The 57671-nt window shown below is 45.7% G+C and carries 47 protein-coding genes and 1 tRNA gene (1 of these 48 cut by a window edge); 23 read left to right on the top strand and 25 right to left on the bottom strand.

Annotation, left to right across the window (positions count from 1 at the left end; translation table 11 throughout):
* Positions 1-1184, top strand: the 3' portion of a protein-coding gene (gene dnaG / locus F7D47_RS00680; RefSeq protein ID WP_153086450.1) for a DNA primase. Its footprint begins 778 nt before the window's first position; only the last 1184 of its 1962 coding nucleotides appear in the window; its start codon lies off the left edge, out of view; its stop codon occupies positions 1182-1184.
* Positions 1185-1253: 69 nt separating this feature from the next.
* Positions 1254-2678 carry a cardiolipin synthase gene (gene cls, locus F7D47_RS00675; protein WP_153086449.1) on the top strand — a complete coding sequence of 475 codons (1425 nt, stop codon included), beginning with the start codon at positions 1254-1256 and terminating at the stop codon, positions 2676-2678.
* Positions 2679-2726: 48 nt separating this feature from the next.
* Here cls and F7D47_RS00670 read toward each other — a convergent pair whose 3' ends face one another.
* The 3 genes from F7D47_RS00670 to F7D47_RS00660 form a co-directional block, all read right to left on the bottom strand.
* On the bottom strand, positions 2727-3257 hold the full coding sequence (locus F7D47_RS00670) for an RsmD family RNA methyltransferase (protein WP_006847080.1): 531 nt from the start codon (positions 3255-3257) through the stop codon (positions 2727-2729).
* Between the two features lie 80 nt (positions 3258-3337).
* Entirely contained in the window at positions 3338-4147 is an 810-nt protein-coding gene (locus tag F7D47_RS00665; protein WP_006847081.1) for a DUF3822 family protein, read from the bottom strand.
* 5 nt (positions 4148-4152) lie between these two features.
* Positions 4153-4632, bottom strand: a complete 480-nt coding sequence (locus F7D47_RS00660; protein ID WP_153086448.1) for a hypothetical protein — start codon at positions 4630-4632, stop codon at positions 4153-4155.
* 77 nt (positions 4633-4709) lie between these two features.
* On the opposite strand from F7D47_RS00660, the gene F7D47_RS00655 reads away from it, so the two are divergent.
* Positions 4710-6179 carry an ATP-dependent DNA helicase gene (locus F7D47_RS00655; protein ID WP_153086447.1) on the top strand — a complete coding sequence of 490 codons (1470 nt, stop codon included), beginning with the start codon at positions 4710-4712 and terminating at the stop codon, positions 6177-6179.
* A gap of 102 nt (positions 6180-6281) precedes the next feature.
* Here the strand turns inward: F7D47_RS00655 and F7D47_RS00650 are convergent.
* The 5 genes from F7D47_RS00650 to potA form a co-directional block, all read right to left on the bottom strand.
* Positions 6282-6363: transfer RNA gene (locus tag F7D47_RS00650), tRNA-Tyr, on the bottom strand.
* A gap of 149 nt (positions 6364-6512) precedes the next feature.
* Positions 6513-7820, bottom strand: a complete 1308-nt coding sequence (locus tag F7D47_RS00645; protein WP_153086488.1) for an ABC transporter substrate-binding protein — start codon at positions 7818-7820, stop codon at positions 6513-6515.
* Between the two features lie 80 nt (positions 7821-7900).
* On the bottom strand, positions 7901-8695 hold the full coding sequence (locus tag F7D47_RS00640; RefSeq protein WP_153086446.1) for an ABC transporter permease: 795 nt from the start codon (positions 8693-8695) through the stop codon (positions 7901-7903).
* 23 nt (positions 8696-8718) lie between these two features.
* Entirely contained in the window at positions 8719-9504 is a 786-nt protein-coding gene (locus F7D47_RS00635; protein WP_153086445.1) for an ABC transporter permease, read from the bottom strand.
* A 31-nt stretch (positions 9505-9535) separates the two neighbouring features.
* Entirely contained in the window at positions 9536-10939 is a 1404-nt protein-coding gene (gene potA / locus F7D47_RS00630) for a polyamine ABC transporter ATP-binding protein (protein ID WP_153086444.1), read from the bottom strand.
* A gap of 137 nt (positions 10940-11076) precedes the next feature.
* On the opposite strand from potA, the gene F7D47_RS00625 reads away from it, so the two are divergent.
* The 4 genes from F7D47_RS00625 to F7D47_RS00610 are packed head-to-tail and all read left to right on the top strand — an operon-like array spanning position 11077 to position 15325.
* Positions 11077-11742, top strand: a complete 666-nt coding sequence (locus F7D47_RS00625) for a SprT-like domain-containing protein (protein ID WP_153086443.1) — start codon at positions 11077-11079, stop codon at positions 11740-11742.
* Between the two features lie 53 nt (positions 11743-11795).
* Positions 11796-12737 carry a hypothetical protein gene (locus F7D47_RS00620; RefSeq protein ID WP_153086442.1) on the top strand — a complete coding sequence of 314 codons (942 nt, stop codon included), beginning with the start codon at positions 11796-11798 and terminating at the stop codon, positions 12735-12737.
* Positions 12738-12774: 37 nt separating this feature from the next.
* Positions 12775-14268 carry an MBOAT family O-acyltransferase gene (locus F7D47_RS00615; RefSeq protein WP_153086441.1) on the top strand — a complete coding sequence of 498 codons (1494 nt, stop codon included), beginning with the start codon at positions 12775-12777 and terminating at the stop codon, positions 14266-14268.
* Positions 14269-14326: 58 nt separating this feature from the next.
* Positions 14327-15325, top strand: coding sequence for a thioredoxin-like domain-containing protein (locus F7D47_RS00610; protein WP_153086440.1), 999 nt, complete (start codon positions 14327-14329; stop codon positions 15323-15325).
* Positions 15326-15382: 57 nt separating this feature from the next.
* Here the strand turns inward: F7D47_RS00610 and F7D47_RS00605 are convergent, their stop codons facing one another.
* From F7D47_RS00605 to F7D47_RS00590, 4 genes are all read right to left on the bottom strand, one after another.
* Positions 15383-16270: an Rpn family recombination-promoting nuclease/putative transposase gene (locus F7D47_RS00605; RefSeq protein WP_153086439.1), complete on the bottom strand. Its 888-nt coding sequence runs from the start codon at positions 16268-16270 to the stop codon at positions 15383-15385.
* 118 nt (positions 16271-16388) lie between these two features.
* Positions 16389-18575 (bottom strand): C10 family peptidase, encoded by a 2187-nt coding sequence (locus F7D47_RS00600; protein ID WP_153086438.1) that lies wholly within the window; start codon positions 18573-18575, stop codon positions 16389-16391.
* 16 nt (positions 18576-18591) lie between these two features.
* On the bottom strand, positions 18592-20733 hold the full coding sequence (locus tag F7D47_RS00595; protein ID WP_437181634.1) for a M3 family metallopeptidase: 2142 nt from the start codon (positions 20731-20733) through the stop codon (positions 18592-18594).
* 63 nt (positions 20734-20796) lie between these two features.
* The gene (locus F7D47_RS00590) at positions 20797-21936 is read right to left on the bottom strand and encodes an MFS transporter (RefSeq protein WP_153086437.1); all 1140 of its coding nucleotides are present in this window, start codon (positions 21934-21936) and stop codon (positions 20797-20799) included.
* Positions 21937-22217: 281 nt separating this feature from the next.
* Between F7D47_RS00590 and F7D47_RS00585 the strand changes: the two genes are divergently transcribed.
* The 15 genes from F7D47_RS00585 (at position 22218) to F7D47_RS00515 (ending at position 38244) form a co-directional block, all read left to right on the top strand.
* A complete protein-coding gene (locus F7D47_RS00585; RefSeq protein WP_153086436.1) occupies positions 22218-22631 on the top strand; it encodes a hypothetical protein in 414 nt (137 codons plus the stop codon).
* Between the two features lie 165 nt (positions 22632-22796).
* Complete coding sequence (locus F7D47_RS00580; protein WP_194252639.1) at positions 22797-24920, top strand: TonB-dependent receptor plug domain-containing protein; 2124 nt, start codon at positions 22797-22799, stop codon at positions 24918-24920.
* Positions 24921-24964: 44 nt separating this feature from the next.
* Positions 24965-25294: a heavy-metal-associated domain-containing protein gene (locus F7D47_RS00575; RefSeq protein WP_153086435.1), complete on the top strand. Its 330-nt coding sequence runs from the start codon at positions 24965-24967 to the stop codon at positions 25292-25294.
* A gap of 1485 nt (positions 25295-26779) precedes the next feature.
* Positions 26780-27001 carry a DUF6140 family protein gene (locus F7D47_RS00570; RefSeq protein WP_094446865.1) on the top strand — a complete coding sequence of 74 codons (222 nt, stop codon included), beginning with the start codon at positions 26780-26782 and terminating at the stop codon, positions 26999-27001.
* Between the two features lie 11 nt (positions 27002-27012).
* Positions 27013-29247, top strand: coding sequence for a hypothetical protein (locus F7D47_RS00565; RefSeq protein ID WP_153086434.1), 2235 nt, complete (start codon positions 27013-27015; stop codon positions 29245-29247).
* Positions 29248-29315: 68 nt separating this feature from the next.
* Positions 29316-29537, top strand: a complete 222-nt coding sequence (locus F7D47_RS00560) for a DUF6140 family protein (protein ID WP_153086433.1) — start codon at positions 29316-29318, stop codon at positions 29535-29537.
* Positions 29538-30166: 629 nt separating this feature from the next.
* Entirely contained in the window at positions 30167-30496 is a 330-nt protein-coding gene (locus F7D47_RS00555) for a hypothetical protein (RefSeq protein ID WP_153086432.1), read from the top strand.
* Between the two features lie 30 nt (positions 30497-30526).
* Positions 30527-32701 carry a hypothetical protein gene (locus F7D47_RS00550; protein WP_153086431.1) on the top strand — a complete coding sequence of 725 codons (2175 nt, stop codon included), beginning with the start codon at positions 30527-30529 and terminating at the stop codon, positions 32699-32701.
* A gap of 5 nt (positions 32702-32706) precedes the next feature.
* On the top strand, positions 32707-33297 hold the full coding sequence (locus F7D47_RS00545) for a DUF4112 domain-containing protein (protein ID WP_153086430.1): 591 nt from the start codon (positions 32707-32709) through the stop codon (positions 33295-33297).
* 3 nt (positions 33298-33300) lie between these two features.
* On the top strand, positions 33301-33927 hold the full coding sequence (locus F7D47_RS00540) for a hypothetical protein (protein WP_153086429.1): 627 nt from the start codon (positions 33301-33303) through the stop codon (positions 33925-33927).
* Between the two features lie 72 nt (positions 33928-33999).
* Positions 34000-34767: a hypothetical protein gene (locus tag F7D47_RS00535; protein ID WP_022120466.1), complete on the top strand. Its 768-nt coding sequence runs from the start codon at positions 34000-34002 to the stop codon at positions 34765-34767.
* 33 nt (positions 34768-34800) lie between these two features.
* Positions 34801-35544: a hypothetical protein gene (locus F7D47_RS00530; protein ID WP_153086428.1), complete on the top strand. Its 744-nt coding sequence runs from the start codon at positions 34801-34803 to the stop codon at positions 35542-35544.
* Positions 35513-36406, top strand: coding sequence for a hypothetical protein (locus F7D47_RS00525; RefSeq protein ID WP_153086427.1), 894 nt, complete (start codon positions 35513-35515; stop codon positions 36404-36406). The genes F7D47_RS00530 and F7D47_RS00525 overlap by 32 nt, the downstream gene beginning before the upstream one ends.
* Positions 36407-36467: 61 nt before the next feature.
* Positions 36468-36941, top strand: a complete 474-nt coding sequence (locus tag F7D47_RS00520) for a DIP1984 family protein (RefSeq protein WP_153086426.1) — start codon at positions 36468-36470, stop codon at positions 36939-36941.
* 298 nt (positions 36942-37239) lie between these two features.
* Complete coding sequence (locus tag F7D47_RS00515; protein WP_153086425.1) at positions 37240-38244, top strand: helix-turn-helix transcriptional regulator; 1005 nt, start codon at positions 37240-37242, stop codon at positions 38242-38244.
* A 129-nt stretch (positions 38245-38373) separates the two neighbouring features.
* Here the strand turns inward: F7D47_RS00515 and F7D47_RS00510 are convergent, their stop codons facing one another.
* The 10 genes from F7D47_RS00510 to alaS form a co-directional block, all read right to left on the bottom strand.
* A complete protein-coding gene (locus F7D47_RS00510) occupies positions 38374-38784 on the bottom strand; it encodes an FMN-binding protein (protein WP_153086424.1) in 411 nt (136 codons plus the stop codon).
* 99 nt (positions 38785-38883) lie between these two features.
* On the bottom strand, positions 38884-39510 hold the full coding sequence (locus F7D47_RS00505) for a nitroreductase family protein (protein WP_153081347.1): 627 nt from the start codon (positions 39508-39510) through the stop codon (positions 38884-38886).
* A gap of 45 nt (positions 39511-39555) precedes the next feature.
* Positions 39556-40869 carry a DUF4374 domain-containing protein gene (locus tag F7D47_RS00500; protein ID WP_153084650.1) on the bottom strand — a complete coding sequence of 438 codons (1314 nt, stop codon included), beginning with the start codon at positions 40867-40869 and terminating at the stop codon, positions 39556-39558.
* Positions 40870-40908: 39 nt separating this feature from the next.
* Entirely contained in the window at positions 40909-42264 is a 1356-nt protein-coding gene (locus F7D47_RS00495; protein WP_153081343.1) for a DUF4374 domain-containing protein, read from the bottom strand.
* Positions 42265-42335: 71 nt separating this feature from the next.
* A complete protein-coding gene (locus F7D47_RS00490) occupies positions 42336-44558 on the bottom strand; it encodes a TonB-dependent receptor (protein WP_228113603.1) in 2223 nt (740 codons plus the stop codon).
* A 370-nt stretch (positions 44559-44928) separates the two neighbouring features.
* A complete protein-coding gene (locus tag F7D47_RS00485) occupies positions 44929-46023 on the bottom strand; it encodes an FMN-binding protein (RefSeq protein WP_153084651.1) in 1095 nt (364 codons plus the stop codon).
* Between the two features lie 188 nt (positions 46024-46211).
* Complete coding sequence (locus F7D47_RS00480) at positions 46212-47417, bottom strand: ATP-binding protein (RefSeq protein WP_153086423.1); 1206 nt, start codon at positions 47415-47417, stop codon at positions 46212-46214.
* A gap of 137 nt (positions 47418-47554) precedes the next feature.
* Positions 47555-48064 (bottom strand): gamma carbonic anhydrase family protein, encoded by a 510-nt coding sequence (locus F7D47_RS00475; protein WP_153086422.1) that lies wholly within the window; start codon positions 48062-48064, stop codon positions 47555-47557.
* Between the two features lie 59 nt (positions 48065-48123).
* On the bottom strand, positions 48124-49248 hold the full coding sequence (locus F7D47_RS00470) for an AAA family ATPase (protein ID WP_153086421.1): 1125 nt from the start codon (positions 49246-49248) through the stop codon (positions 48124-48126).
* A 335-nt stretch (positions 49249-49583) separates the two neighbouring features.
* Complete coding sequence (gene alaS, locus F7D47_RS00465; RefSeq protein ID WP_153083488.1) at positions 49584-52247, bottom strand: alanine--tRNA ligase; 2664 nt, start codon at positions 52245-52247, stop codon at positions 49584-49586.
* Between the two features lie 177 nt (positions 52248-52424).
* Between alaS and F7D47_RS00460 the strand changes: the two genes are divergently transcribed.
* Entirely contained in the window at positions 52425-52772 is a 348-nt protein-coding gene (locus F7D47_RS00460; protein WP_022121419.1) for a MerR family transcriptional regulator, read from the top strand.
* A gap of 28 nt (positions 52773-52800) precedes the next feature.
* On the opposite strand, the gene F7D47_RS00455 is transcribed toward F7D47_RS00460, so the two are convergent.
* The 3 genes from F7D47_RS00455 to F7D47_RS00445 form a co-directional block, all read right to left on the bottom strand.
* Complete coding sequence (locus F7D47_RS00455; protein WP_153086420.1) at positions 52801-53790, bottom strand: pectinesterase family protein; 990 nt, start codon at positions 53788-53790, stop codon at positions 52801-52803.
* A gap of 137 nt (positions 53791-53927) precedes the next feature.
* Positions 53928-56213, bottom strand: coding sequence for a RelA/SpoT family protein (locus F7D47_RS00450; protein ID WP_022121421.1), 2286 nt, complete (start codon positions 56211-56213; stop codon positions 53928-53930).
* A gap of 65 nt (positions 56214-56278) precedes the next feature.
* Positions 56279-57649: a lytic transglycosylase domain-containing protein gene (locus F7D47_RS00445; protein WP_153086419.1), complete on the bottom strand. Its 1371-nt coding sequence runs from the start codon at positions 57647-57649 to the stop codon at positions 56279-56281.
* Positions 57650-57671 lie beyond the last annotated feature (22 nt).

Raw genomic sequence — 57671 nt, 5'->3', positions numbered from 1 at the left:
TCTATCAGGCCAAGAAGGCGATAGCCAAGGAGGATTGTGTCTTTATGGTGGAAGGATATACCGATGTTATCTCGATGCATCAGTGTGGCATCGAAAATGTAGTGGCCAACTCGGGTACAGCGCTGAGCGTGCATCAGATCAGATTGCTGCACCGCTTTACCAGTAACATCGTTCTTCTCTATGACGGCGATAATGCGGGTATTCATGCTGCGCTGAGAGGTACCGATATGCTGCTTGAAGAAGAGATGAACGTAAAGGTACTCTTCCTCCCTGACGGCAATGACCCAGATAGTTTCGCCCGCAGTCATTCGGCAGAGGAATTCAGAAGATATATTCAGGAGAATCAGACCGACTTCATACAGTTTAAGACCGATATTCTGCTACGCGGTGTGACAGACCCTGTAAAGAGAAGCCAGGCTATCAATTCGATTGTAGAGAGTATCTCGAAAATCAAGAATCAGATAACGCGCGCTTCTTATATCACCGACTGTTCTCACCGTTTGGGCGTGAACGAGGCAATTATCGTGAATGCCTTGAATAATTTTGTGCGCAACGGTATGAGTGAGCAGGTAAAGGCAGAACGACGTGCAGCGGGATTGAAAGATTCGCCTGTAGCGGCAGCGCAGCAGGCGCAATCGGTGATGAGAGCGGTTACCCCACTGGATAAACTTCTGGAAGTAGAAGGCCTTCTGGTACAGTTGATTATTCATCATGGCGACCAGCTCATCACGGTACAGGATGTAGACGGAAATGATGTGGAGGTAGCTGTGGCCCAGTATATCAGTCTTGATTTGGGTGGAGATGGCTTTAAGTTTCATAATGATTTATATAATCAGATTATGCAGGAGGCTGTGGAGCATCTCGAAAAAGAAGATGATTTTGTCGCCGAAACTTATTTTGCCAATCATCCGAATCCGGAAATCAGCAGGTTGGCAGGTTTGCCTACAGGTGACCAGGAGGTATCTACGGCTAGTCTGCAGATGAAGATGAGCGCCGACAAACTCCGTCAGTTTGTCTTTAAAGACATCTTGAGTTTCCGCACTCATTATATTGCTCAGCGTATTATTGAGGTACAGCAGGAGTTTGCCAGGAATCCGACCAATCGTGAACTGCTGCAGGAGTTTATGAAACTCAAGCAGATGAACACGCTTCTGGCGAGTCAGGCAAACAATATCTTCAATTAACCGGAACTCCTGTCCTGTGGGGAGGAACTCTGTAAAGAAGTATTAGAGATTTAAAAGGAGAAATGCTATATGATTTATTTTCACTGGATATATCTGTTGCTTTATGTCGTGATAACCGTTCCGGCTATCATCACCGTCTTGATGGACAATCGTCAGCCCGCCAAGACGATGGCATGGATATTGGTCTTCTTCTTCATCCCCTTTGTGGGTATCATCTTCTATTTCTTCTTCGGACAGAATACCCGCAAGGAACGGCTTATCAGCGACCGCAGCATGGACCAGCTCACCAAGCGCTCCATGCTCGAGTTCGTAGAGCAGGAGAATCTTCACCTGCCAGACAGCAATAAACCGCTGATGAATCTCTTTGCCAACCAGAGTTGGGCGCTGCCTTTTAAAGATAATCAGATGGATATTTATACCGATGGCTACGATTTCTTCCTTACCTTATTATATAATATAGGACAGGCAAAGCATCATATTCATCTCGATACCTATATCTTCGAAGCCGATGCCTTGGGATATCTGATAGCTGATGCCTTGATTGATAAGGCGGAGCAGGGAGTAGAGGTGCGACTGATTTATGATGATGTAGGCTGCTGGAAGGTGAAGGATGAATTCTTTGAACGTATGCGTGATGCAGGCATTGATGTACATTCGTTCATGCCAGTCCGCTTTCCGGCTTTTACGAGTAAGGTAAACTATCGTAACCACCGCAAACTCTGTGTCATAGATGGTAAGGTGGGCTTTATCGGCGGCATGAATATAGCTCTGCGCTATGTGAAGGGTGATAAGAAACAGGCCTGGCGCGATACGCATCTCCGTATTGAGGGCGGTGGCGTTTACGCCATTCAGAGAGCCTTTCTGGTAGACTGGTATTTCGTAGACCGTACGTTGGTTACCAATCGCCAGTATTATCCGCCGGTCAGTGCGCATATCCACAACAATTGTCTCGTACAGATAGTTACGGGCAGTCCTATCAGTCCTTGGCCTGACATTATGCAGGGCTATGTCCGCATCCTGCTTCAGGCCCGGAAGTATGTGTATATGGAAACGCCTTATTTCCTGCCAACTGAACCCGTATTGTTTGCCATGCGAACAGCAGCTCTGGCGGGTGTGGATATCCGTCTGATGTTGCCCCGTCATGCTGATGCCAAACTGGTAGAGTGGGCATCACGTTCGTATGTGATGGAGGCGATAGAGGCTGGCGTAAAGGTTTATCTCTATACGGCAGGCTTTAATCATAGTAAATTGCTGGTGAGTGATGATAATCTCTGTACGATAGGCAGTACGAATATTGATTTCCGAAGTTTTGAGAATAATTTCGAAGCGAATGCATTCTTCTTTGATGAGGGGATGGCACAGCGCGTGAAGGCTATCTATCTGCGGGATGAGGCGAAGAGCATCCTGGTAGATGATGTATCTTATTTCGTAAAACGTCCGTTTCTGCAGCGTCTTTTCGAGAGTACGGTAAGATTACTCTCGCCGCTGTTATAACGAATAAATCCCCGTTTGCATCTTGTCTGGTGCAAACGGGGATTTTTTCTATCTGAATATTGAGAAGTTTACGCTTCCGTAACTTCTGTGCTCCAGGAATCGTGGATGCTCGGAGAAATCATAGTCTTTGCCATGCTCAAAGACGAAGATGCCTCCTTCGTTGAGATAGTCGCCATTCAGAACGAGGTCTGGAATCTGCGGCAACTCCTTCAGGGCGTATGGAGGATCGGCAAAGATAAAGTCAAACTTCTGCTTGCAGGTCTTCAGAAAACGGAATACATCACCACGAATCAGAATATCCTTGTCTTCGCCCAACTTCTGAAAACATTGGCGTATGAAGTTGGCATGATCGCGGTCTGCCTCTACGCTGATTACCCGGCTGCAGCCTCGTGATACCAGTTCGAGCGAAATGCTGCCCGTACCGGCAAAAAGGTCGAGGGCAGAGGTATCTTCGAAATCAATATATCCCTGCAGCACATTAAAGATGTTCTCCTTTGCAAAATCTGTTGTCGGACGCGCCTTAAACGAACGTGGAATGTCGAAATGGCGTCCCTTATATTGTCCTGTTATGATTCTCATTTGTTTTAATGTTGAATATTAAATGTTGAATGTTAAATGTTGAATGTTGAGTGGGGCTAGCGCCTTTTTGTCAACGCACTTTACTTACTTAAGTACAGTGCCATCAAATCGAATGGCAGACCTTTAATCTCTGTGATGGGCGCACGGTTGAATTCGGCGGCAGGATTCAGAATGAAGGTCTTCTTGATGTAGAGTTTCGTGTTGTAGAGGAACCAGTCCTTATCCGGAACATTGCCTGATACATGCAACTCATCCTGCATCTGGTTGAATCCTAACTGCTTCCATACATAGAGAATGAAATAGAGGGCATCCTTGGCATGCTCGGCATTGAACGAGTTGAAAAATTTGAAACGGTTCTTCTCGAAACCGAAAACGTCCAGTTTCTTGTCGTGGAAATAAACATAGAGCTTGCGGTGAATGCCGGTGAAACTGCGATGATGCAGATAGTGCCACATCGGTTGCATGATAGGTGTGAAGCGGACATCCTTGAAGTTGTCTTCTACCACCATCTTCAAATCCTTGTTGATAGGGAATACCGCTACCGCATTCAGTTCCGGTTGCACTCTGTAGAGAATGGCATCGCTGTTATGACTGTTGAAGGCATGCTGATAGAGCACATCGATATCCTCTTCATGAAATTCTTCGATAGGAACCAGCAGGATAGGCGAATCGAGATATACGCGTACCTTCTGGTATCCCCGCTGCAGGAGAGTACTCTCCTTGAAAGCCTGACGCAAGTTGGCTGCCATCGAAACACCACTCTTTACAGTATAAGGTTCATAGATGAGCTGATGCTCAGCTTCACGGTCAACTACCGAAAAACTGAGGGTGTTTCTGCTCACGCGGATGGTGAGTCGTGCTTGCTGAATGTTGTTACCTTTTATTTGCATATCTGTTACCAATTACCTGCGTTGTTATTATCTGTCGTTAAATCGCCTATCTTGAGTCCGGGATAGTTGCCGGCATAGTTGGCCTCCTCTATCTTCTGCTGGATGGAACCTTCATCGAGTCCGTCGAGGAAGGTTTCATAACCGGCCCCACATTCCATCACCGGAATCTGCTTACCGCTTTTTCCTACGATAACCGTGGCAGCAAGTGTAAACTTCTTACCATCGGAATAGGGAATGTATTGGGCATCTTCCTGTAAGAACTTGCCTTTTACCAGTGTCGGAAAATCGCCTGTATATACGCCGTGTTTCGCCTTGTATTTCTCTTCAGCCTGACGTATCTGCATCAGTTTCTCCTTCACCTCTGCTTCTCTGCTAGCCATGGCTTTCTGGAAGCGGATGGGCTGGCTTACACTCAGAATACAGAGTAGCATCATGATGATGACGCATGCTCCCAAAATATAATTATTCTTTATTCTTTTTCTCATTTCAAAAAGTATTATTACTTTTGCACAGCAAATAGGTGCAGTAAATTTTCTGCAAAGATACTAAAAGTTTTCGAAATATGAACATTGAAGAGTTAAAATATCAGATATTACAGCAATTTGGCTTTCCGCCAACCCCAGAACAGGCTCAGGCGCTCGATGTTTTCGTGCAGTTTATGACGGATAGTAATCCTCATGCTGTGATGATTCTCCGGGGTAGTGCGGGTACCGGTAAGACATCGCTTTCGGGTGCTATCGTCCGTACGCTCCGTGCTGTTCGCCAGAAGGTGATGCTCCTTGCTCCTACGGGTAGGGCGGCTAAGGTCTTCTCTCTGAACAGCGGGATGCCTGCCTATACCATTCATCGCCGCATCTATCGCGAAAAGGCGTTTGCCGGAGTGGATGGACAGTTCAACCTCAATGAGAATCTCTATACTGATACGCTTTTCATGGTAGATGAGGCTTCGATGATTGCCAATCTGGGATTGGGCGGAACCACCTTTGGCAGCGGCTGTCTGCTAGATGATCTGATTCATTTTGTGTATCAGGGACGTAACGACCGCCTCTTGCTGATAGGCGATAAGGCACAGTTGCCTCCTGTTGGTGAGGAAGAATCACCAGCCCTTTCTGCTGCGATGCTCCAGGGATATGGACTGTCGGTTTATGAGTGCGATTTGAACGAAGTAGTCCGTCAGAGTCAGCAGTCGGGTATTCTCTTTAATGCTACCCGTATCCGCCAGATGATTACCCACGATGACATTACCCAACTGCCTAAAATCTGTTTCTCCGGTTTCTCGGATATCAGGGAGATGCCGGGTGCAGAACTCATCGAGGCTCTTGGCGACAGCTATCATCATGTAGGATTGGACGATACCATTGTGGTGACTCGTAGCAACAAGCGCGCCAACATCTTCAACCAGGGCATTCGCAACATGGTACTTGATAGGGAAGAGGAACTGGAGAGTGGCGACATGCTGATGATTGTGAAGAACAATTATTATTGGATGGAGGAAGAAAGAAAGAAGATAAAGGAAAGTGAAGAACGAAAAGTTCAAAGTAACGAACTTCCTGCTTTCCTGGCTAATGGAGATAGGGCGAAGGTGATGAAGGTGAGCCGTCGCATCGACCTCTACGGCTTTCATTTTGCCACCCTTCTGTTGAAATTTCCCGATTATGATAATTATGAACTGGAGGCTACGGTATTGCTGGACACTTTGACGAGTGAGGCTCCTGCTTTGACCCATGATCAGCAAGAGCAGCTTTTCCATAAGATAGAGGAGGATTATCAGGACATACCACTGAAGGCAGACCGTATGAAGGCAATCCGGCAAGACCCATATTTCAATGCTCTGCAAGTGAAGTTTGCCTATGCCGTTACCTGTCATAAAGCGCAGGGCGGACAGTGGTCGCATGTCTATGTAGACCAGGGCTATATGACGGATGATATGCTTACTCCCGATTATATCCATTGGCTCTATACTGCTTTCACCCGTGCCACCGAAATGCTATATCTGGTGAATTGGCCAAATACGCAGATAGAAGGAGAGTAATTTACTCTTCTTCTTTTGTTCAGGATTTATATGAAAAGAAAAAAGTCCGGCTCTCTCTCGAAAGTCGGACTCTTAAATTTTTGAGTTATTTTTTGGGAAAAGTGGGTAGTGATGGATTCGAACCACCGAAGGCATAGCCAGCAGATTTACAGTCTGCCCCATTTGGCCACTCTGGTAACTACCCAAAAGCTTTATGTCTCAAAAGCGATTGCAAAGGTAATGCTTTTATTTGATATTACCAAATTTTTTCGGCACTTTTTTCTCTTTTCCTTCAAAAAATGTTCATTTTCCCCTATAAAATAGGTTTTTCCCTCTCTTTTACCTTTTACTTTTTTACCCTTTTACCTTTACCACATGTCTTCTGCGGTGTTTCCTCGACAGCCTTCTGTGCTTGTAATGCTCATATTTCTTGATGGCAACGAATACCGTGAGGGCAAGGACTACGGCTAGCAGGAAGATAACGATGCCGCCGCCCAGATTGTCTCCCTTCACCTTTGACCACATATCCAATACCTCGGGAGTATGATCGCCGGCATCATGAATCATGGCGCATCGGGCTACTATGCTGCTGTCTGGATACATGATAGGGTTGAGATGGGCACTCCTGCCTTCCTCGCCAAAGAAGTAGGCCAGATTTACAGGTTTGGGATAAGCCTCAGTATCGCTCATAGCTTCTAATACTTTCTTGCCTGCCACGCTGCTCACATATCCTGTAGTCTCCATATTAGCGAGTGCCACGTCTTCCTGACAGAGATAGTTGATGAAATAGGCGGCAGCCTTCGGATTGCGGGAATATTTAGGGATTACCCAACCGTCGAACCATACATTGCTTCCTTCTTTCGGTACTTCATATCCCAGTTCTACACCCACTTTTCCGGCTTCTTCAATAGCCCAGACGGCATCACCGCTCCAGGTCATATTGAGATAGGCTTTGCCTTTGGTCATGGTCTCCTTGCCGAAGTCGGCTTCCCATCCTTCTATGTTTGGTTTCAGAGCTTTCAACTCTTTCTCTACTGCGGCTATGGCAGCGGGTGAATAGTCGTTCATCAACTGTGGTACGGTCACCTTGCCTGCTTCCAGGTCTTTACGATGTGCCCAGATGAGTGCGGTGCCATAGGAGTCGCGGTAGGAATCCTTCATCAGGAGTTTGCCCTGATATTTTCTGTTCCATAAAGTTCCCCAGGTCTGTGCATCATTTATAGGTACGTGCACCTTATTATATAGAATGCCACAGGTTCCCCACATGTAAGGCACGGCATAATGGTGGGCGATGCGGCCATTGTTGGAGGTGGCATCTATCTGCTCAACAATGTATGGTGATACGTTGCTGATATAGTTGGGCGTTTTGCCGAAGACGGTGTCGATAGGTAGGAGAAGGTCTTTGCGGAGCATGCGCTCGATGATATATTCTGACGGGCATACCACATCGTAGTCTTCATGACCTCGCTCTATCTTGGTAAGCATCACCTCATTGATGTCGAAGGTCTGGTAGATGACCCGGATCTTCTTGCCGGTCTGCTGTTCATACCATTTCGGAAAGTTGGCAAGAACGTCTTCATCTATATAATCAGCCCAGTTGTAGACCTTCAGAATCTCCTCACGGTTCTCTTTGTTGTAACAGGAAGAGAGCGGCAGAATCATCAGCAGGCTAAGAAAGAGAAAAACGATGGCCTTAACTCCTTTTACTCCACTGACTCCTAATAATATCTTATTCTTCATTCTCATTTCTTCTTATTTTTCTCAGAACGTTTGTTGATGATAATCAGCATCACCAGTACCAGTACGAAGATGATGGTACTCAGCGGCCGAAGTTCTGGGGTCAGTCCTCCCTTTCTGGCATCGGCATAGATGAATGTGGAGAGGGTTTCCAGACCTTCGTTACCTATCGTGAAGATGGTGACGGCGAAGTCATCAATACTCATCGTAATGGCAAGCATGAAACCGGAAATCATACCCGGCAATATCTCTGGGATGATGACCTTGCGAAGTGCCTGTATCGGAGAGGCGCCCAGATCGAGTGCCGCCTCATAGAGGTTCGGATTCATCTGCTTCAGTCTTGGCATCACACTCAGAATAACGTATGGCAGACAGAAGGTGATATGCGAGAGTACCACGGTAGTATACCCCTGTGGAATGCCCAGCGTGATGAAGAGCAGGAAGAGCGAGATACCGATGATGATGTCGCCGTTGAGTATCGGAATGTTGTTGACAAACTGTATGGCGTTACGTGCATAGCGGTTGCGCAGGTTGTAGATGCCGATGGCTGTCAGGGTTCCGAAGAGCGTGGATACGGTTGCGGTAATCAGGGCGATGGTTACGGTATTGACCAGTGCCGCTGTGAGCGAATGGTGCGTGCCTTCTGCAAAGAGATTCTTGTAGAGCTGCAGCGAGAAACCCGTCCAGTTGCCCATCACCTTCGCTTCGGTAAACGAGAAGATAATGATGATGAAGATAGGGGAGTAGAGTAGCAGCAGGAGCAACCAGAGATATCCTTGGAAGAATACTTTCTTCATCATATCCTTACTGAATAATGACTGCATCATCTGATACCTCCTTCCTGTTTTCTGCCATCACCTGCGATGAGGGTAGAGGCGCCGATGAGGAAGAGCATGATGAGCGAGAGGGCTGCACCGTAGTTCCACATCGAATTGTTGATGTTCTCCTGGATGGTGGTACCGAAGAGCTTGATGTTGTTCATCGTCAGCAGTTCGGAGATAGCGAAGGTAGAGATGGTTGGCATGAATACCATCAGAATGCCACTCGCTACGCCCGGCATGGAGAGGGGCAGGATGACCTTGAAGAACTGCTGCCAAGGCGATGCTCCCAGGTCTTCGGCTGCTTCGATATAGCTGCGGTCCATCTTCTGCAGGGTGTTGTAGATAGGGTAAATCATGAATGGGATGAAGTTGTAGACCATACCGAACAGGAGGGCGCCCTCACCCAGCGGAAGGTCGGCAAAATCGAAGAGGGCCACGGTGGCAAGTGTGCGCACCAGGATGTTTACCCACATCGGCAGAATGAAGAGCATGACGATGGTATTGGCATACTTCATTCTGGTTTGTGTCAGAATATAGGCGGCCGGATAGCCCAGCAGAATGCAGAGCAGGGTGTTGAGAAAGGCGATGCCTATCGAATACACAAAGGTGTTGATGGCTTCGGGGGGTGCCAGGAACTTCTGGAAGTTGTAGAGCGTCAGGGCTCCGTTCTCATCGGTAAATGCGAACACTACGATGAGAAGCAATGGCAGTACCACAAATATCGCTGCAAAGATGGCGTAAGGTATCGACCAGCTTTGTCGCGAAGAGATAAACTTGATAATGTTCAATTTATAATTGATAATTAGGAATTAATAATTTTTATTCAAACGAAATATTCTCCTGAGGAATGGTGATGGCCACATGATCGCCTAAATCCCATACATCCTGTGTATCTACATAGAGCTTCTCGCCCCAGTCGGTATCGATGGTGAGATGATAGTGGTCGCCCTTGTAGAGAATGAAACTGATGTCGCCTGTAAAGGTTCCTTCGCTCTCGTTGTCGAAGAGTTCTATCTTGTTGAAAGGCACGTTCACCCGGATGGTTTCGTTTCCGTTTTCATCGGTCTGAATCTTGTCCTTCATTTCTTCCGGAATCTCCATCTGGTATTCGCAGCCCAGGAATTCTATTGTTCCGTCGCCGTTTACCTTTGCATCGAAGGTGTTGGTGATGCGCTCCTTCTTCATGATGTGAATATTGTCGGGTATCACGCTCATTCCTATCGTCTGACCTACTTCGAAATGCTTGTAGTTCTGGATGAGGAATTCATTGCCCTTCTCGGTTTCTGCCAGCATCTCGTAGTGTACTCCCTTGAAGATGGAAGAGGTTATCTTGCCCACAAACTGGGCGTGGGCGGTATCGGTGGAAACTTCTATATCCTCAGGACGTATCACGACATCCACTTCCTGGTTGCAGCCGAAGCCCTTGTCTACACAAGGCAGTTCGGTATCTGCCACATTCACCAGACAGTCGTGGACCATCGTTCCGCAGAGAATATTGCTCTCGCCGATAAAGTCAGCAACAAAAGCATTGGCAGGTTCGTTGTAGATATCGGTAGGTGTACCTATCTGCTGTATCTCTCCCTCGCTCATCACCACGATGGTATTGCTCAGGGTGAGGGCCTCTTCCTGGTCGTGGGTAACGTATACGAAGGTAATGCCCAGGCGTTCGTGCATCTGCTTCAATTCCAGCTGCATGTCTTTACGCATCTTGAGGTCGAGTGCTGCAAGCGGTTCGTCCAGGAGAAGAACTTCCGGTTCGTTGACAATGGCACGGGCGATGGCGATACGCTGCTGCTGACCGCCCGAAAGCGAGTTGACATCACGATATTCATAATCACTCATGTTCACCATCTTCAGGGCACGTTTTACCTTCGGCAAAATCTCTTCCTTCGGTGTGCTCTTGAGTTTCAGACCGAAGGCGATATTGTCGTAAACGTTGAGATGAGGGAACAGAGCGTATTTCTGGAATACCGTGTTCACATTTCGCTTGTAAGGAGGAAGGTTAGTAATATCGTTGCCGGCAATGGTGATGATGCCTTCGCTGGCGGTTTCAAACCCTGCCAAAAGTCTCAATAATGTCGTTTTTCCGCATCCCGAAGGACCCAGAATGGTCATAAATTCGCCCTTTCTCACATAGAGATTGATGTTGTTGAGGGCTGTTTTCTCGCCAAATCTTTTCGACACATTCTTAATATCTATGATATGTTGTGCTGTCTTGTTCATTTTTGTTGTAAATTTGCGTGCAAAGTTACGCATTTTTCGATAAATATTGAAAGAAACAAAGAAAAAGTTGTATCTTTGCAAACGTTTTGTAGTATCTGATATACAGAACTGAATAATTATTGAATAAATATACATACATGATTGTTACAATAGAATGGATGGAGGAGTGGTTCAGGCGTTTCGACCAGGAATATTTCGGGGGAAAGCTGCCTGTTCCTGAACTCGGACTTACTCATGCCAAGACTCGATTGGGGCAACTTGCCTATAAGCGGGCCTCCAGATGGGGACGCACCAAACTCTACGATTTCAAACTCTCCATGTCTACTTATTATGATATGACCGACAAGCAGGCAAAGAGTGTCTTGCTCCACGAGATGATACATTACATCATCGGTTATACGGGACTGAAAGATACCTCGGCTCACGGGGTTGTGTTCAAGGGACTGATGGATAAGCTCAACAGCCAGTATGGCTGGGATATCAGAGTATCGACATCCACCAAGGGTTGGAAGGTAAGCGAAACCGTAAGAAGTAGGAAAGAGAAGAAGGGACCGCAAATTTATCTGATGCTTGCCATCGAAATGAATGATGGAAGACATTATCTCTCGAGAGTGAATCCGAGTTTTGCCCGTCGCATCGAAAATCAACTGAAGATGGTCAGGGAAGTGGTTTCTCATCAGTGGTATACTACGATGGAGAACTATTTCGAAGACTATCCGCAGGTGCGCAGTTTGAGAGGAAGGCGCATCTCGAAGGCCGATTTCGGAAAGTTGCTCAATGTGCTCACTCCCTTTCAGCTGTAATGTCGGGCGAATGTATAAGAAAAAGAATAACCAAAACTCATTAAAGATATAAAATGAAAGAAACCTGGAAAATGATAGCCCTGCTGGCAATAGCCATTGGAGGACTGCTGGCTTATGCCTTCATTCCAGAGCAAGTGGCTGAAAACATTCCGCTGAAACAGATTGGAATGGATGCGCTCACCGGTAAAAGCGAGGCAGAGCTTGCTGAAGAGGAAAAGGCTGACAGCATGATAAAGGAACCCGTGGATACGGCGGCGCAGCGAGTACTGATCTTCGGCGACTCGATGTCGGAATATCTAGGTCTGCGACTGGCTGATTATGCCAACAAGAACGGACATAAGCTCACCTGTATTACCTGGGTGAGTTCGGGCACCAGAAACTGGGCTGCTACCGATACCCTGCAGCATTATATCCAACGTATCCAACCTACCCATGTCTTTGTATGTCTGGGCAGCAACGAACTGTATACGTCTGATATGAAGGGATGTGAAAAACGCATCCGTTCCATCCTAAGCAAGATTGGTAATATTCCGACGATATGGATCGGTCCGCCAAACTGGTGTGAGGATAATGGATATAACAAACTCCTTCGTGAGGTGATGGGACCACGAGGCTATTATCCTAGTTACAAACTTACCTTCGAACGCCAGAAAGACGGCCGGCATCCGACTATGGCTTCATCTGCCATGTGGATGGATAAGATTGTAGAGTGGATGAATAGCGGTCATTGTGTGCATCCGTTCCGATTGGAAATGCCGGATAAGCGTGACCGCAGATACAGACAGATTACCATCTTGCCTCCTGGAACCAAACATAGGGCAGACAACACGGCTATGAAGAAGGATTCTCTTTCTATGCCTGTTGAGGGAACTGTGCCTGAAACCACAGAAAGTCCTGCTGCAACCAAGGAACCTGCAACTGCAGGAAAAACGTCTCCGGCTGCTGACAAGACGGTTCCAGCGGTAAAACATGTAAACCATAAAGACTCCGTATAAGAAAGAGTTCAATAAATAATATCTTCAGAAAAGACAAATGAATTATTCAACATTCGAAATAAGTGCCTTGTGGCATTGGATAGAGCGGCTGTTTGTTTATCAGGCAGATTCTCCGCTGATGATGGGCAGCATTCCGTTTGCGCTGCTCTTTATCTTCTTCCTTGCCATTTATACCCTGCTCAAGAGCTATTCGCGCACAGCCATGATGATGTATGTCATCTGCTTCAGCCTTTTCTTTGCCTATAAGGTGAACGGAATGGTGATGTGGATGCTGCCGCTTACGGCTTGCATCAATTATGCCGTAACCCAGGAAATGAGACTGCATGAGGGAAAGGCACGCAAGGCGCTGCTCACCTTCGTAGTGCTTGTAGACCTGGCTCTGCTGTGCTATTTCAAATATACCAATTTCATCATTGGCGATGTAGTCAACGAGATGTTCAGCACCAACTTCTCCCTGCAGTCTATCGCTCTGCCTGTAGGTATCTCGTTCTATACCTTCCAGGCTATCAGCTATGCGGTAGATACCTATAAGCGCAAGTTTGACATGGAGGTAACGCTCCTGGAGTATTGCTTCTATCTCACCTTCTTTCCGCTGCTGATGGCGGGTCCTATCACCCGTGCCGCCAACCTGATACCCAGACTGAAACGAAACGAACAGGCTTCCAGCAGAATGCTTTGGACGGGACTCTTCCTCATTATGCTGGGACTGGTCAAGAAGAATATGCTGAGCGATTATATCGCACAGTTCAACAACTGGGTGTTTGATGCGCCGCAAACCTTCTCGGGTTTTGAGAATCTGGCAGCGCTCATCGGCTATCCTGTCCAGATCTTCCTCGATTTCTCGGGATACAGCGATATGAGTATCGGTGTGGCAGCCATCTTGGGCTTCTATCTGCCCGACAACTTCTATTTCCCTTACCGCTCGCTCTCGGTTACCGAGTTCTGGCGTCGCTGGCACATCTCGCTTTCCTTCTGGTTCCGCGATTATGTGTATATTCCGCTGGGTGGAAACCGGAAGGGAAAGGTGCGCATGTATTTCAACAACTTCCTCACCATGCTGGTGGCAGGCTTATGGCATGGCTCTTCCTGGATGTTCGTCATCTGGGGTGCTCTTCATGGTTTCGGACTTGTGGTGCATAAGTTCTTCAGCCGTCAGTTGGGTATAAGCATTCCCCGTACGCTGGCTGGCAATTCCCTCAGCTGGCTCATTACCTATTTATATATATGCTTTGCATGGTCGTTCTTCCGTGCCAAGGATTTGGGTGTGCTGGGGAAGATGTATGATAAGGTGGCAAATGATTTCAGTATCGATTATCTGGTGCCTTTCTTCCATGCCCGTCCTGCCTGGACGCTTTGCATCATAGGTGTCATGTTGAGCTATCTCTTTACCGAGCGCCAGTATCACCGTCTTCAGGCGCGGTTCATCCTCCTGCCTTGGGTGGCTAAACTGCTGCTCTTCATCATCTGTCTGCAGATGGTGGTGGAGGTTTCCCAGGAGAGTGTGCAACCGTTCATTTATTATCAGTTTTAGTTTCGATGGTTAATATTAATATATATATTTGAAGTAACAGACAAAACAGAAAAATTGTATGAAGAAACTATTATTCTTTTTGCTCCTGATGACGGCTGTCGTCGGTAGAGCACAGACTTCGCTTGACTTGCTGCCTGTAGGCACCGAGGCTCCCGACTTTACGATTACTGACAGTAAGACGGGTAAGAAAATCTTCCAGCTTTCAGATAAGAAGACTCAGAAGGATAAAGACGGAAAGACGGTTCCGGGTGTCTGGACCGTGCTCGATTTCTGGGCTTCCTGGTGTCCAGACTGCAGAAGAGACATGCCGATGGTGAAGGCTATCTATGACAAATACAATACCAAGATCCAGGTAGTGGGTGTTTCTTTTGATACCGACGAGGCTAAGATGAAGAAATATCTGGGCGATAATCAGTATAGCTGGTTGCAATACTGTGAGTTTAAGAAATGGAAGGAAACTAAGATTTCCAAGGATTATCATATCTCATGGATTCCTACCTCTTATCTGATCAATCCGGAAGGTAAGGTTGCATTCTCTACCGTGAAGGCGGAGGAGATGATGAAGAAACTGGATTCGCTCGACCAGGCTGGAGCTTTGAAACCTGCTCAGGTGCAGACTGCTCTCAAGAAGGTGTATAATGAAAGCATCGATCCGATGGCTCAGATTGATGAGGCTTTGGCTAAAGCCAGGAAGAATGGCAAGTTTGTTATCTGTCAGGTAGGTGGTAACTGGTGCCCATGGTGCTTGAAGTTTGCCGATTTTGTAGAGAAGAATGCTGCGGTCAACAAGATGGTGAATGATCATTTTGAATATATTCATGTGAACTACAATCGCAGAAAAACTGCCGGTGATGCGGCGGTGAAGAAGGCTGAGCAGCTGATGAAACGACTGAACAATCCTCAGCGTTTCGGATTCCCGGTCTTTGTGGTGCTCGATGAAACTGGAAAGGTTCTCCATATCCAGGATTCCAGTTTCCTGGAAGAAGGTAAGGGATATAACGAAGAAAAGGTGCTCAGATTCCTGAAGAGCTGGACACCTCAGGCTATTAAAGGATAAAGAAAGAGGGTGTGTCATTAACTTATGACACACCCTCTTTCGAGTGTTATTTGTAATTTATATCTCCGCTTTCAGCAGCTGTATCTCCTCTGCAGACAGTCCCGTTATCTCCAAGACAGTCGCTTCATTCATACCCTTTGCCAGCATCTTTCTTGCAATCTCAAAGTTTCGCTGGGTTATGCCTTTCTCCATGCCTTCTGCAATTCCTTCCCGCTTGGCGGTATCAACGGAATTTTTGATGTCGCGATAGGCCATCTTGCTGGCTTCATACTCACGCAACTCCTGCTGGGTAAACTTGGATATCTCGGCTTCTTCGAAAAGACGGTCAAAGACTTTGTCACATAACTCCTTAGGACGTTGGGTAAGTTTGTAGAGATTTTTCAGCGCATAAAGCCATTTGTCGTAAAGTGTCTCTAGTTCCTCTAGGGATTTGTCAAATTTAGCAATCTCAACATAGATGAATTCCAACTTATCGTAGAACACCTTGTGAGTGGCGGTATCGCAAAGCTGCACGCTATGGCGAATCTTTTCCTTTTCGAAAGCATCTTCATTCATGTCGAAGTTGAGCAAAGCAACTGTATAGACATGATTGAGTTTGAAATCCCAATCCTTTCCCTTTGGTGCTTGTTCACGGATAGGAAATGTGGAATAGAACAGAGAACGGTCCTTGAAGTAAGTCTGATAGGCATTCTGCATTTCAACGATAAACTTCTCTCCGTTTTCTCCTTCACAGTATACGTCAAAGATAGCCTTGCGGTCAGCATAGACATCGCCTACATGTTCAGGGTTCAGATACTTCACATCCTTAACAACCTGTTTGCCATCAAACAAGCTGTTGAGAAAACAAATCAGCAAATCCTTGTTCATTGCTGTTCCGAAAATCCGCTTGAAACCGAAGTCTGTAAGCAAACTGATATATCTTTCTTCTACCTGTTTCATAATCATCTGTTTTAAAATGCTACCGCAAAGTTACGACTTTATTTTCATATCAGCAAGAGTTTTCTGATAAAAGTTTTAAAAATGTTATGCCCACCAGTTCTTTATGGGAAACGGCAAGGGGCTGTTATTTGACAGCTACCTTTCTGCCGGCTACGATATAGATTCCTGGACGCAGGTTAACCTGGACAGGAACACCGGCTGAAACGGATACCTTGGTGATAAACTGGCCTCCGATACTGTAAACAGGAATCAACTTGGATTCTGCGGAAACAATCGTGAGTACACCGGCTGCAGAACTGATGCGGACGTTGTTCTGGGCGGTTATCTGACTGATGCCTGTACTCTCGCCAGCACCAATCTGACCAACCTTAAACTTCACTCCGTCCAATAAGATCTCGCCATTACGGTCGGTTACCCAAACATACATTTCATTTGCTGTCTGCTTTAATGTAATGGTGCGGGTTGTAGACTCACCTGCCGGTACACACATGTATTCCTCTGCGCTGCTTGAGCCTTCTTTAAAGGTTGGCTTCGTGTTGGTTTTGCTGGTGTAAACGTTTATCAGACCGAGATATTCGCGCTGGCTGTCATTCCTGATGGTAATATCAAACGAATTGTCCATTTTAAGCCGGATTGCCTCGTTGCTCTTTAATTCAGCCGAAAGTTTATTGCCATTCAGCGTAAGCGATGTGGCTGTAGCTTCCAGTTCGAACGGAACAACGTTCTCCATATAGGCACATACATCCCAGTTCTTACCATTATCAGTACTGTAGATTTCGTAAAGAACGGTGGCGCCGACAGGGAAGGCATAGTTGAGGTTGAAATTAATAAAGTCGAGTTCATATCCTTCCTCTGGATCCATCGCGTTAAATTTTAACTTGGAACTCTGCGTGATTGGCGTATATGAACCGTCATCTTTTCTGATACCAAGAGCAACTAAGCCTTCGAACTTATTGTAGGTAGGATTAGAAAATACAGGTGTAACCGTTAGCGAGAATTTCTCTGATGCATTCTTGCGCTCGCCCTTGGTGATGTTACATTTTCTGTAATCTTTATAGGCGTCAGCGTAAAGAGAATGCTCTTTTATCAGCGGCTTATCCTTGATTCCGTTGTCCGGCGCAATACCGATGATGATGGAGCAGGCGCGGTTATAGCCGTTAGCCGATGTGCCGGCACCTGTTCCACGGACTTCAGGGTCGAGGAGGGTGATGTCGAAGTATCCATCGCTGTGGCCTGACCAGCCCCAGTTGATGTGATAGAGACCTTCTCCGTCAGAACCATCGCAGACAAACTGGTGGCCGCTTTCATCAGAAGCAGCACCGCCATAGAGGATAGGGCGCTTGGCCTCCAACTCCCGGTCGAGAATCTCCTTCCATTCTGCCAGCGTATAGAATGAGCGGTAAACCTCCTGCAAGAGGTCTGCATCATAACCGAAATAGGTTGACATATCTTCTGGGAGTACCCATGCACCCGAAGAAGGTCCGTAATCCATCTGTACTGCCGCACCGCAATGGAACATCAGTTTGGCTACTGCATCGGCTTGAGTGGTATTATATTTTCCTTGGGTGTAGGTTGGGAGCATGTTGTCCCAGTCATAATTTTCACCCTTGCTGATGGCATTAACCTTGAGCTTATTTGTTGTGGTGGTATAAGCGGGAATGGTAGCCTTCAGCTCTTTAGGATACTGATAATACATCATCACCTGTGCCATGGCTGTAGCTACGCATCCTGTAGCACTCTGGCTAGAACCTCTATATTTAGGACACATCTTATTATAAGGTGTCAGCTGGTTCCAGGCAATATCTCCCAAGAGCGGCGCTATCTTTGATTGCTGATAACGGGCATCAGCCTTCAGCGCTCTCTGCTCAGCCAAAATCTTTCTGGCTTTGGCATCACCCTGGTTGAAGGCTGCAACAAACTTCTGATAAGCTTTCAGAAACGCTGCACATCCTTCTGTCTTCATCAGATTCTCAGAGTTGCCATGAGCCGAATAGCCCACAATCTCCGGCAGTTCATCATCGCCCGAAACAATGGTGAATCCTTTGTCTGCTCCGTTGTCAAAAACATAGTAGCTGGTAGCAGTCTCCGAAGAACTGCTACCTTCCTGCTGATATTGTTTTCTAGCCTTGCTTACCTGCTGCTGGTCCATTACGATGCCTTGCAGGGCTGCCTGGCGCTCGGCAATGGCCTGTGCCTGTTGGAAACTGCGAGGTCCTGCCCAGGCTAGAAGCTGAAAAAGCGTAAGGCCTACTACCAGTAGTGCCGTACGCTTTATCTTCAACTTTACTGAATGAAAGCTGGTCTGTTTCATATCGTAATTTTATGCATTACAAACCTCTTGCTTTCAGGAATCCGGAAGCATCTGGCTTCTCCATACCTGTAAAGTCGGTAAACATTTCCATCTGGTCCTTGGTGTTGCCACGGCTCAGAATCTTATCGCGGAATGCCTGACCAACGGCTGGATCCAAGGCACCATGCTTTGCAAAGTAGTCGGCGATGTTCACAGCCAGCACCTCTGTCCAGAGATAGCTGTAATAGCCTGCAGCATAACCGCCGCCCCATACATGGTTGAAGTATGATGTGCTGTAGCGAGGAGGAATCTGGGTGTTGAGCAAACCGATGTTGTGGAGCTCTTCCTTCTCGAAGGCGCCTGCCATATAAGGCGAAGGCACCTCTTCTTCGCTAATCTTGTGCCAGGCAAGGTCAAGACAGGTCGCAGCCAGATTCTCGCCCAGTGAATAAGCGGTCTGGAAGCTGATGCTCTTCAGCATGCGCTCCTTCAGGTCGGCTGGCATCGCAGCACCGGTCTCGGTATGACGGGCGTAATGGTCGAATATCTCCGGAATAGATGCAAACGATTCGTTAAACTGTGATGGCATCTCTACGAAATCGCGGGCAACAGCTGTTCCTGAAAGGGTATTGTACTTGCAGTTGGAAAGGATTCCGTGAAGCGCATGACCGAACTCATGGAACAGGGTAGTAACCTCATCCCATGTGATGAGAGATGGCTGACCCTCCGGTGCCTTGGCATTGTTGCATACATTATATATAATAGGCAACTGGCCGCGCTGCTTGCTCTGTTTGGCAAAGGCGCTCATCCATGCACCGCCACGCTTGGTAGGACGGCGGAAGTAATCGCTGTAGAAGAGGGCGATTGGCTTGCCGTTCTTGTCGCTTACCTCGAATACCTTCATGTCAGGGTGATAGGTTGGGATATCCTTGCGCTGCTTGAAGTTCAGTCCGTAAACACGATGGGCGGCATAGAACACACCATTCACCTGTACGCTGTCGATGTTGAAGTATGGCTTGATCTCATCATCGGTAATGTTGAGCATCTCCTTCTTCATCTTCGCAGAATAATAGAAGCGGTCGTATGGCTGCAGCTTGAAGTCCTTGCCCTCCGTCTTCTGGGCATACGCTTCTATCGCCTTGGTTTCAGCATCAGCCTTAGGAGCATATTCCTTGATGAGCTGCTTCAGGAAATCATCCACATTCTTGCTGTTCTTAGCCATCGTCTTTTCGAGCGCATAGTCGGCATAGTTGGCATATCCCATCAACTTGCCCTTCTCGGCACGCAACTTGGCAATCTCGGTTACGATAGGGAAGGTGTTGAATTTTGGGTTAGTACCATCGGCACGGTGGATGCTTGCCATATACACCTTCTTGCGCAATTCGCGGTTCTGGAGATTGGAAAGGATAGGCTGCTGGGTGGTGTTGATGATGACGATGCAGTAAGGTGCCTTGCCTCCGCGGCTCTCAGCATCTTTCTTGCATTGTGCAATGTCAGCATCGCTCAATTCGGCGAGCTCTTCCTTGCTGTTTACCCAAACCACGGCGTTGTTGGTAGCGGCAGGAAGAAGGTTGCCCCATTCCTGCTGTAACTCAGAGATGCGGGAGTTGATCTGCTTCATGCGCTCCATCTTCTCGGCAGAAAGAAGGGCACCTGAACGTACAAAACTCTTATAGATAACCTCAGTAAGGCGCTTGTCTTCGCCCTTGAGTTTCTTATATTCATTATCGTAAACATACTTGATGCGCTCGAAGAGTTTCTTGTTGAACGAAATCTCATTGTCGAGTTCGGTCAGCAATGGGGTAGCCTTCTTTTCGGTTTCGGCGATGCCCGGAGTCTTGTGGGCACTGGTGAGACCGAAGAAGATGTTAGTCACCTTTTCGAGCAGCGCACCGCTCTCCTCATAGGCGAGGATGGTGTTCTGGAAGTTAGGCTTCTTCTTGTTGTTTACTATCTTCTGGATGTTGGCACGCTGCTCCCTGATAGCCGCTTCGATGGCTGGCAGGTAGTCACTCTCCTGAATCTTGCTGAAGTCAGGAGCACCGAATGGAAGACTGCTCTTTGTTAAAAGAGGATTCTGACGGTTACCGCCCGCAGTCTGTGCGAGCGATGAGGCTGGCATCTGCAAGAGTGTTGCGGCCAAGCCCAGGGTAAGGAAAGTCTTGTTAAGTTTCATCATGTTTCTTTGTTTATTTGAAATTTGTTTTGCAAAGATAATCATTTATTTCGGATTATCGCATTTTTATTCATATTTCTTATGGAAAATCAGCAGACAGATGGCTCCTGCCAATGCCATCGGCACACCGATAAGGGCAGGGAAGTTGTATCCTAATCCCATCGCAACAGGAATACCACCCAGAAAAGCTCCTATGGCGTTACCCAGATTGAAGGCGCCCTGAATGCAGCAGCCGCCCAGCATTTCGCCACCCTTGGCATGCTTCACGATGAGGAATTGCTCAGGCGATCCGATTCCGAAAAGACAGGCGCAGCAGATGACCATCAGCACCACAGATACCCAGCCGATAGGGGCGAGGAAGAAGGTGAGCAGAAGTGCCGCTGCTGCCAGAAACTGGAGATAACAGGTAAAGCGGCCCGGCTTGAAGCGGTCGGCAAGCAAGGCACTCACCTGATTGCCTACTACCATTCCGCCGCCTGCAAGAATCATCAGCAGAGAGATGCTGGCTGCGCTGAATCCGCCTTCCATCTGAAGCAGCGGCGAGATATAACTGAACCAGCAGAGGATGCCGCCATTGCCCAGGAAGGTGGCGGCGATAATGAGCCACGGAGCCTTGTTGCGGAGGAAATGGAACTGTGCCTTCATACCGTTGTTTGGCAGTGCTTCTACATCCGGAACCCATCTGTGAATCATGTATAAGGTGATGAGTCCGAGTACGATACAACTGACAAAAGGTACTCGCCAGCTGAACATGTGACTCAGGAAGGTTCCCGCCGGCACACCCAGCAGATTGGCCACCGGCATACCTGCGCACATCATTGCCACGGCATTGGTTCCCTTACCCTCTTTGGCAATCTTCACCGCCACGATGGTACCCGTTCCGAAGTAGGCGCCATGAGGCAGACCTTCTATAAAGCGGGCGCAGAGCAAGAGCCAGTAGTTAGGTGCTACTGAGGCGATGACAGCTCCGAAAGTGATGAGCGAAGCCAGGAACAGCAGGATATTCTTGGGTCTGTATTTATGCATGAGAATCAACGAGAAAGCTCCGGCGCAGACGCCGAGTGCATAGATGGAGATGAGATGTCCTGCTTCTGGGATGGAAACGTTCATGTTGTGGGCGATGTCTGTGATGATGCCCTCGATGATGAATTCAGCGATGCCCAAGGTAAAGGTACCCAGCGCGAGTGCAAATAGTCCTTTTTTCATTTGTTCTTATGAGTCAATATTATCCTTAAAAAATAGTTTCTCTCTTATTTTATGTCTTTGTAAGACAATAGTTTCAGAAATTCGTGTGCAAAGTTACTCATATTCCCTTTATCCTGCAAGTTTTCTCGCAGGAATATAGTAAAGATTAACAGAAAGAGTGGGGGCATTCATGCTCATTCAAGAGCTGTTAAAGGTTATTAAATTATAGGGGTATTAAGTTATTGTTTTGATGGAAATGCTTAATTTTGCAACTTGAGAAAAGAAAGGTGCAAAAAATAGGTATGAAACGTTCGCTCAACATATTGATGGTTTTGATGCTCTCGCTCATGGTGGTTTACTTGAGCGTGGGTACTACCGTCATGCACTGCCTTCACTATGACAAGGTGATGGTGGGTATGGTGACTGACTGTTGCGTGAAACGTAGCATGCACCATGACTGTTGCCTAGGTAAGCTGGGCGCACAGGTGAACAAGCATTGCATGAAAGTGGAGATGGTGAAACTGTCGCCTACGGTCTCTATCCAACACTTGGATTTCGATGCAGTACCAGTGTTTGCAGGCATCGCGCCAGCCCTTTGGCAGACGTTGCCTCGTCCTGTTATCTGTAGCATTCAAAAGGCAAGATATTGGAATCTGAATGTTCCGCATTCGCCTCCAAGGGCTTATCTTGCCCTCCTTAACTTCCTGATTATTTGATTTTTCCATATTTGCAAATAGGTTGCAAAAGTTTTTCTATACTTTTGCAGCCAAGATTGTCGTATGCCTATCCCTATCAGTAAAATCTTAGGGTTGCATACATATATAAAATGGTAAAATCATCCGAAGCGAAGATTTAAGATTCGGATAAAAGGAAATATATTTATGTATTCAAGATATATATTGCTCAGTACCTTGCTGGTTATTGGTGCTGAGACTTATGCAAAAAATAGTAAGACAGAGGTTGTGTCTCTGTCATCATCATATAATAATTCTGTAGAAAATAACTCTGTAGATTCCTCCTCTCAGGATTCCATCTTCAGGGACGAGACCTTGCATGAGGTGAAGGTGGTGGCTCGCAAGTCGGGCACTTCCCGATTGGCTGGTGCCGTGAATGGCATCGCCGTGAACAAGGATGAGCTCTTCAAGGCGGCTTGTTGCAACCTGGGCGAGAGTTTTACGACCAACCCTTCGGTGGATGTGGCTTATAATGATGCCACGACGGGCGCAAGACAAATCAAACTCCTCGGTCTTTCGGGCACTTACGTACAGATGCTCACCGAGAATCTGCCGAATTTCCGTGGTGCAGCCATCCCATACGCTCTGGGCTATGTGCCGGGACCTTGGATGAAAGGCATTCAGGTATCGAAGGGCAGTGCTTCGGTGAAGAATGGCTATGAGTCGATTACAGGTCAAATCAACGTGGATTACTTGAAGCCAGAGGATGAGCAACAGGTGGAGGTAAACCTCTTTGGCGATACCAAGAGCCGAATCGAGGCAAACGCCGATGCCAACGTTCATCTGTCGGATAAGTGGGCAACGGAGATATTGTTGCATCATGAGAATATCCTCAAAAACCATGATGACAATGGCGATGGTTTCTATGATATGCCAGGCAGAGAACAATATAATGTACAGAACCGTTGGCTGTATAAAGGCAAGCACTACATCTTTCATGGTGGACTTGGGGCTTTGAAGGAGATTCGTACCAGTGGGCAGGATGAGGAACATGTTCATAGTGATGATATTTATCGAATCAAGCTCCATACCAACCGCTATGAGGGTTATATGAAACATGCCTTCATCCTCAATCACGAGCATGGTACCAATATTGCCTTCATGTCCTCGGCTTCGATGCACCAGCTCGATGCCCAGTATGGCAACAAGTTCTACGACCTCAATGAGAAGAATCTCTATGGCTCACTGATTTTTGAGACCAATTTTACTCATCAGCACAATTTGTCGGTAGGTTTGAGCGTCAACCATGATTACCTGGGACAGCGCGCCAATGTGAATGTTTCTCCAAGACCGGCAGTAGGGCTAGAAGACTCTCCTTACCTTTTGTCGGAGATGCAGAGAATGAACGAGAAGGAGACGACTCCAGGAGCATACGCCCAATATACCTATACGTTAGGCACGAAGTTAACAGCGATGGCAGGTGTCCGTTTCGACCATAGTTCGCTTTATGGCAGCTTCTTCACCCCTCGTTTCCACGTGAAGTATTCGCCTGTCGATGCCATCAGCATCCGCTTGTCAGCAGGTAAGGGCTATCGCACGGTATTTGGCTTGGCAGAGTACAACTATCTCTTGGCGAGCGGCAGGGAGTTTCAGATTACGGGTGATGGACTTAAGCAAGAGGAAGCTTGGAACTATGGTATGAGTACCGCTTTCTACATCCCGATGTTTGGCAAGACACTGAAATTGAATGCCGAGTATTACTATACCGACTTCAAGAATCAAGCGGTGGTGGATTATGATGCCAACAAGGGGCTTATCTCCATCTGCAATTTGATGGGCAAGTCTTATTCGCACACCTTCCAGATAGATGCCTCTTATCCATTGCTGAAGGGCTTGGAGATAACAGCGGCTTATCGTCTGAACGATGTGAAGTGTACCTACGATTATGGCAAAATCTTGAAAGAAAAGCCATTGACCAGCAAGTATAAGGCGCTCTTCACGGCTTCCTATAAGACTCCACTTGGCCTTTGGCAATTTGATGCCACCGTGCAGTTGAATGGTGGAGGCAGAAATCCTGAGCCTTACCAGTTGGCAGATGGAAGCCAGTCATGGTCTCCTCGTTTCCATAGCTTCGGACAAGTGAGTGCGCAGGTTACGAGATGGTTCCGCCATTGGAGTATCTATGTGGGAGGAGAGAACCTGACTGGTTTCAAGCAGAAAACTCCTATCTATGGTGCCGGCAACCCATGGGGAAGCGATTTCGAGCCAACCTTGGTTTGGGGACCTGTAGAGGGCAGGATGTCCTACGCAGGAGTGAGAGTACACTTTTAATTGAAAATGTTTAAAGTTGAATGATTAAAGCAAATAGAAAAGTTATGAAGAAGATTTTAGTAATGTTCATAATGATGATGGTGGCAATGGTAACCTTTGCCAAGGACATCAAGACCGTAGTGTTCACCACAACCCCACAGATGCACTGTGCGGCTTGTGAGAATAAGATCAAGAGCAACCTTCGCTTCGAGAAGGGAATCAAGAGCATTGAGACTTCTGTGCCAGACCAGACGGTCACAGTACAGTATAATGCCGACAAGACAACCCCAGAGAAACTCCAGAAAGGTTTTGAGAAGTTTGGCTATAAGGCTCGCATCCTGAAAGATGGCGAGAAGGTTGAGAAGAACACTGGGGAGAAGTGTGACTTGATGTAATATACCTGCTTCTAATTTGATAGAAGCTTAACCATTGGCATGCAGGAATCCCTGCGTGCTATATGGTGCTTATCATAAAACACATTCGTTCATTTCATTAGTCCGTCAATGAAATGCTTAGAATCTGCAAACTTCATATGTCGAGCGTTTCAATTGCATATCATGATGAACAATAGTCACGAGACAATAAGTGATAAAATCGTGAGGGATAACCCCAAATCGTGATGGATAGCGTGATGGATATTTCCGTTTTTGAAGTATCTATCACGCTATTCAAGTATCTGAATATTAGTATATTAAGATATAGAATGGATACAAATCGTGATGGATGATAGATGATTACATAAAACTTATTCACGAATACGGCTGCATCGGGTTACAAATACGGCTGCATCGGGTTACAAATATGGCTGCGTCGGGTTACGAATATGGCTGCGTCGGGTTACGAATATGGCTGCGTCGGGTTACGAATATGACTGCATCGGGTTACGAATATGACTGCGTAGGCTAACGGAGACGTATCTGTAAGCTTATCGAGACGTCTGTATCAGCTAACAGAGACGTCTGAACTCGCTGACTGAACTACTTGAGTTGCTTGATTGAACCACTTGAGTTAGCTGACTGAACCACTTGAGTATTCTTCTTCATGTGTTTGCATGCAACCATAAAACTTTTTCAGCAACTTTTCTCGGAAGTATGGAAGAAGGCAGAGTTGAAGGCAAACATGAGGCCAACACAGAAACAGAACAACGTTTGCTGGCGATGGGACTTTCTGCCGAATGTATTTCATCTGCAATTTAATCTTCCCTCTTCATCTTTTCTTCTCCCTATGTCAGTTTTTGTCGCAACCGGATTGTAGTTTTGCAGCAGAATTGACAATAACTCTATATAATAAGGTATGAATGCAGAAAGAAGAGGGGTTAGGAGTCCCTGAAAATAAAATATAAGAGGAATCCATAAGATTTCTTGTTAAAAGTTTGGTGGTTCATCAGATTTTTACTAAATTTGCCATTGTATTAGTGACAGGGCAGGTGAAAGTCCTCGCTTGAAGTCGCTATGATGCAGAGAAACAAGATCATCTTGTGGACACGAGCAAGCTATTCAGTTCTGTAGGTTGAAATCTGGTAAATTGAAACGTAGAAAGAACGAGAATTTGTTTGAGCGAGTCTACACCGTCATATGGTGTGGATTCCTCTTTCGCATTTTCTTTTCTACGGGTTTTACCAGAGCCTAACTTACAAGGAAGTGAAGAAAGTAGGGGTTCGCACCATCTTTTTTCATTTATGAACCATTATGGACTTGTTTGGTTCGCAGATTTTCCTTATCTTTGCCCCTTGAAAGTAAATGATTTACTGCACTCGGCAATTTGAAAGCAAGCTTTCATTGCGCTCGTTTGCATAATCTTTGCAAAATGAAGTAACAACTAGCTGTTTCGGCAGAAAAGCAGGAACAGTTATATATATGAACTTTAAAAACTGAATGATTATGAGCAAGGTATTTCAAGTAAAGCCTAAGCGCCTTAAACGCTCTAACGGTACAGTCCTCACTCCCGATATGGTAGTGACAGTAACAACCATGCAGCACACCGCCACCCCTTTTTACAATGGAGCCAAGGAGGTGCAAGAAGCCTACATGCGCATCTATGCTTTCGATTATAAGAAAGCATGCTGCAATCCAAATGATTTCGAATTTATAAAGTTGGACTAAAAATATAATATATGGAGTTGACGAGTTTAGAAAAAACATATTATGACGAGTTTTCCAAGTCTTTTGGAAAATATGGAAATGGTATTCCGAGTGAAGAATGGGATCGTTTGAGTAAAGTTCGAAAAGGCTTGGATATCACATTAAAGCGCTCAAAAGAAATAATAGAGGCAGTACAAAACCATGTACGTATAACAGAAAGCGAGTCTGCGAATGATGGTAATATGTTATCAATCTTTAAGCGTGGAGTGATGTCATTGCTTCGCCATCATAATAACAATGACTGTTTGATATTGAATATTTCTGATTCAGATAAGAGTGCTATTAGAAATAATTTTGGATTAGGATTAGATGAGCAAATTCTTTGGGTACGTGATACTTCTTTTTGGAGTAGCAAGAATCAGGGACTTGTAATAACTGATAAGCAAATAATCTTTATACATGACAATGATACCCCAAATGATAAAACTTATATTGAATTTAATGATATTCATCATGTAGAATATCGTGAAATGTCTTTGTTTGTTTGGAATTATCAAGAGGAATATGTACAATTTCGTTTAGGCTTATTCTTCAAGGACTCTACAGAATCGAATGAACTCATTGAGGATGCAAAACAATTGGCTAAAGTTCTAACGGAAATGGCAAAATCTGTTGGACATGTTGAGACAGAAACGGTTTTTGATCACATGTCTAATTTGCTAAATGAGGAAAATTATGATGAAGTTATAGATTGTGCAAAGCAAGTTGTTTCTGATAATGGCTATGATAATGATTCTAAATGTGTAGCTTACATGTACCTTTCTGAGGCTTTGTCCAAAAAGGGAGCATTGGATTCACACAAGGGAATGAACTCTTACATGCGAGATGCGATAGAAGCATGCGACCTGGCTCTGGAACTTTGCGAGGAAGAAGATCCTTACAGATACACTATATTCAAACAGAAAGGAGATATAGAACAGGTTGCTGATGATGTGCGTTCTGCTCGTAATTGCTTTATAGCAGCTATGGATTCTGAGGATTTTGACCTTAAAAAGAATGCAAAAAATTCGTATGAGTTGTTGACGCGAGAGATAAGCAGCGACAAAAGCTCGTTTTTGAATGATGATTATAATAAACGTAAGTTCTTGTTTACAGTAAGCAATGACAAGCAGATTCCTGGTTGCTATGACAAGGAGGATAATGTGCAATGGATTTTCTCTCTTGGGCTGATTCCTGACTATATCAATTTTCCTGTAGGTCATCCGCAGCCTAATACGCTTTATATTGGACATCCATTGAAGCCAGGAGTTTATATTCCTTTTGAAAACGCAACAGAGCAGTTGTTCATGGAAAAGGTACGTGAGTTATGTTATTTAGCTCAATGCTTGGGAGCTGTCGAAATTAAATTCAAGAGAATTAAAGGTCTTGATGTTTCCAACTCTGAGTCTTCATGTTTAGAACGCTCTGGAGAAGCAGGACGCAAATTCTTAAATGTAGGAGGTAGCCTCGGTGTTTCTGGTTCAGAAACCAACACCTATTCGTCTAAAGATGGTGTGGAACTTGTTCAGTGCTATTCTCCAATAAAGAAGCCGTTCTGTCCAGAAGGAATGGTTTGGTATGACTCTGATCCTACATGGCAGACATTGGTGAAGCAGAGACTGAATGGTAATATATTGTCTTACGTTGAACATGTTTCTTCTATTGAAACAACAACTGTTTCATCCAATCAATTAATGTCCTTAAAAGGTTCTTTTGAATATCTCTTTGCTAAGGCAAGTGGGGCTTATGATGCTAAAACGGATAAGACTTTTAGTAAGACAGAAGAGATAGAATGGGAGATTGATATGAAATTCAAGCCTTTACAGGATTTTGACAATGCTTATGTCACTAATAGTCAAGCTACCGATTCAATTGACCAAAGTCTGAATTCTGAATTGTCAGAGGACGAGATTGCATATAAGGAAGAAGTAGAGTTCTGTTTGGAAGATGCGTCTGAAATAGATGTTCATTCTCGTAAGTTCTTGGAACGTAAACGTCAGAAACTCGGATTGTCAGAGACGAGAGCACAAGAGATAGAGGACATGGTAAAGGCTTCTTTGGTATCTTTTACCGATGAAGAAAAAGAGTACATGGAAGCTCTCGATGATGTAATTGAAGATGGAGTAATTCCAGATAATGTCCGTAGATTATTGGAGCGTGAAAGAAAATCATTGGGAATCTCTGAGGAACGCGCCAAAGAATTGGAAGAAATAAAATGTAAAGCATAATCCTGATAACTTAATTAGTTGTGATAAGCTTATCGCAACTAATTGGTTATCATAAAATAAAATGAACTATGAGTAAAGTATTTCAAGTAAAGCCTAAGCGCATCAAGCGCTCGAACGGTACCGTCCTCACTCCCGAAATGGTAGTGACAGTAACAACCATGCAGCACACCGTCACCCCTTTTTATAATGGAGCCAAGGAGGTACAAGAAGCCTACATGCGCATTTATGCTTTCGACTACAGGAAAGCATGCTGCAATCCAAATGATTTTGAATTTATAAAGTTGGACTAAATGAAAGAACAAACATTGTATAACATTAAATAAAACTATTATGGGTAAGAAAGCAGAACAAGCTGAGAAAATAGCAAAAAGTGTTGTTAAAGTTGCAGGTATTGTAGCCACAGTTGGAGGGGTAATCTTAAAAACTGTGGCAGATAACAAGAAGTAGTAGGCTAGTTTTTTTAAGCTAAGAATTACTATTCTTTTTCTGGTAAGCATAGAGGTGCATAAATATATGGATCTCTATGCTTTTATGAGTTAAAGATGTTCTAAGGTAATATTATTTATGTCTCTTATTAATAAATAAGAACAATAGTAAATAGTCTGTACTACAGAAAGTTGTTAATAGTAATAATATTAGAAACTCTGCCACCATTTGACATATCTATATAGCTGAGACGAGATATTGGTATATGTCTTCTCACGCTAAAGGCAGAGAATGGATGGAGGAGCGTGCCAAGACGAGGATTCACAAGAGCCTGATCTTTGTGGAAACGAGTAGATTTCAGGTGCAGAAGGATTCCTTGAAGGATTATCGTAAAGAGAAACTTACTCCAACTGAGATTAGAAACAACAAGATGTATCTAAAAGATAATTGTCTGTATAGATGAAATCATAGCATAAATAAAGTATAACGAAAAATGAATAAAATTATAGGGCTTCTTGTAATGGTTTTCATGTTCCTACCCTGGCGACCAATCGTTGCAATAGTGGCAGCAGTATTGTTTGTCAACATCAATGGTACGGAATTGTATGGATGGCAAGCTGGATTGGCGCATGGATTGTTTTTCCTGCCTAATCTGGTGAGGCATCTCTTTGACGGCGATGTCCTTTTCAAGGCTACCAATTGTACTACAGGTTATCTTGTTGCCTGGTGGATAGCTACAGTCGGCTCATGTATCGGTTGGCTCGTTGATGCAACCTTCTCTTTTATGAAGGTTTCGGCATTTGTAGGAAGTGATAAAGAATAAATAAATATAAATATAAATACGATGAACAGTATGGCTGATAATCAAAAAGTATATCAGGCAATCAAGACGATTGCTGATGAACTCTGCAAGGAGAACAAGACGTATCTTCGTGCAGATTTGGCTTTTGAACTGAAGAAGTATGGTATAGCTTCCGATTCCTCGGAAGTGAGTAAGCTGGTATTTGATGCCTACAGATATTTCCATGATAATGGCAATATCGCCATTGCTTTTGTTTCCAATAATTCACGTACAACCCTTGTGGCTGAATACAAGTTGAATGACAGCCTGGAACAGGGCAACAAGGAGGAGGCTTTGAAGATAGCTGAGACGGAACTGGCGTTGTCTTCATCTGCTTTGGAGCAGTTGAAAGAGCAAGTGGAATTGAACCTTAACCTGGTTCTTGTTAAGGGAACGTCGAAGATGGCTGATATTGTCATGGGCACGAATGGCGTGAAAGATGTAAGAAGTAAGGCGTCTACCATGTTTGATAAATATACCAAGATGGTGGAGGCTTATCACTATGCTGAGGATAGTGTTCGTGGAAATATCGAAGATTTTACTTCCTTGCGTAGTGATATCGGGACGGTTTATCGTGACTATGCCCTGAAACTGATTGATATCTATGGCGACTCTATTAAGATGGTTTCACCTGATCTGTTCGACTTCAAGCGAATAGAGTGGTTGGATGTGGACGAGATGCTTAAGTATGTGGAGCTGGAATATAACAAGCTCACGGAGAAATGTGCAGCTTTGATTGGTGAGATTTCTGATAGTTTCCGTACTTCCTTACAGGGTTCTTTGCAGGCTTATAAGTCTTTGTCGAATGGCAACAAGTCATTGGGATTGGCGATGGCAGGACTGACAATGCTCGAACACTATATGGGAGCAAGTGAACGCGCTAATCGTTTGAAGTCTGATTTATCAGTTTTCCAAACCAGCGTGAAGCATGATGCCACTCGCATCAAGGCTGATATGGGACGATTGTTGGTAATCTGCAAGACGCTCAATGATGTGGTAATCCCGAAGGCGAATGTGTTCTTGCGTTATGGAGAAAAACTGTTGGCTTCTGACTTGAAGGCGACGCTTGATGCTTTGTATGCGGATGAGACTATTCGTCCATTGGAGGAGCAACGAAAATGTCTGCTTCAGCAGATGAAGGCGCTGGACATGGAAATGAACGACCATCTTCAGAACATCGATGTCTATACCTCGCTGATTAATGACATCACCGCTACCTTGGAGTCTAAGCAGGGAAGCTATATGGAAGCGAAGGCGAAGAAGCCTTCCAAGCCTTTCTTCCTCGTCAACTGGATCACCTTTGGTATGGCCAACAAAAACTACTATCGCGACTTTGCTGAATGGAATGCGGTATGCTTCCCTCTTGTGAGAGAATACGAGAGCTATCAGGTAGATTTGAAGTTGGATAAGGAGGAATTGGAATCGCATCGTGAGGAACAAACCCGCATCAAAAATGAGTATGCCAAACTCTCCAGTGAACTGGATAAGGTTTCTAAGGAAATCAGAAGCAAGATAGTTTGCTCTGACGAATTGAAGCTGAAGATGCTGAAACATCTTCGTGATATGGTTGCCATGCTGAAACTTGGACGTGAAATCATGGAGAGTAAGATTGATGAGAAGTTGGTGCATATGGTAGATATTCCCGATTATCGGGAGGCAGCCAAGCTTCCTGCTGATGTGGAGCAGAACCTTTCTCTGTTTACAGGAATGTTGGCAGACAATCTTCATGCCGACAAGGATATGGCTAAGAATCTGCTTGACGGAGTTGAAGCATACACGAAAGACCCTAAGAAGATAGAGGGCAAGACCGCACAACAGAACAAACCTGCAGAGTATAGCGAGGAAGACTTGGCGCAGTTAACTGGTGCTATGGAACAATCCTTACAGAAAGGTATTGCTCTATTTGATAGTTTCGCTAAGCTCAAAGCGCAGCAGCTCAGTGGTAGCTTGGCTTCGGCTGCATACGATAAGGAGTTGAAGAAACATGCTGATGAGTTTAAGCGTGAAATGGCTAAGATAGACAACAAGAGTGCTTATCTTCGTGAGGTGTTCAAGCGCATCAATCTGGCTGGTAGTGAGGAGGAACGTAAGCAGGCTATGGAGTTGATGAGCGACTTGAGCGGTTTCTCTCTTTCGAAACAGGAGTTCACGGAATTTATAAATGGTAAGAAACAAATAGAATTATAAGGTGTATGGAAAGTTCAAGAAGACAGCAGGCCCAGGCTGATTTGGGCATGGATTTCGCAAAAGAAGATCAAAAGCGAGAGGCGGCTCTTGCCAAAGAACAGGCGAGGGCTGATAAAAAAGCTGCAAAGCGTGAGAAGATGATGAACATGCCATCATATCGTCTGATGGTAGGTACGGCGAAGTATATGGACAAGTGGTTCTTGGATCCTATCCTTGGTTTCATCCTTCCTGTCGGTATCGGTGATGCTTTGACGAGCGTGTTTGCATTCCCATTTATCTATTACAGTCTTTGCGTGGTTAAGTCTATTCCGCTGACTTTGGCTGTCATCTATAATATCTTGATGGATGTACTGATAGGTGCCATACCTTTCTATATAGGTGATGTGCTGGATGTATTCAAACGTTCGTATGTAGAGAACCTGAGATTGGTTACCGGGTATATCGAGGATGATAAGGAGATTATCAATAAGGTGAATAAGAAGGCATTCTGGACGGCTGTGTTCATCGTCGTGCTTTGCTGGTTGATTTATGTGGTGATTTCATGGGCTATTCGCTTGGGAACCATGGCTTATGATTGGATAGCTTCTTTGTTCTAAAAGATGAATAGGAATATTTTCTTTCAACCCTTCGTTGGCAAGGATTATGCCAACGGGGGGATATTCGGCAAGCGAATCATGATATTGGGCGAGAGTCATTATTGTGATGAGAGTTGTACGGATTGTGGCGACTGCCAGCTACATCGGGAGTGTATGAACTTTACGCAGCAGGTGCTTGATGATTATCTCAATGAGAACAAGGAACGGCAGAACTGGATGCGGACTTTTCTGAAGTTTGAGCGTTCGTTAGTGGGTGAAGAAACAGACCAGGCAATGAGGCTGAAGATTTGGAACTCGGTTATCTTCTTCAACTATCTGCAAGTGGCGATGGGTGGTCCTCGCGAGGCTGGCACAGCCGAACAATATCACCAGGCTGGCAAGGCTTTCTTCGAGGTCATCGAAAAGTACCAACCTGAGTATGTCATCGTATGGGGCAAGAGGCTTTGGGATAATCTTCCTAATGTGCGCTGGCAGGATGGCGACGACATCGTAGTGGATGGTTATCCTGTTGCTATGGGTACTTATCTTCTGAGTAATGGCAAGCAGGTGAAAGTGATGGCGGTGAATCATCCGTCCGTAGGCTATTCCTGGGACTATTGGCACAAGGTGATACAAAGATTTTTGAGATAATTTTCTCGCTTGCGTCACGATTTGACACACCCAACCTGTACCTTTGCAGCTGTAAACATAAAACAAGGAATTATGGCACAGATTACAATCAATATCCAGACTTTGGACTGGACAATGGGGGAGACCGTAGGCTTGCACTTGATGCTGAAGAAAGGCAGCAAGGCAAGAATCGCTTGGGGCGATGGAAAGGTACAGGTCGTGACAGGTAAACAGAAACCTGCTTCCGAAAAGTTGGCTTGGGTGGAGGCAGGTCATGCCTATCCTGAGAAGGGCATGTACTACACCATTACCATCTGTTCGGAAGAGGAGGATGCCATTATAGGATTTGATGGATGTGGCATGTTCGAGGTGAAAACCTTAGATGTGATTCTCACGGAATGTCCTAACTTGCGTATCTTGGGCTATTCTGGGTATGGCGAGGAGAAACTCGACGTGAGCAAGAATCCTTTGCTGGAGTTCATCGACTTCCACGAGATAAGAAACGAGAAATTGGATTTCTCTGCCAATCCTCTCTTGGAGGAGTTGCATATCGAGGGTGCCAAAGATTTGGTGTCTTTGAATTTGAGTAAGAACGACAAGTTGCGTCGCTTGGACATCTTCATGTGTCACAATCTCCAGCATCTTGCCTTGAGCAATCAGTCGCAGCTGAATGAGGTGGATTTCGCTCTCACTCATCTCCGTCCCAAAGACTTGGAGTATTTGGAGAAGACGTTGAAGCGAAACTCTCCCTACAAGATACGGGGAGGAAGCTTTGGCGATGATAAGATAATAGAAGTTAGTAATGGTGAAATCGTAGGTGAAGATGAAGGAAAATTGGATTCAACTTATCGATACAATTGAGAAAGATCCGTTTGAAACGGAGGCTTTCTTGCTTTGATGGATTATGTGGGCGAAGCGTCGGATGATGACAAGCGCAGAGTTGTACAAGAAGTAGAGCGTCGCATCAAGATGATTGCCCGTTATGATGCGGACAAGAGTTTCCGCTTCCGTAAGTTCAGTGAACAGGAGCGGGAGGTGCTTGATTCCCTTTGGAGTACTCGGGTAAAGATTCTCAATGTGATGATGTTAAATCCTACAGAGGAAGAAATTGAGCGTTTGGGACATCAGAACGATAAACTTCATGAACTATCGAAGGATGCCTTTGCGCAAGGTCGCAACCTCTGGAAGTCTTTGTTGCACTCACCGAGCTTGATGGCAAACGAGGATTATTATGATGTGGAGGAGCACGTTGATTTCAGTTGGAATGATGAGGATTCCGTCCTCAAGATGGATAATGATGACTATTATGGCTCAGACTTCGAGTATATGCTCCATTTTCATTGCAATTTTAGGGATAGTGGGCGGTATTCGTATGGGGAACCTCTAGTGGCTGATGATGGGACCAACTGGAATTTGGATTATCTCGACAATCAGGCTTTCGACAAATTTTGTATCTGCCATCTCCTTCACTCGCTCCATAGTCATGAGCATTACTCTTTGCCTGACATCCTTCGTATGGATGATTTTTGGACGGATGTCAGCTTGAGATATGAGCGAGAGGTGTATCAATGGAAAAAAGGAAACGTATTCTTTAAAGAGGAAGTAAATGGAAAAGGAATGGAAAAAACTGATAGATGATGTAGAGAACGACCGTAGCTATAGTTCGGAGCCTCACTTCAAATTTATAGACTTTATAAGAGAAAAGTCTACGATAGAGGATAAGCGTGCCATCGTGCAAGAGGTGGAACGTCGTATCAAGAAGGTGGTGAATCGGGAGGATAATAATCCAGATGGGTTCTTCCGTAACTTCAGTGATACGGAGCGGGATTTGCTGGACGATTTGCTCGGGCTTCGTGAGGTGACGCTCGATGAGATGATGCTTCATCCTACTGCTGCCGAGGTGGAACGATTGAGCAAGTTGAACGACAAACTCTACAAACTCACCTTGGAGTGTTTTGAGCAGTGCCGTAACCTTTGGCTTACGCTCTACCGTTCGCCATACAAGGTGGACGACCGTTTCTGCTACGACTTGGACAGTACGCTTCGATTCGAGTATGCTGACAAAGACTCGGTCTTGCATCTCGAGAATGATGACTATTACGGTTCCGACTTCGACTATATGATTCATCTGACAGATGAGTTGCTCAGTACAGGACATTGCAAGATGGATACCATCGTGAATGGTGCGTCTGCCAACTTTTTCGGCAACGAAGAGGATACGTTGAGAGAGTTGACTGATACGCTCGACGATGGCACGTCGTGGGCGGAAGGCTATCTGCACAACAAGGCGTACGACCATTTGTGTATCTGTTATGCGATGCATGCCTTGCATACTCATGAGCCATGGTGCCTGCCAGATATTCTCCGCATGGATGATTTCACTATCAATGTGAAATTGAATTATGAGCGCAGCGTGTCAGAGCAGCGAGATATTCATTATCCTGATGTAAACGAGAATGACCCTCATTGGCCTGAGGGTGTGCCTTGTTTGGAAAGGTGAAAAATAATTTGTGATGCAATAAAAATAAAATTAGAACGTCATATATAAAAAATAGAAGATTATGAAGTTAGCAGAAGCATTGAGCATCAGAGCCGACTTGCAGAAGAAAGTGGCTCAACTGAAAGAACGTATCAAGGAAAGCGCCAAAGTGCAGGAGGGTGATGAGCTTTGCGATAACGTGGAGGAACTGTACAAGGAACTGGATGAAGCACTCGTCCAGTTGGAAGGCTTGATTTATCGCATCAACATCACCAACGTTCAGATAGTTCAGGACGGAGACTCCTTGACTCGATTGATAGCCAAGAGAGACGTCTTGTCGATGCGTGTCAAGGCATTGAAAGAGGTGGTGAACTACGTAGCTGCCAACGATACTCGCTTTGGCAGAAACGAACTGAAATATGTTAGAACCATAGATATAAAGGTTCTTCGTAAGGAGGCTGATACCTATGCCAAGCAGTATCGGGAACTCGACCTGAAAATTCAGAGTTTGAACTGGACTGTAGATTTGGTAGATTTGCAAGACTTGCCCCGCTAATGGAGCGAGGATTGAAATTTTCATTGAGTAGATTAAAATTTTCGGAGAAAAGATAGAGGCAGCAAGAAACTGACATCAGGCAATAGGTCTGTGTTAGCATTATTAATAATTCATGTGTTTCATGCAAAGAGACGAGTTTGTTCACAGTTCATTTCAAGCATCGGGCACAAGTGTATCGCGCATTGGTATATGACAAAAGTCAGAAACACCAGCATTTAGCATTACCATTTTGTTGGCTATCTTTTCTCCTTTTCTTTTTAGGCATTTCTCGTAAATATTCATTAGATTTTTAGAGATTATGGACAATCGTGTAAAATTCTATAGTTGGCTGATTGGCCTCTTGGATCGTAAGCATCTTACCTTTGAGGAGATTGCTAATGAGTGGCGTGATGCCAACGCTAATCAGGATGAGGATGAGTTGGACAAACGTACTTTTCATCGTTATCGTGAAAATATCCAGTCGCAGTTTGGCATTACTGTGGAATGCGACAAGAGCGACGGCTATCGGTATTATCTGAAGCGTGATCCGATCGCTAATGATGATGTGACGGAATGGATGCTGAGTTCCCTGCGGTTGGCTTCGTTTGGTGATATGCTGAAATTTCATAACAAGGTGATGCTTGATACGCCGCCATACAATACGGAATATCTGGATGATATTCTTGCAGCGATAGATAAGCAATATCTGCTGAAGTTTAAGTATGTTTCGGGGTTCGGAGCAGAGAGCGATATCGTGCTGCAACCGGCTTTCGTGAGATACTTCAAACAACGGTGGTACGTGATTGGAGTGAAGAGTGAAGAACGAAGAGTGAAGAATTCAAGTGCTGAGGTTGATGGAGATGCTGATTTGAATGCTGAGGTTGATGAGAAGAAGTTCGTTCGCTGTCTTCCTTTCGACCGCATCAGTTTCCTGAAGCTTATTTGCGAGAAGCATCCGTTGCCGGCAAAGATGAAGAAGTTCCTGACTCCAGAGAATTATTATGAAGATTGCTTTGGCATCTATCGGATGGAAGATGTGCCCGTGGAGCAAATCCGCATCCGTGCCTTCTATCCGGAATACAATTACATCGAGGAGGTTCCGCTGCACGAGAGTCAGCAGAAAGTAAAGGAGTCGAAAGATGGAATGTATCGGGAATATACCCTCACCATTCGCCCCAGCCGTGATTTCCTTCAGGAACTGTTATGGCATGGCAGAAATATCATCGTACTGAAGCCCGAGAACTTGAGGCAGGAGATGATTGATATCTTAAAGGATATGACGAAGAGTTATGAGACGGGCGAATGCCTGAATGGGGAGGAATAAGGGCTTAGTATTTCTCTCCTGGGAAATGGGAAATTCAAGGGGCTAAGCTACATTACCAAAAATCCCGGCAAGAGAATAGCTGCATGCTATCTCCTGCCGGGATTTATTATTTTATGAATCAATCTTTCCCTACTTATGCTTCTGGTAATAAGCAATGCCACGCTTTACATTTTCTTTTACTGCTTTGCTGGAGAAGGTGGCACCCGTAACGCCATCTACCTGGACAGTAGCTGCCTTGCTGGCTTTCATGCCATTCCATTTGTTGAGCAACCCCTGTTTTACCTTATTGAAGAAGTTGGGAGTCTCCTTGTTGGCAAGCGGCTTGATTCCTACTATTTTTCCTTTCTTGATATAGATAGAAAGGGGCGTATTGCCACGAAATCCCTTAACGTCTTTGCACAGTGTGGTGGTATTGATGATGTAAGTACCGTCAGCTTCCTTGGTCATTACCTCAGAGTGTGAGCTTCTGGTTGTTGCAATCATGCTGCCAGCCATTCCCATACTTAATATTGCTGCTAAAATCAATGTTCTTTTCTTCATAATTATATTTGTTATATCCTTGATAATATTGCGCAAAATTACAAAATAATTCTGTAACAGACAAAGCCGCTTTTAAAAATCATCATTTTTAGGTATTCCCTAGTTCGGTATTCCGTAGGTAATCTTCTTGGTATCCCATTTATCTTTTGGCTGCTCCGGCTCGTCAGGATAACCGATGATGATACCATTTAGCGGAATCAGATTGTCAGGCAAATTCAATGTTCTGGAAATGCCATTCACTTTCTTCTGGATAGGATAGATGGTTGTCCAGCAGGCTCCCAATCCCATGGCATGAGCTGCCAGGAGAATGTTTTCGGAAACGGCGGAAAGATCCTGTACCCAGAGTTCCTTGCCCTGTCCCTCTGCCATACGGGTGGTATCAGCGCAGACAAAGATGAAGAGAGGTGTCTTTTTGATATCCTCTGCATGATACTTATTGGATTCGGCATATTTCTCAATATCCTGCTTGTCCTTCAGAACCACAAAATGCCATGGTTGCATATCGTTCGCTGTAGGTGCAGCCATACCGGCACGGAGCAAGGCTTCTATCTTGACATCCTCCACTGGCTGCTGCTTGAACTTTCTTACGCTTGTGCGGGTCATGATGTTCTCCATCACAGCCTTTGCACTTACATTTTCCTTCACTGCATCCTGGATGCTTCCTGGAAGAGTAGTCTGTGCATTTGCCGAAGCAAAGCCCATAGCCGCCAAGGCGACTATGAGCATTTTGTTAAGTTTATGCATACAATTTGAAAAATACATTATAATAATTTATTGTTTAAGAATTGTTATAGCCTTGAGCAAGTCGCCATTTCCGAAGGTCATGAATGGACTTGCTACACCTGTAGTTGCATCTATCTTGTAGATGGTTGGAGTAACGGAAGAGGTGCTCTCTGCACGAGTTACACTCTTGGCGCCATGATTCCAGCTACCGCCAGAACCGCTTCCTGAACCACCACTCATGCTTGTAGGAGCAGCCACTGGCAGGTAATAGGCATCAGCATAGCCGTCGCCCCAGCCAAATGATACGGTAGAGGCATCTGGCAGTCCGGTTACCCATGTCAGGGTCTTAGCATCCATATCCACTACAGCCATCTTGCCGGAAGCATCCATGTTGCCATACTTGTTCTTGTCGAGATAGAATTCCAGCAGGAACTTGCTGCCACTGATGTGGAATGCCTTGCGGAAACGGTAACCATCTGATGCGGCAAAGATATTGAACTGATAGTTCTTGTCAAACTCTGTCTCACCCTTCTTGATACGCAGGGCACCCACCTTGCTGTCTGTAGCGCTGGAACCTGAGAATACATAGATGTTGCCATTATCATCGGCACCGCTCTGGGTGTAACGCACAGAACGCATGGCTCCCACTGATGTGCCGATGCGATCGTCGTAAATCATCTTCTTGATATTCAGACTATAGTCGCAGATGGCAACAGCGGCTGAATCACGATTGCTGTAATTCACAACCATTGCCACCTGATTATTGCCCATATCAACGATATTGGAGATGTTTGGGTTTACCTCATCGATGGCATACTGGGTAAGACCTAGCGCAATGTTGTTGCCAGCACCTGTCTTATCCACTACCATGGCGTATGGCTGACTGATTTGTGCTGCGTAGGAATAGGTTCCAAATGTACCTGTGTTACCGAAAGCGGAAACCAGGACTGGTGAACCAATCTCCACCATCTTGCCATTCTCTACCTGATAGCTGCGGAGACCTGCCTTCAGACTGCCGATACCTTCAGCAGAAGCACCGCGGGCATAGATATAGCCCGTAAAAACGCCAGTGGTCTTATTGTAAGTAACCTGTGTGAAGCTGTCGTAACACTTCACCGCATCTGCTGCGCCATATACATTCTCGCCATTCTTGGCAGTAGAAAGATCATTGTAAACCTTCATATAGACACCACCGGTAAGGTCGGTATTAGGGTCGCCGGAAGTTACGACAAAGCTAACCTCTTTTGGGTCGATGACGGATGCACCGCCACCATTTTCGTTGTTGTCATCATCTGAGCATGATGTGAATGTCATGCATGATGCAAGCGCCATGAGCGCTGCTGAAAAGAATAATTTTTTCATGTTTTTTTAATTTCTATTTATATATGAATGATATTGAATTTATCTGTTTAATTTTCCGAGTGTTCTGATTTCTGTCACACCCTTGATGCTGATACCCTTGGTTGCCACACCAGTCTCTAGATTCACCTGATAGATGGCTGCATCCTGGCCAAACTGGGTGATAGGGAGATAGATTACTCCATCTGCATACATCGGAACGCCTCCGGTTTCCGTACCCGATGTGATGAGATTCTTCGTAGGGATGCCGCTGAGCCAGGTAAACTTCTTGCTCTCCATATCTACGATGGCAAACTGATGGCCGACTGTCATGGTGTTGATATTCTTCTCGTTGTAGATTTCGAGCAGGAACTTACTGTCTGTGATGTACCATACACGTCGGAACTTGTAGCCATCGGCAGGAGTCTGAATGTCGAAATAATAATCTTTATCAAATTCCTCTGCTCCCTTGTTGATGCGCAGAGCACCAGCCTTGCGGGTGGTTGCGGTATTGAATGCATTGGAGAAGACATACACCGTACCATCGTTGGTCTTGAATACTTCGTGGAGAACCTGAGAGCGATATTGGCCGGCTGCATAGCTGATACGGTCGTCACGATAAACCTTCAGTACGTTCAGATCCTTATCCATCTTTGCCACCCATACACTATCGGGATATTTCACGTCGCCAATGCTGGAACCATCACCGGTTCCCGTCTGGTGGAATGCAGACTGAACCATCGCTGTAAGGAAAGTTCCGTCGCCATTGTCGATGATGCTTGAGAAGGTGACCTGCTGACCATTGCCTGTGATGTCTTCCGTCCAGATGGTCTTGGTATGATCGAGTTTCACTCCGTCTGCAGTGATGTTCCAGAAGGCGAAGGTGGCTCCGTCGTTTCGCTTGCCGTCGGCAGAAACCTGACCTCCAACACTGGTCAGCAACTGACCATTGAAGAAGCCATAGTTGGAGAAGCGGGTTTCAATGCGGAACTCACCCAGTTTGGAGAACTGAGAATCATCCGATGTCCAGCGCAATCCATATCCCAGACCGGCAAACTGCTGCTGATAAACCATGCCGATGGCATCGTGGTTGTTGAATATCCAGGTATATTCTGTCTGTGGCAATTCCATGATGTTGTTTCTGATGTCAAGATTGCCTGCCGTCAGACTGTTAGTCTGCATGATGTATTCTGTACCATTGTCGGTCTTTACGGCAATGAAGTAAGAACCCTTCCCGTTCTTTACTGCTTCATCAGAACCCGAAGAGGAACCGTCTCCGTTTTCATTTCCCGAGCCACTGTCTGCACCCGAAATATCATCGCTGCTGCTACAGCTTGTAAGCCCGGGTGTGATTCCGAAAAGGCACAAGAATAGCCCTGTCACTGCCATTCTTGACAGTGATAAATAAGTCTTTTTCATTCTTTTAAACGTATGTTACTGATTAATTATAATGTATTCTGAATCAATATTTTCCTAAGATAATACCCTTACTATTGCTTGTAAAACACATAGCGGAACTTGATGCTGAAACTGCGCCCTGGCTTTTGCAAGCTATAGTTGTCGTAGAGTAGGGCATTGGTGAAGTTGTTCGCCTCTATCGATACGTTGTATCTGCCGCCTTGTATCGCATACACCAGATTGGCATCATGGCTCCATTGCTCTGGCACATAGAGTTTAGCACCCTCGCTTGCCCATGAGCGGAAGAACCGGTGTACGTATCTCATGTTCCAGCCTATGGTAAGTCGGTTTGCCTTGCCCAACACATGCTTGAAAGTATAGCTTGCATCAGCACCGCCAAATGTATAAGGCAAGTTAGGCACACGGTCGCCATAGGTTACCGATTCTGCCCCGATACTGTTGAGTCGCTCTCTGTCGCGGGTGTTCTGCATGGAGAAGTTTCCACCGATACTTGCCACATCCTTGTAATAGTAGTGCAAGCCCAGGTCCATTCCCAGTCCCAGCACCTTGCCGTGGTTGGTGCTCACGGCTACTCCCTTCTGTCCGATGGTTCGGATGATGTAATCCGCTACGTGGCGATAGTTGAAGCCTGCATCTACACTTAGGGTATGCGCATCATTGAAAGTATGCTGATAGCCCAGGTTCAGATTCACGTTGTCGCTCTTCTCCGGGCGAAGGGTGGCATTGCCATCCTCATAATCGCCATCACCAAAGAGCTCACGGTCGGTAGGCAGACGATAGGTTCGCTCATACGACAGCTTTATCTGTAAGTCTTTGTTCAACAGAAAGTAAGTTCCTGCTGCACCATATCCCAAGGCATCGGTAGAATGTTCCTGCTCCTGATAGTCGGCACGCCCGGATGAAGCGATGTTCACAGGTCCTCTAACATGTGAGTCGTAGTACTTCAGGAAGGCCACCATGTTCCAATGCTGGTTGGGGATAAACTTGTACGACAGTCCCAAGGTGTTTTTGGCATTGATGCGGCGCATGAAGGTGGCTGCTGAACTCTGAACGCTATTGGATGCCGCGTTGGTGGTGCGGCGGCGATAATGGGTATAAGTATCGTTGAGCGTAAAGAAATGCTGGTCGCCAAGATGATAGGTCAGGTTGGCAACGGTAGCCAGGGTGTAACCCTTGAATTCGGCAAGCGTCGGAACTCCCTCGCCCTGATAGGCATTTACCTTATACTCACCCGTCCAGCTATAGGTGCGGCTGAGCGTATCCACATTATTGGTCTTCACCATGTCGTAACGTGCCGACAATCGGAAGTTCAAACCTGGGATAGCAAGATTTCGCTTCTCATAGAGCAGTGAGGGAGTCCATCCTTGCGCTGTGCGATATTTGCCGCCAAACACGATTTTCATCAGATTGGCGTTCTGTATCTGTGCATATTCATGGCTATAGTTCAAGCCGAAGACGAGCTTGTCGGCCCATGTCTTATCTACCACACCCAGCTGGAAGATGACAGCCTCGTTGTGGTATCTGTCGTGGAACCGGCGGAACCATGCCTCTTCGTTACTCACCGCATTGGTCTCAAGATCAGTCCATTGCGTCTTTACCTTATAGTCGTTGTCTGAATAGTTCTGATAGGCGTTCAAGCGGAGCATAAGCCCCGATTTGCCCGTCCATCCTAGAGAGAGATTACTGCGATGAGTATTGAATGAGCCATAGCTATAGCTGGCATCAACGTATGTATGCGGCGAGTGGTCGGTCACGATATTAATGGCACCTCCCAGGGCATCTCCACCGAAATCTACGGGTACGACACCCTTATATACCTCGATGCGGTTGGCAAAGCTCGCAGGTATATTGTTGATGCTGAAACTGGATGATGCACCATCCATCGGCACACCATCGATAAAGAGTTTCACGTGCTTGCCCGTAAAGCCATTCAGGTTGATGCTTGCGCCAGAGCCAAGACCTCCGTCCTCACGCACTTTCACGCCCGATATGCGGTCGAGAACATGCGCCAGGTCGAGGTTGGTGTTGCGCAGGCGACGTGTATCTACTGCCATGACATTGAATGCCGACGAGTTGACACGCTTTACCTGGTTGCCACGAACCACTACTTCGCCCAGATGCTGGGTTTGTTTTAACTTGTCACCATGCAGATTCTTTCTATAGTTATCCTGCTGATGATGCTTACTGAAATCATTTTTGAGGGAGTCTGAATCGTGCTGTGCCCATGCCGCCATCGTCATGATGAGCATGCATAGAGCCAATACGCCCCTACGTATATAGTTGCTTCTTATCATATCAAAGTTATTTCCGTTTTGCTGGAAAATAATTTGTGGTACCATAAGGAGTAATTATACGTCGGGCCTAGCACATTCTTCAGGGATATAAATATAAAAAGGCAGTTACACCTTATTATATAATATGTAAGGAATGATATGGGCAATGACTGTTTCTCGCTTATCCGTTGCTTTTATTCCATGCTTTCCGGCTGAGGCTGGAATATATGCCATTCCTGCCTCGGTCTTGTTTGCGGGTGCAAAGGTACTGACTTATCAGGAAATATGCAATACCTAGAAATGATGATTTTGTTTTTTGAAAGTTCATACCAAGTAAAAACCGGCCGTCAGAATGCATCGTTTATCATGCGTTCTAATGACCGGTTTATTTCTATTTCTTTTTCTTTAAAATAGAGATTTGGCTGTATTTAATGAGTGATCCCGTAGGACAGACAAAGCGACAGTATGGTCGCATGATTACCGTTGAGAGTGCCACGAAGGTTATGGCAATGGCAATGACAATCCATGATGCTGATTGGAATACAAAGGCAGAGAAGGGTTCATAATCAATCCAGTCGAACCATATACCCGTCCACAAACACAGCATGAGTATGGCCCACAGAATCTGGCGGAACATATCCAGTCGTCTGGCTGTCGTTGGTTTCATTCTGACTTTATATCCAACGCATTTTCCTGCAAGCTCCTGCAAAGAACCAAAGGGGCACACATGCGTACAATAGTATGATTTCTTGCCGAAGAGAGGATATACGAATGCCGTGATTATCATGATGACCGGTACTATCAATGCCACTATGTTCATGCCATTCGACATATAGCTGACGATTGATGTATAGTTAAGAAATGAGCCACACCAGAAACCAAGCACTATGACATTCAAGATTTGCTGACCTATCCTATATCGTCTGTTCTTGATGAAAAGCGGTACGATGGCTGCCATGAGCACAACAATCAGTCCGGCTATAGCCTTGGCAGAGAAATCAAACTCTGACCATACGGAAGTCTTTACAGGATTCTTAGCTGCATATTGAAGTCCTCGCTGCACGTTTCCGATGATTGCCTTCGAAGAGAATGTTGCGCCAGACACGGCGTCCACCTTTATCTTCTGAGCGTCTTCTATCGTCTTGCCGTTCCATTTTGTAAGAAGGGCAGAAGCCTCTTTAAAGAAATCGGGAGACTCTGAGTTGGCAAGTGCTCTGATACTCTTTACCCTGCCATCCTGCAAGGTAATCTCCAATGGCACGATGCCTCCGTAGCCTACAATGTCTTTTCCAAGTTCTGTAGTATTCAATTGTACAGAACCATCTTCAAGCACAGCCATGGGCTCAGTCTTTGGTGCTACTGTCTGTTGCTGATTCACATTCTGTCCTACCACCTTGCCGTCTCTTCGAATACTGACAGCCGCAATCATCAGTACACATGTCAGCAAGCAAAGTAGTTGTTGTAGTTTTCCTGAATAATTTCTCATAAAATTTTTCATCGGATTTTCTCCTGTTATTCTTATTATTAATTTATATACCCAACAAGTATGACACTAAAATGGAGTTAATTCGACACGAAGTGAGTCATGGTTTCTACCAAAACCATCTTTTGGACTTCTAAAACCCGATAAGGTTTATTGCATTAACGCTATTTAACTGGTTTGCTCTATCGTTTTTATATTCCTTCAGTCAGGAACTTGCGAAGATGCAGGTGCGTGATGCCGTCATTATCATTTTTTGTGAGCAGAGGAGTCATGGAGATAACGTACTTCGGATAATTGTCCTTGATGGCACGGAGATTACCGAACTCCCGTTCTCTGGTTGCATCGTCGGCTATGATGTAGGAAGCTTGCACGTAGATGCGTTCGCCTTCTGGCTTGGTACAAACAAAGTCGATTTCTCCAGCTTGCAGTTGTCCTACATAAACTTGATAGCCCAAGCGTATGAGGTTCTGATAGATGATATTCTCTATCACTTTCTCAATGTTTCCTTCACGTGTTCCCCCGGCAATGGCATTTCTAATGCCGTTGTCTTCAAAATAAAACTTATCGTTGGTTTCAAAGATACGTTTGCCGTGGATGTCATAGCGGTTCACCTTGTGCAGAATATAGGCTTCACAAAGGAAGAATATGTAATTGGTGATAGCTGCCGAAGCAATGGATTCTCCTTGAGATTTCATATATTTGGAGATGCTGTTGGCTGAGATGAGTTTACCTGTGTTATCTGCCAGGAAACGCACCAGGTTCTCTAAGAATGGCACGTTTCTAATTTGGTTGCGCATAATGACATCCTTAAGCAAAACGGTATGGTAAATATCCATTTGATATTCACGTGCATCATCCTCTTCAAGACCTATCTTTGCCAGACCAGGCAGGCCACCATACTGAATGTACAGAGCAAGTGCTTCGTCATTATCTGATAGTTGATGAAATTCCAGAAACTCGTTATAGCTCAGCGATTGGATATAGATTTCCTTATATCTGCCACCGATGAGTGTGCTCAGTTCATTGCTCAGCATGCGGGCATTGCTACCTGTGATGATAATGTCGGTGTTGGGTTCTGTGCGATAGCTTCGGATGGATCGTTCAAATTCCTTGATTTCTTGTATCTCATCGATAAGGATATAGTTATGTTTATCGGACTGAAAGTGCTCTCCGATATAGTCGTTGAGATCCTGATAGGTCTGAATGTTGTCAAACTCTCTTTTCTCCTTATTTATAAAGATGATATTGTTGCAGTCATCTGCCTTCTTGCGGTCACGAATCATTTTCATCATGCAGCTTTTACCTACACGACGTTGACCTACTAATACGATGATAGTCTCCTTACCAAGATACCTTTCTATCTTGTCGATATATGATTGACGAATAATAGTTGCCATATTTTTATCACTTATAAATGAAAATTTTTGCAAATATACGAAAAGTTTCACTTATAAGTGATAAAACTTGTCTATTTTTAGTTTTTATAACTTATAGATGGTATTGTTTCAATGATATTAAATGCTCGTTGTAACAATTAATCTTCCTTCAGATACCAGTCTTTGATGTATCCGGAATAATGCTTGGCAAACTCCTCGGCTTGTCCAGGAGCGCAGGTCTTTACTTTCCTGGCTGGAATTCCCGCCCAAATCTCATGTGCAGGAACCTTGGTGCCATGGGTAACTACAGCACCTGCTGCAATGATAGCTCCTTCACCGATATCAGCCTTGTCAAGCACGGTGGCATTCATTCCGATGAGTGCGCCTTTTCTAACGGTAGCTCCATGAACGATGGCACCATGTCCCACAGATACATCATCCTCCAGGATGCAAGGCATCGTACCGGTTTGATGGATGCATGCACAATCCTGTACATTCACTCTGTTTCCACATCTGATGGCATCCACGTCAGAGCGCAATACCGCACTATACCAGATGCTGCAGTCATCACCAAGAATACAGTCGCCGGTCAGTACGGCGTTCTCAGCGATAAAACAATTCTTTCCCCATTGAGGATTTTTTCCCTCTACTGTCTTTATAATAGCCATATTGAATATATATTTAAATTTGGGTGCAAAGGTAACAAAAATATTGAAATCACCTTATACTATTTCAGATACTTCTTCAGCCACAAATCGAAGAACTTGTCATATACCACGTAGGCATCATCCTGCTGGGTAATGAAATCTTTCTCCAGCAATCCCTTCAGGGCGGAATTTACAGAGCTTGGCGACGGGAGATGATATTTCTTTGCGAAGGCTCCGCTCTTTACGCTTCTGGCTTCGCCCTCTGCAGAGATGGCGATGAAGACATTGCGCTGCTTTTCCGGCATCTGGCGCAGAAGGGTCTCGTAGGTGTCTGATGCCATGTTGAGATTGTAGTTGATGGCATCATCTACCATATCCAGAGTGCAGGTACCCTGTTCGGGAGTCTTGAGGAAGAGAACATTCATTACTCGCTGGATGTATGAAGTGACACCACCGAAACGGGCGAAGAGTTCTCCGATAATGGCAGTATCTAGATGCTTGTTGCGCTCCTCGAACTTGGCTGTGGCAAACTCCTTGTATTTCTCCACATCCAGAGGCTTCAGGTTCATCAGCGTCACGCTCTGATAGAATGGGCGGGCAGGAGATGTGAACATTTCTGCCATCAGATGGCGGTGAGAACCCGAGAAGATGAAGTGGGCATTGGTGCAACGCTGAATGTAGGTACGGAGTAAAGCTTCTATGCGGTTGTCGGCATAGTTGGTGATTTGCTGAAACTCGTCGATGGCAACAAGACATGGCTTGTCGGCTTGGTTGAGATAAGAGAATATCTCATCAAGCGTAATTTCGGGATTTACTATGTTGCCGATGCCTATTCCCCAAACTGGAGCCCCGTTGATATCGAAAGAGATTTCTGAACGGAGAGAAGAGAGTGCTATCAGGAATTTCTCCCAAGCGCTTCTACCTTTAGGGCGAAGTTCATCAATAATGGCTTTGCCGAACATATTGACCAGATCGCTGACGGAATTGGTTGAATAGATGTCTATGATAAAAGTATAATAATCTTTTTGGATGACTGGCTGGGCAAAGCAATGGTGAATCAGCTCTGTCTTTCCGATGCGTCGAGGGGAAATCAGAGCCATGTTATTCTCATTGGTCAGCATCTCTGTGATGTGCTGGGTTTCTTCCATACGGTCGCAGAAGTATTCCGGACCGGCGTAACCATTTGTGACAAAAGGATTCTTCATTACCATATTTATACCTTATTATATATTTTACGGCTGCAAAGATAATGCAAACGAGCGCAATGTAAGCTTGCTTACAAATTGCCGAGTGCAGCTTATCTTCTGCAAAGATACAACTTTTATTCCGATTATCATAAAGTGATTATCATAAAATGATAATAAAATAAGGAATTTTATCATTTGATGATTATCATAAATTGATAATTATGATATGGAGACCCCTTTAATGTCAATAGAAAAAGGGTTGCAATCCTCGAAAAGATGGATTGCAACCCTTTATACCTTATTATATATAAGAGTTAAGATAACTCTATCATATATTCAAATGTGGAAGCAGATTACAGCTGAGCCAACTCTACAACCTTATCTACTGCAGCGCTCAAGCCGTCCTTGTTCTTACCGCCAGCCTGAGCATAGTGAGGCTGACCGCCACCGCCGCCCTGAATCAACTTGGCAGCTTCGCGAATCATCTTACCAGCGTTCAAACCATGATCCTTTACCATATCATCGCTGAACATTACGCTGAGCATAGGCTTGTCGTTATAAACAGAACCTACCACGCAAATCATGTTCTCTGGCAAAGCCTCGCGAACCTTGAATACCAAATCCTTGGCAGCTGCTGGCTCCATTGGCAATACGGCTGTAACAACCTTCACACCATTGATTTCTTTTGCATTCTCTACAAGCTTATCCTTGGCACGCTCTACAGCCTGAGCCTGGAACTTCTCAACATCCTTCTTCAAGGCATCGTGCTCGTCGATGTACTTTCTGATGACACCTTCGAGATCCTTGGCGTTGTTGAACAAGCCCTTCAACGCTACGATGGTATCCTGCAAACCATAGATAGCCTCCTCGCAAGCCTTACCTGTCAAAGCCTCGATACGACGGATGCCGGCTGCTACGCTGCTCTCAGAGATAATCTTGAAGAAACCAATCTTACCTGTGCTCTTGGCATGAATACCACCACAGAACTCGGCAGATGGACCGAAGCGAACTACACGAACCTTGTCGCCATACTTCTCGCCGAAGAGGGCGATAGCGCCAAGTTCCTTAGCCTCCTCGATAGGAGTATCGCGGTGCTCATCCAATGGATAGTCGGCACGGATCATCTCGTTTACCATGTGCTCTACCTTGCGGAGCTCCTCATCAGTTACCTTCTGGAAGTGAGAGAAGTCGAAACGCAAGGTGTCCTTATCTACATAAGAACCCTTCTGCTCTACGTGGTCGCCCAAAACCTGCTTCAGGCAGTAGTCGAGCAAGTGGGTAGCTGTATGGTTGGCTGCACTTCCCTCGCGGTTCTCGATATCTACGCAAGCCATGAAATCAGCGTTTACATCCTTTGGCAACTCCTTTACGATGTGGATGCTCTGGTTGTTCTCGCGTTTGGTGTCGATAACCTGGATGGTCTCGTTCTCGCTAACGAGTACACCCTTGTCGCCAACCTGTCCACCCATCTCACCATAGAATGGAGTGTTGTCGAGTACCAACTCATAGAAAGAGTTCTTCTTCTGAGTCACCTTGCGGTAGCGCAGGATGTGGCACTCATATTCTGTATAGTCGTAACCCACGAAGTTCTGGTCGCCTTCTTTCAAAACCTCCCAGTCGCCGTTCTCTACAGCAGCAGCATTGCGGGCACGCTCTTTCTGCTTCTTCATCTCCTCGTCGAAGCCTGCAGCATCTACGGTGTAACCATTCTCACGGCAGATAAGCTCTGTCAGGTCGAGAGGGAAACCGTATGTATCGAAGAGACGGAATGCGCTTACGCCGTCGAGCTGAGTCTCGCCATGAGCCTTGAGCTCGTCCATATCGCCATTGAGGAGGTTGATACCCTTCTCCAAGGTACGGAGGAATGAATCCTCTTCCTCTTTCATCACGCGGGTGATGAGCTCCTGCTGAGCTGGCAACTCAGGGAAGGCTGCACCCATCTGCTCTACCAATACATTGACGAGCTTGTACATGAATGCCTGCTTCTGGCCGAGGAATGTGTAAGCGTAACGTACGGCACGGCGCAAGATACGGCGGATTACGTAACCAGCCTTGGCATTGCTTGGCAACTGGCCGTCGGCGATAGAGAAGGCTACGGCACGGAGGTGGTCGGCGCAAACACGCATAGCGATGTCGATCTTCTCCTGCTCATCCTTACCCTCACCATTCTCACCTGTAGGAGTAGTGAAGCCATACTTCTTGCCAGAGATAGCCTCGATTTCCTTGATGATTGGCTGGAAAATATCTGTATCATAGTTAGAGTGCTTGTCCTGCAACATGCGAACCAAGCGCTCGAAGCCCATACCTGTATCGATAACGTGCATTGGGAGTGGTTCGAGAGAACCATCAGCCTTGCGGTTGTACTGCATGAACACGATGTTCCAGATTTCGATGACCTGTGGGTTATCCTTGTTTACCAACTCACGGCCTGGCACCTGAGCCTTCTCCTCTGGAGTACGAGAATCCACGTGAATCTCTGAGCAAGGACCGCAAGGACCTGTATCGCCCATCTCCCAGAAGTTGTCGTGCTTGTTACCGTTGATGATGTGGTCGGCTGGCACGTGCTTAGCCCAGTAACCTGCAGCCTCGTTGTCGCGTTCCAGACCTTCCTCCTTGCTACCCTCGAATACGGTAACGTAGAGGTCGGCAGGGTTGAGTTTCAACACTCCGGTCAGGTATTCCCATGCCATATCGATGGCACCCTCCTTAAAGTAGTCGCCGAAGCTCCAGTTACCGAGCATCTCGAACATGGTGTGGTGGTAAGTATCGTGACCCACCTCTTCGAGGTCGTTGTGCTTACCGCTTACACGGAGACATTTCTGAGTATCAACACGACGAACATCCTTGCCTGGGTCTTTTGTACCGAGGATGATGTCTTTCCACTGGTTCATACCAGCGTTTGTAAACATCAGCGTTGGGTCATCCTTGATAACCATAGGTGCTGATGGAACAATCTTGTGGCCTTTACCTTCGAAGAATTTCTTGAAGGATTCGCGCACTTCATTAGCTGTCATCATATCTTTTTTATATTTATCTTTAATTTCTTTTTCCTGTTTTGGAGAGGGGATTGAGAGTCCTCTCAGAAAATATTTTTGCCCTTTAGGGCATTTTCTTCCGAAAATCTTTGCAAAGATAAGAAGAATTGTTTAATTTTGCAACTAAATTAATTATTTTTGAAATTAAAGACGGAAAAAATGGCAATAATTCCAGATAAAACAACGAAATTGTACTATTCTATCAAGGAAGTAGGTGAAATGTTTGGTCTAAACGACTCTACGTTGAGATATTGGGAAAAGGAGTTTCCTTTTCTCAAACCGAAGGTTGCTGGCAACAAAGTGCGTCAGTATACCGATAAGGATATTGAGCAGGTAAGGCTTATCTACAACCTTATCAAGGTGAAGGGATTGAAGATTGCGGCTGCCCGTAAGTATCTGAACCAAAACAGAACGGGTGCCGAGAAATCTTCTGAAGTTCTCGACACCCTTATTTCTGTAAGAGACCAGCTCAAAGAACTCAAAAAGCAGCTCGATGGACTGGTTTAGTAACTTTGGACTTTATGATTAGCTAGAGTTACCACGCTTCTTCGCCGAAGACATTCTCGATGGTAACTTTAGCAGCTTCTTTCTTGGTGAGCTGACGGCTCCAGGCTACGCGTGCCTTGGTTGCAGCACCTGCACCGTGGTTGTTATATTCGCTGTAGCGGGCTGTCTGTTCGTTGCTCTGCTTGCCCCAGTTGTGCCATCCTTCTGGACGGATGTGGCTGCCCATTTCGCAATTCATGAAGAGGGTAGCTGCATAAGGGCGCCATGGGCGGCCCAGGTAAACCTTGTCTACGCCTGGCTCGGCGGTAAGTTTGCACTTGTTGAATACATAGCCATATTCCTGACCGGCTGGGCTGGAGGCAGCTGTAATGTAGCTGTTGGCCTTGCTGCGAATCTCACAATTCTCAAACCATGCTCTTCCCGGACCAAAGATGAAATCGGTGGTTCCTTCGATGTAGCAATCGTAGAAGGCTGAACGGTTGTTGGCTATACCTGTATAAACGGTATCCTGATTGCCCAGCAGACGGCAGTTCTGAACCAGGATATGATCGCCTTCAAGATGCAGGGAGACAGCCTGTCCCAGTTTGGCTGCATTGTTCTCGATGGTGATGTTCTTCAGGGTGATGTAACTGCCCTGTACCTTCAGGGTATAAGTGCGGAATGTGCCCATCGGTTTACCCTTTACAGCAGCTTCTGAATCGAGTCCACCTACAGGCATCTTGATGTTGGCATGATCGTCCCATGTGATGATAGTGTTATCACGGTCTTCACCACAGATGGTGATGTTGGTGAGCCATGAAGGGAGGATGAGTTTCTCCTTGTACACGCCTTTCTTTACGTAGATTACCTTGCTGTAATCCATGAAAGCACGACATACTTCGATGGCTTCGTCGATGGTGCGGAATTCGCCGGTACCATCACGGGATACTACAATCGTGTCGGGGTTGTCATACTTGTTGGCTGCTGCCAGAGACAACAGGGGCAACATCATTAAAAATGATAAGAATAATTTTTTCATATTGTTTTTAAGTTTTTTGTTTTGAATCGATTTCTATAAAGATGTTGAAATCTGTATGATTTCATAGAGAATCGCCAGATTTTAAATCCGGCGATTCTCTGTTATTTATCTTTTCTTTATTATCATAAACTCCTAAGTTACAGGATTCTCTGTACTTCCTGCAGATCATCAATATTTCGGAGTTGGTTCATAATGGTCTTAACTTCTTCGCGGTCGTGAACACGGAGTTCGATGGTACCGTCGAAGATGCCGTTGTCGCTACTGATAGTTAACTTATGGATATTGATGCCTAACTGGTCGCTAATCACCTTACTTACATCCAGCAGCATGCCCTTACGGTCGATACCCTTGATTTCGATGGTAGCATCGAAGAGTATCTGCTTGTGCATATCCCATTTGGCATCTACGATGCGGTTGCCGAAACTGGACTTCAGTTTGGCTGCTATGCTGCAAGAGCGCTTATGGATTTCGATGCGGTTCTTGTTGTCGATAAAGCCCATAACGTCATCGCCAGGAATCGCATGGCAGCAGCTAGGGAAGATAAATTGGTTGATGTTCTCCTCGGTCAGGATGAGTGGCTTCTTCTTGTTGAAGTCTTTGCCCACCACGAAAAGATCCTGAGGCTTCACGATGCCTTTTTCTTGAGCCTTCTCCTTGCTCTTGCCCAGGAATGGGATATAATTGCGCCAGCTGCTGGCCTGCTGTTTCTTAGGCTTGCCCTGCAACTCATCGAAATCTTTATCGCCTAGGATAATCTGATGGTCTCCCAATGACTGGAAGAGGGTTTCAGGCTTCTGGATATTATGAAAATCGCATAGGCGGTCTACCACCGATGCACTCATCTCGATGCTGTTCTTCTTGAGCCATTCGGTGAGTATGTTTTCTCCCTTCTTCTGAACCTCTCGTGAATCGCGGCGCAGGATAGCAAGAATCTTGCTCTTTGCCTTGGCTGAACTGACGAAGTTTACCCATTCTTCCTGTACATGCTGGCTCTTGGAAGTAAGAATCTCAACCTGGTCGCCACTTTGCAGCTTATGGCTCAGCGGAACCAGCTTATGGTTTACCTTGGCTCCGATGCAGTGGCTGCCCAGGAAGGTATGAATCTGGAAGGCGAAGTCGAGGGCAGTACAGCCTGCCGGCATCGTCTTGATTTCTCCCTTTGGTGTGAAGACGAAGATTTCTGAAGCATAGAGGTTCAGCTTGATAGCATCGAGGAAGTCCATGGCATCCGGCTGCGGATCGTCCAGAATCTCCTTGATGGTGCTGAGCCAGTCGTTCAGTTCGTTCTCATCTTCTGTATATTCACCTTCGTTTCCTTCTTTGTATTTCCAGTGGGCAGCAAACCCCTTTTCTGCTACCTCGTCCATACGGTCGGAACGGATCTGTACTTCTATCCATCTTCCCTGCTTACTCATCAGGGTAACGTGGAGTGCCTGATAACCGTTTGCTTTCGGATGGTTCAACCAGTCGCGCAGACGGTCTGGATGGCTCTTGTAGATTTTGCTGATGGCTACGTAGATATTGAAACATTCGTTTACTTCGTTTGCTCTCACCTTTGGCGTAAAGATGATGCGCACAGCAAGAATGTCGTAAATCTCATCGAAGGTAACGTGCTTGTTCTGCATCTTGTTCCAAATAGAATAAGGGCTCTTCACACGTGCTTTGATTTTGTATTCTACACCTAACTTGTCGAGTTCTTCGCGGATTGGTGCAGTAAAACTCTCGAAGAGGGTATCGCGCTGCGATTCGGTATCGGCAAGTTTATGCTCTATGTTGGCATACTCCTGTGGATGGTCGTAGCGGAAGCTGAGGTCTTCGAGTTCGGTCTTGATTTTGTTCAAGCCCAATCGGTTGGCGAGAGGTGCATAAATATACAAGGTTTCGCCCGCAATCTTGTATTGTTTGTTGGCCGGTTGCGATTCCAGCGTGCGCATGTTGTGCAGGCGGTCGCAAATCTTGATAAGGATAACACGGATGTCATCGCTCATAGTGAGCAATAGCTTTTTGAAGTTTTCTGCCTGTGCTGATGCCTTATCGCCGAAGATTCCACCACTGATTTTGGTGAGTCCATCAACGATTTGTGCCACCTTGGCTCCAAAGATGTTTGAGATATCTTCTACTGTGTAGTCGGTATCTTCTACCACATCATGAAGCAGTGCGGCACAGATGCTCGTTGAGCCGAGCCCCATCTCCTCGCAGGCTATCTGAGCCACGGCGATAGGGTGCATGATATATGGTTCGCCCGAGAGGCGGCGCACACCTTTGTGCGCCTGTCGGGCGAAGTTGAATGCCTTGGTCACTATATCTACCTTCTTGCGGTGTCGCGAACTCAGGTAGGTGTCAAGCAGGTGTTGAAAGGCATCGCCAATCAACTGGTTATCAGCCTGCTCTCTTTCGAGGTCTTTCAAGTTCTGGTCATCCATAGTGGGTCCCTCCAATAAATAATGTTCTTAATTAGACTGAAAAAACTACAGCATACGTAGTTCTTTTATTTCACTTTGATTTTCTTTCCGGCACGGATACTGTTACCCTTGATGCCGTTCAGTTTGCGCAGTTTCTTAACGGTTGTTCCGTTGCGTGCTGCTATTTCAGAAAGGGTATCACCATTCTTGATGGTTACACTCTTGCTGCCTTGTTTTCTGTTTCTGCCTCGCTTGCTGCTCTTCTTGCTGCTCTTCTTGCTGCGTGAAGAAGCGCTGTGGCGACTGTAGCTGCTTCGTGGGCGGCTATAGGTAGGCTGTGCATCGTTGACATCTACGGTAGCGCGCTTCTGGAAGAGTTCATCGGCTCTGTAAGCACAGATGCTGTCCTGCTGGTCGATGAAACTACCGATGAGGGTAGATGGAAGACGCAATACCATCGGATGGTTCAATCCGTTGATGATATCATGACGATACTGTGGATTCAGATTGCGCAGGTGCTCGATGTTGATGTTCAGCACTTTGGAAATCTGCTCCAGGTGGATATCTTTTGATACTACGATAGTGTCTGTCTTTACTGGCAGTTCGCTTACCATAGGGCAGATGTTATGATCGCAGTAGTAGTTCATGATATAGTTGGCAGCGATGAAAGCTGGTACATATCCACGTGTTTCCTTTGGCAGATATGGATAGATGTTCCAGTAGTCGGCGTTGCCTTTTGCACGATGGATGGCCTTGTTGACATTGGTTGGACCGCAGTTGTAAGCTGCAATCACGAGGCTCCAATCGTCGAATATTTTGTACAGGTCGCTCAGATAGTGAGCGGCTGCATAGGATGCTTTTACCGGGTCGCGGCGTTCATCGATGAGTGAGTTTACTTCCAGTCCATATCGCTTGCCGGTAGGCAGCATAAACTGCCATAAACCTGTGGCACCAACGCGTGATACAGCTTTAGGGTTGAGTGCCGATTCAATAACTGGCAGATATTTCAGTTCCAGTGGCAGATTGTAAGCCTCTAATGCCTCTTCGAAGATAGGCATGTAGAAGTTACTTGCTCCCAACATAAAACTTACCGAACGGCGTAGTTTACCGCTGTAACGGTCTATGAATTTCTGTACTACCTCATTGTATGGCATTTCGATGATGGTAGGCATTCTCTTCAGACGGTCGATATACACTTCCTTCTCGAAGACAGGGTTTACATCGCGGTATTTGCAGGTTGTATCTGCCATCATGTAAGTCTGTGCATTGTAAAGGTGGAGCAGGCTGTCGAGGTTATCTTCCATTCCCTCAGGTACTTCGATTTCCTCCTGCTTTCCGTCTTTGTCGGTAACGGTGATGATATCATCGTTATCTGTTTCTTCTGTAACGTCGGTTTGGGCATGAATGCCTTGTAAGCTGAACAGCATCGCTGCTGCCATGACTAGTATTTTCTTCATATTGATGTTTTATCTCGTCTAT

Origin of the sequence: Segatella copri (assembly GCF_009494835.1) — a bacterium.
GTDB classification, from domain to species: domain Bacteria; phylum Bacteroidota; class Bacteroidia; order Bacteroidales; family Bacteroidaceae; genus Prevotella; species Prevotella copri_F.
The sequence above is the reverse complement of the archived record's forward strand: the minus strand, read 5'-3'. Positions and strand labels throughout refer to the sequence as shown.

Coding starts and splice junctions, on each gene's coding strand:
- F7D47_RS00510 (WP_153086424.1), bottom strand. CDS start 38,784: ATGAAGAAAAGAACATTGATTTTAGCAGCAATATTAAGTATGGGAATG.
- alaS (WP_153083488.1), bottom strand. CDS start 52,247: ATGATGACAGCTAATGAAGTGCGCGAATCCTTCAAGAAATTCTTCGAA.
- F7D47_RS00520 (WP_153086426.1), top strand. CDS start 36,468: ATGAAGTTAGCAGAAGCATTGAGCATCAGAGCCGACTTGCAGAAGAAA.
- F7D47_RS00580 (WP_194252639.1), top strand. CDS start 22,797: ATGTATTCAAGATATATATTGCTCAGTACCTTGCTGGTTATTGGTGCT.
- F7D47_RS00585 (WP_153086436.1), top strand. CDS start 22,218: ATGAAACGTTCGCTCAACATATTGATGGTTTTGATGCTCTCGCTCATG.
- F7D47_RS00600 (WP_153086438.1), bottom strand. CDS start 18,575: ATGAAACAGACCAGCTTTCATTCAGTAAAGTTGAAGATAAAGCGTACG.
- F7D47_RS00450 (WP_022121421.1), bottom strand. CDS start 56,213: ATGGATGACCAGAACTTGAAAGACCTCGAAAGAGAGCAGGCTGATAAC.
- F7D47_RS00540 (WP_153086429.1), top strand. CDS start 33,301: ATGAATAGGAATATTTTCTTTCAACCCTTCGTTGGCAAGGATTATGCC.
- F7D47_RS00620 (WP_153086442.1), top strand. CDS start 11,796: ATGAAAGAAACCTGGAAAATGATAGCCCTGCTGGCAATAGCCATTGGA.
- F7D47_RS00560 (WP_153086433.1), top strand. CDS start 29,316: ATGAGTAAAGTATTTCAAGTAAAGCCTAAGCGCATCAAGCGCTCGAAC.
- F7D47_RS00595 (WP_437181634.1), bottom strand. CDS start 20,733: ATGATGAAACTTAACAAGACTTTCCTTACCCTGGGCTTGGCCGCAACA.
- F7D47_RS00640 (WP_153086446.1), bottom strand. CDS start 8,695: ATGATGAAGAAAGTATTCTTCCAAGGATATCTCTGGTTGCTCCTGCTG.
- F7D47_RS00545 (WP_153086430.1), top strand. CDS start 32,707: ATGGAAAGTTCAAGAAGACAGCAGGCCCAGGCTGATTTGGGCATGGAT.
- F7D47_RS00445 (WP_153086419.1), bottom strand. CDS start 57,649: ATGAAGAAAATACTAGTCATGGCAGCAGCGATGCTGTTCAGCTTACAA.
- F7D47_RS00495 (WP_153081343.1), bottom strand. CDS start 42,264: ATGAAAAAGACTTATTTATCACTGTCAAGAATGGCAGTGACAGGGCTA.
- F7D47_RS00665 (WP_006847081.1), bottom strand. CDS start 4,147: ATGCAAATAAAAGGTAACAACATTCAGCAAGCACGACTCACCATCCGC.
- F7D47_RS00475 (WP_153086422.1), bottom strand. CDS start 48,064: ATGGCTATTATAAAGACAGTAGAGGGAAAAAATCCTCAATGGGGAAAG.
- F7D47_RS00505 (WP_153081347.1), bottom strand. CDS start 39,510: ATGCTCATAGTCGCCTTGGCGGCTATGGGCTTTGCTTCGGCAAATGCA.
- F7D47_RS00485 (WP_153084651.1), bottom strand. CDS start 46,023: ATGAGAAATTATTCAGGAAAACTACAACAACTACTTTGCTTGCTGACA.
- F7D47_RS00645 (WP_153086488.1), bottom strand. CDS start 7,820: ATGATTCTGCCGCTCTCTTCCTGTTACAACAAAGAGAACCGTGAGGAG.
- F7D47_RS00515 (WP_153086425.1), top strand. CDS start 37,240: ATGGACAATCGTGTAAAATTCTATAGTTGGCTGATTGGCCTCTTGGAT.
- F7D47_RS00625 (WP_153086443.1), top strand. CDS start 11,077: ATGATTGTTACAATAGAATGGATGGAGGAGTGGTTCAGGCGTTTCGAC.
- F7D47_RS00525 (WP_153086427.1), top strand. CDS start 35,513: ATGGAAAAGGAATGGAAAAAACTGATAGATGATGTAGAGAACGACCGT.
- F7D47_RS00575 (WP_153086435.1), top strand. CDS start 24,965: ATGAAGAAGATTTTAGTAATGTTCATAATGATGATGGTGGCAATGGTA.
- F7D47_RS00500 (WP_153084650.1), bottom strand. CDS start 40,869: ATGAAAAAATTATTCTTTTCAGCAGCGCTCATGGCGCTTGCATCATGC.
- potA (WP_153086444.1), bottom strand. CDS start 10,939: ATGAACAAGACAGCACAACATATCATAGATATTAAGAATGTGTCGAAA.
- F7D47_RS00590 (WP_153086437.1), bottom strand. CDS start 21,936: ATGAAAAAAGGACTATTTGCACTCGCGCTGGGTACCTTTACCTTGGGC.
- F7D47_RS00670 (WP_006847080.1), bottom strand. CDS start 3,257: ATGAGAATCATAACAGGACAATATAAGGGACGCCATTTCGACATTCCA.
- F7D47_RS00610 (WP_153086440.1), top strand. CDS start 14,327: ATGAAGAAACTATTATTCTTTTTGCTCCTGATGACGGCTGTCGTCGGT.
- F7D47_RS00655 (WP_153086447.1), top strand. CDS start 4,710: ATGAACATTGAAGAGTTAAAATATCAGATATTACAGCAATTTGGCTTT.
- F7D47_RS00550 (WP_153086431.1), top strand. CDS start 30,527: ATGGCTGATAATCAAAAAGTATATCAGGCAATCAAGACGATTGCTGAT.
- F7D47_RS00455 (WP_153086420.1), bottom strand. CDS start 53,790: ATGAAAAAATTATTCTTATCATTTTTAATGATGTTGCCCCTGTTGTCT.
- F7D47_RS00535 (WP_022120466.1), top strand. CDS start 34,000: ATGGCACAGATTACAATCAATATCCAGACTTTGGACTGGACAATGGGG.
- F7D47_RS00615 (WP_153086441.1), top strand. CDS start 12,775: ATGAATTATTCAACATTCGAAATAAGTGCCTTGTGGCATTGGATAGAG.
- cls (WP_153086449.1), top strand. CDS start 1,254: ATGATTTATTTTCACTGGATATATCTGTTGCTTTATGTCGTGATAACC.
- F7D47_RS00555 (WP_153086432.1), top strand. CDS start 30,167: ATGAATAAAATTATAGGGCTTCTTGTAATGGTTTTCATGTTCCTACCC.
- F7D47_RS00470 (WP_153086421.1), bottom strand. CDS start 49,248: ATGAAGAATCCTTTTGTCACAAATGGTTACGCCGGTCCGGAATACTTC.
- F7D47_RS00605 (WP_153086439.1), bottom strand. CDS start 16,270: ATGATTATGAAACAGGTAGAAGAAAGATATATCAGTTTGCTTACAGAC.
- F7D47_RS00570 (WP_094446865.1), top strand. CDS start 26,780: ATGAGCAAGGTATTTCAAGTAAAGCCTAAGCGCCTTAAACGCTCTAAC.
- F7D47_RS00480 (WP_153086423.1), bottom strand. CDS start 47,417: ATGGCAACTATTATTCGTCAATCATATATCGACAAGATAGAAAGGTAT.
- F7D47_RS00460 (WP_022121419.1), top strand. CDS start 52,425: ATGGCAATAATTCCAGATAAAACAACGAAATTGTACTATTCTATCAAG.
- F7D47_RS00565 (WP_153086434.1), top strand. CDS start 27,013: ATGGAGTTGACGAGTTTAGAAAAAACATATTATGACGAGTTTTCCAAG.
- F7D47_RS00490 (WP_228113603.1), bottom strand. CDS start 44,558: ATGATAAGAAGCAACTATATACGTAGGGGCGTATTGGCTCTATGCATG.
- F7D47_RS00660 (WP_153086448.1), bottom strand. CDS start 4,632: ATGAGAAAAAGAATAAAGAATAATTATATTTTGGGAGCATGCGTCATC.